This is a genomic window from Bacillus massiliigorillae, assembly GCF_000380245.2.
In the GTDB taxonomy this organism is placed as follows: domain Bacteria; phylum Bacillota; class Bacilli; order Bacillales; family DSM-1321; genus Bacillus_AD; species Bacillus_AD massiliigorillae.
This window is the reverse complement of record NZ_HG428741.1, coordinates 2412679-2470349: the sequence shown is the minus strand read 5'-3', so window position 1 is coordinate 2470349 and position 57671 is coordinate 2412679. Positions and strand designations below refer to the sequence as shown.

Sequence of the window (57671 nt, the reverse complement as noted above, 5' to 3'; positions counted from 1 at the left end):
AATAAAGGAAAAACAGAAATTGAGCTGTTGCTGAAGTTCCATGCAAAATCTAAATTATAAAATAGCTTGATAAATATATTTGCCTATGCTATATTAATTCATGGTGTTAATACACACGTCTAATGATTTGATTAATAGGTGCTGTTACGACAGTTTTTAATCAAAGATGAGTTGGACGGAGGAATATAAAACCTAGGAGGAAACAAACATGTCAGTAATTTCAATGAAACAATTGCTTGAAGCTGGTGTACACTTTGGACACCAAACTCGCCGTTGGAACCCAAAAATGAAGAAATATATCTTCATGGAGCGTAACGGTATCTACATTATCGACCTACAAAAAACAGTAAGAAAAATCGAAGAAGCTTACAACTTCGTTAAAGAAGTTGCAGCTAACGGTGGTACTGTTCTTTTCGTTGGTACTAAAAAACAAGCTCAAGATTCAGTTAAAGAAGAAGCTATCCGTGCTGGTCAATACTATGTTAACCAACGCTGGTTAGGTGGTACTTTAACAAACTTTGAAACAATTCAAAAACGTATTACGCGTCTTAAAGATATCGAAAAAATGGAAGAGAACGGAACTTTCGAAGTTCTTCCTAAAAAAGAAGTTATCAATCTTAAAAAAGAGCAAGAGCGTTTAGAAAAGTTCTTAGGCGGAATCAAAGACATGAAGGGTCTTCCAGATGCGATCTTCGTTATCGACCCTCGTAAAGAGCGTATTGCTGTTGCAGAAGCTCACAAATTAAACATCCCTCTAGTTGGTATCGTTGATACAAACTGTGATCCAGATGAAATTGATTATGTAATCCCTGCAAACGATGACGCTATTCGCGCTGTTAAACTTCTAACTGCTAAGATTGCTGATGCAATTCTTGAAACTAAACAAGGCGAAGATCTTTCAGAAGCTCCGGCTGCTGAATAATTTATAGCTTTCTAAAAAGGTGATAAGAGGATAAGGCCTTTTATCACCTTTTTTTTCAGAATGAACCGATTTAAGCTTTATGTATGAGTCTCTACGTAAGTAGGTAAAATGAACAAAGAAGTACATTTGTATTTCAAACTTAATATTGTACGAAACCAGCTATGGTTAATATAAAGTACATATAAATACAAGGAGGACATCCACAATGGCTATTACTGCACAAATGGTAAAAGAACTTCGTGAAAAAACTGGTGCTGGAATGATGGATTGTAAAAAAGCACTAACTGAAACAAATGGTGATATGGAGAAAGCAATCGATTTCTTACGTGAAAAAGGTATTGCTAAAGCTGCTAAAAAAGGCGATCGTATCGCTGCTGAAGGTTTAACTTCAATCGTTGTTGAAGGTAACCAAGCTGTTATTCTTGAAGTTAACTCTGAAACGGATTTCGTTGCGAAAAACGAAGGTTTCCAAGTATTAGTTAAAGAATTAGCTGCTCACCTTCTAGCTAACAAGCCAGCATCTGTTGAAGCTGCATTAGAGCAAACTATGGAAAATGGTACTCAAGTTGCTGAGCACATCAATGCTGCTATTGCTAAAATCGGTGAAAAATTAACTCTTCGTCGTTTCGAAGTAGTTTCAAAAACTGATGCTGATGCATTCGGTGCTTACCTTCACATGGGTGGACGTATCGGTGTATTAACAGTTCTTGAAGGCTCAACTGATGAAGCAGCTGCTAAAGATGTTGCTATGCACATTGCTGCTATCAAACCACTTTACATCTCTCGTGATGAAGTAACTCCTGAAGAAATCGAAAGAGAGCGTGAAGTATTAACTCAACAAGCTCTTAACGAAGGAAAACCTGAAAAAATCGTTGCTAAAATGGTTGAAGGTCGTCTTGGCAAATACTTCGAAGATATCTGTGTTCTTGACCAAACATTTGTTAAAAACCCAGATCAAAAAGTTGGTCAATTTGTCGCTGCTACTGGTGGTAAATTAACAAGCTTCGTACGCTTCGAAGTTGGTGAAGGTATCGAGAAACGTCAAGATAACTTCGCTGAAGAAGTAATGAGCCAAGTTAAAAAAGACTAATTAATACGCTAGGCTTTTGTTAGCAAGTCAATAGGGGACACTTAGTGTTCCCTATTTTTTGAATCAATGTTAGTGAAGTTTGATATTAACCACCTTTTCGATAAAGTGAAGGTAATAGAAAGTTGGAGGTTCTCATGAGTAACGCTAAATATAATCGTGTTGTATTGAAATTAAGCGGAGAAGCATTAGCGGGGCAAGATGGATTTGGAATTAATCCAGCTATCATTAAGTCTATCGCTGAACAAGTGAAAGAAATTGCCGAACTAGATGTTGAAGTTGCTGTTGTTGTTGGTGGCGGAAACATTTGGAGAGGGAAGATCGGAAGCGAAATGGGGATGGACCGTACGACGGCAGATTATATGGGAATGTTAGCGACAGTTATGAACTCGTTAGCATTACAAGATAGTCTTGAAAATTTAGGAATTGAAACGCGTGTACAAACATCAATCGAAATGAGACAAGTTGCTGAACCTTACATTAGAAGAAAAGCAGTCCGACACCTAGAAAAGAAACGTGTAGTCATTTTTGCCGCTGGAACAGGAAACCCATATTTCTCTACAGATACAACTGCAGCGTTAAGAGCAGCAGAAATTGAAGCCGATGTTATTCTAATGGCGAAAAATAATGTTGATGGCGTATACAATGCAGATCCTCGTAAAGATGAAAGTGCAGTGAAATATGATAATTTATCATATTTAGATGTATTAAAAGAGGGCTTAGAAGTAATGGATTCAACAGCGTCTTCTTTATGCATGGATAATGATATCCCATTAATCGTATTCTCTATAACAGAGCAAGGTAATATTAAACGTGCTGTTATGGGTGAAACAATTGGAACTACAGTGAGGGGGAAATAATATGGCTAAACAAGTAATTGCTTCTACAAAAGAAAGAATGGATAAAGCTGTTCAAGCTTTATCAAGAGAACTTGCAACTATCCGTGCAGGTCGTGCAAATGCTGCAATCCTTGATAAAGTATCAGTAGATTACTACGGTGCACCTACTCCAATTAACCAATTAGCTGGTATCTCTGTACCGGAAGCTCGCCTACTAGTTATTCAACCTTATGATAAGACAGTATTAGGTGAAATCGAAAAAGCAATTTTAAAGTCTGATCTTGGATTAAATCCTACAAACGATGGCTCTATCATTCGTATTGCTATTCCAGCATTAACGGAAGAGCGCCGTAAAGAATTAGTGAAGCTTGTGAAAAAAGAAGCTGAAGAATCGAAAGTAGCAGTTCGTAATATCCGTCGTGATGGTAATGATGATCTGAAAAAACTTGAAAAAAATAGTGAAATAACTGAAGATGAGCTACGTGGTTATTCTGAAGATATTCAAAAAGTGACTGATGCACATATTCAAAAAATTGATGATGTTGCAAAAGACAAAGAAAAAGAGATTATGTCAGTATAATTGTTTTTTTAAAAGCCCCTTTTCAAAGGGGCTTTTTTAAGCTTTAAGAACTTAGTAAAAAGCTTCAAGGATTTGATTAAAAGTGTATTTAATAATAAAATATGATAGGTATATAACCTATTTGTAAGTGAATTAATGGTTTTATTTCATAAACAATACATATGTATTTTACGATACCGATAGGATATTTTATGATTTTCTGATATTATTAAGTGAATTCACTATACTTTAACAAAGGAAGAACCTATTGGAGGACATAGATATGAAGGCAATTTGGAAGCGTTGGTTTAACAAAGATGCTTCTGCTAATATAGATGATAATAGCAAGGCCGAGCTGAAGAATTTGGACATTCCTGAACACGTTGCTATTATTATGGATGGTAATGGACGCTGGGCGAAATCGAGAATGCTACCTCGTGCCGCAGGGCATAGTGAAGGAATGAAAGTTATTCGCCGAATTACAAAGTTTGCAAATGAAGTAGGTGTTAAAGCCTTAACATTATATGCTTTTTCCACTGAGAATTGGAAGCGCCCAGAGAAAGAAGTAAATTATTTAATGAAACTGCCCGTTGAATTTCTTGATACATTTTTACCAGAGTTAATTGAGGAAAATGTTCGAGTAAATATAATGGGGGAAATAGATGGTTTACCGAACCATACAAGAGCTGCTGTAGAGAAAGCAATGAAGGATACAGCGCATAATGATGGATTATTGTTAAACTTAGCATTTAATTACGGAAGTCGTGCTGAAATGCTTCTTGGCGTTAAACAGTTGATGGAAGATGTGAAAAAAGGTAAGGTTGCTACAGATGATATAACGGAAGAACTATTCTCTTCCTATTTAATGACGGATGGGATTCGGGATCCAGATTTATTGATTCGAACAAGTGGAGAGATTAGGTTAAGTAATTTCATGCTATGGCAACTTGCATATACTGAATTTTGGTTTACAGATGTGTTGTGGCCTGATTTCACTGAAAAAGATTTTATGGAAGCTATTAAAGTATATCAAGCACGTTCAAGAAGATATGGTGGATTATAAGGTTGTACTTTGATTTTCATATATAGGAATAATGTAATACAGCTTCCCCTACGCTTAAGTTGTGAACTGTAGGGGAATACTGTCTATTCGGATAAATATTTGTGATGATAGGCAGATATAGAAGGTGAGGACTCAGAAAATTATGAAGCAACGTATAATTACAGCTGTGATTGCTGCAGCTGTTTTCTTACCGATTGTGATGTATGGAGGAATGCCTCTTACAATTTTATTATTTTTAATGGCAACAATCGGGTTACATGAATTGTTAAAGATGCATAAACTACCTGCATTATCGATTTCAAGTATTATAGGTTTTATTATGCTATGGGTTATTTTTTTACCTGCTGGTGATATGCTTAACATTGGTGAATGGAGTATTTCTAAGGCACATGCAGTTTTAATAGGGACAATTTTTCTACTAATTTGTACAGTAGTTTCAAAAAATCGTTTTACTTTTGATCAGGCTGGTTTTGTTATTGTTTCTGTTCTATATGTTGGAATGGGCTTCTTTTATATAAACGCGACAAGAGACGAAGGATTACTTTATATTTTCTTTGTGTTGTTTACATTATGGGCAACAGATTCAGGAGCGTATTTTGTAGGACGAGCGATTGGAAAGAACAAACTATGGCCAGAAATTAGTCCTAATAAGACTATTGAGGGAGCAATTGGTGGAATTGGAGCGGCGTTAATTGTTGCTTTAATATTCTCCTTTGCCACAGAAATTGATGCAACGTTGTTAAAGTTATTAATTATGGCTGTTGTTATTGCTGTTTTTGGACAGTTAGGTGATTTAGTTCAGTCTGCGTTTAAACGCCATTATGGTGTGAAAGATTCAGGGAATTTATTACCTGGACATGGTGGTATATTAGATCGAACAGATAGTTGGATTTTTGTATTTCCAATTCTTCATTTGTTTCAATTAATATAGTTTTGTGCTAGTTCGAAGCAAAAAGAAATATAGTAATAATATGAAGTTTTTTATGAAGATTGATAGGGGGAAAACAATCAGTGAAGAAAATTAGTCTTTTAGGTGCTACAGGTTCAATCGGGAGACAAACATTAGAGATTATCCGTGAGAATCGTGATTTATTTGAACTTGTAGCCTTTTCTTCAGGTACTAACATAGAATTAACAAAACAAATAATAAAAGAGTTTTCTCCTAAATTGGTTTCGGTTAAAGAAAAATCAGATTATGAAGCTTTGAAATCTGAATTTAGTAATACTTCTTTTTCTTATGGAGATGACGGTTTAGTTGAAGTTGCAGTATATCCTAGCAGCGACGTAGTTGTAAATGCTGTAATTGGAAGTGTTGGGTTATATCCAACATTAAAGGCAATCGCTGAAAAGAAAGATATTGCACTGGCTAATAAGGAAACGCTAGTTACAGCTGGTCATGTTGTAATGGAAGCTGCTAAACAACATGGTGTTCGTATACTACCAGTTGATAGTGAGCATTCAGCGATTTTTCAAGCTTTACAAGGTGAACAGGAGAAAAATATTGAGCGATTAATTATTACAGCTTCTGGTGGGAGTTTCCGAGATTATACGAGGGAACAGTTGAAAGATGTAACAGTTGATCAAGCATTAAACCATCCAAATTGGTCAATGGGTGCTAAAATAACAATAGACTCAGCTACTATGATGAATAAGGGTCTTGAAGTAATTGAAGCTCATTGGTTGTTTGATATGCCGTATGATAAAATCTCTGTGCTCATGCATAAAGAAAGTATTATTCATTCGATGATTGAGTTTCATGATGGTAGTATTATGGGGCAACTTGGAACACCGGATATGAGAGTTCCTATCTCATATGCTTTAATGTATCCTGACCGTCTGAAGAATGCTTCAAAGGATAGACTGAATTTAGCGAAAATCGCTACATTACATTTCCAAGAGATGAGTTTTACAAGATTCCCGTGTTTACAGTATGCCTATGATGCTGGTAAAGTTGGAGGTACATTACCAACAGTATTGAACGCAGCTAATGAAGTAGCGGTAGACTTGTTTTTGAAGAAGCAGATTTCATTCTTAGAAATCGAAAATTTAATTTATACAGCTATGGATCAACATCATGTTTTAAAACACCCTGATTTGGAAACAATTCAACAGGTGGATCAAGAAACAAGAGCGTTAACTAAAACGTTTGTAAAATAGAGGTGGTGAATACGTGCAAACCATACAAACCGTTGTTTCATTTATTATTATTTTCGGAACACTCGTTTTCGTCCATGAATTAGGTCATTTAATTTTCGCTAAGCGAGCTGGGATTTTATGTCGCGAGTTCGCAATAGGCTTTGGACCGAAAGTGTTTTCGTTTACAAAGAATGAAACAGTATATACAATTCGTCTGTTACCAATCGGTGGATTTGTTCGAATGGCAGGCGAAGATGTTGAAGCAGTTGAAATTAAACCTGGATATCGTGTTGGATTGAAGTTTGATCGCGATGGAAAAGTTAATAAAATTATTCTTAATAATAAGGATAAGTATCGTGATATTAAAGTCATTGAGGTTGAAGAAGTTGATTTAGAGCATAAATTGTATGTGAAAGGTTTTGAAGATGAAGAAGATCAAACGTTGCAAACGTTTGAAGTCCATCCAAAAGCTGTAGTTGTACAAGATGGTGTTGAAATGCAAATTGCACCGTATGATCGTCAATTCTCTTCTAAAACATTAGGTCAAAGAACAATGGCTATCTTTGCAGGACCGATGATGAATTTTGTCTTAGCCATTGTGATATTTATGGTTATGGCAGCAATCCAAGGTGTTGTAACAGATGAAGCGAAGTTAGGTAAGCTTACAGAAGACGGTGCAGCAATAAGTGCTGGTCTGAAAGCGAATGATGAAGTTCAAGCTATTAATGGCTCAGAAGTTTCTTCTTGGCAAGATGTTCAGCAAGAAATTCAAAAGCATCCGGGTAAAGAGATTGAATTTGTCGTTGAACGTGAAGGTAAGACACTTGAAATCCCTGTAACACCAAAAGAAGTTGAACGTGATGGCAAAATGCTTGGGGTAATTGGTGTGTATCCTCCGACTGAGAAGTCTATAACTGGTGTTCTTGCGTATGGATTTACTGAAACGTATTTTTGGACAAAGCAAATATTTACACTGCTAGGTGATTTAATTACAGGCCAATTTGATATTGATATGTTATCAGGACCTGTAGGTATATACGTATCAACTGAAGAGGTAGCTAAATCAGGTTTGATTTACTTATTGAAATGGGCAGGGGTATTGAGTATTAACCTTGGAATTATGAACTTGCTTCCGATTCCTGCTTTAGATGGTGGACGACTTGCTTTCTTCGCAGTTGAAGCAGTGAGGGGTAAACCTCTTGATAAGCAAAAAGAAGGAATGGTTCATTTTATCGGTTTTGCTTTATTAATGTTACTTATGCTCGTTGTTACTTGGAACGATATTCAAAGATTTTTTCTTTAAATAATAATGTAGTGTGGTAAAATGAAAAAAGTGGGGGCGAAGGGATAATTAAGCTTTGCTTCTACTTTTTTTACGTATATAATGGGATATTATAAATTTTACTAATAATTTCAGATTAGAAGCTAGTTGAAGAGGTGCAAAAATGAAACAATCAAAAATGTTTATTCCTACGTTAAGGGAAGTTCCAGCTGATGCGGAAGTAACAAGTCACCGCTTGTTATTAAGAGCAGGATATATGCGTCAGACTTCTAGTGGTGTATATAGCTACTTACCTTTAGGAAAAAAAGTATTAAAGAAAATTGAAGAAATCGTTAGAGAAGAAATGGACAACACTGGTGCAAATGAAATTCTAATGCCAACTTTACAGCAAGCTGAATTATGGCAGGAATCAGAGCGTTGGTTCTCTTATGGTCCAGAATTAATGCGTATGAGAGATCGTCATAATCGTGAATTCGCATTAGGACCAACTCATGAAGAAGTGGTAACTAGTCTTGTAAGAGATGAATTAGCGTCTTATAAAAAATTACCATTAACTCTTTATCAAATCCAAACAAAATTCCGTGATGAAAAGCGTCCACGCTTCGGATTACTTCGTGGTCGTGAATTCATTATGAAAGATGCGTATTCTTTCCATGCGAACCAAGAAAGCTTGGATGAAGTTTATGAAGATTTATTCCAAGCTTACAGCAATGTATTTAGTCGTTGTGGCTTAAACTTCAGAGCGGTTATTGCTGACTCAGGTGCAATGGGTGGTAAAGATACGCATGAATTCATGGTGCTTTCAGAAATTGGAGAAGATACAATCGCATATAGTGATTCTTCTGATTATGCTGCTAATATTGAAATGGCTCCAGTAGTTGCAACTTACGAAAAAAGTTCAGAAGCACAAAAAGAACTTGAAAAAGTATCAACTCCTGATCAAAAGAGCATTGAGGATATTTCTTCATTCTTAAATGTAGACGCTACTGCTTGCATTAAATCATTACTATTTAAAGTGGATGATAAATTCGTATTAGTACTAGTTCGTGGCGACCACGAAGTAAATGATATAAAAGTGAAAAATTTACTTGAAGCAACAATCGTAGAATTAGCTACTCCGGAAGAAACAGCTGAAGTATTAGGCTGTGAAGTTGGTTCACTTGGACCAATTAATGTGAAGAATGTTGAAGTAATCGCTGATCATGCAGTTGCAAGCATTGTAAATGGTGTTTGTGGTGCAAATGAAAAAGATTATCATTTTGTGAATGTAAATCCTGATCGTGACTTTGAAGTTTCGCAATATGCTGATATTCGTTTCATTCAAGAAGGTGATGCTTCTCCTTGTGGCAATGGTACAATTAAATTTGCAATGGGTATTGAAGTTGGTCATGTATTTAAATTAGGAACTCGTTATAGTGAGTCAATGGGTGCTAACTTCTTAGATGAAAACGGTAAGAGCAAGCCAATGATTATGGGCTGCTACGGTATCGGTGTGTCTAGAACATTAGCTGCATCTGCTGAACAATATAATGATGAAAAAGGTTTAGTATGGCCAAAACAATTAGCACCATTCCATGTTCACTTAATTCCTGTAAACATGAAAAATGAAGAGCAAGCAACATTAGGAAATGAATTATATGCATCATTAAAAGCTAAAGGCTTTGATGTGTTGATTGACGACCGTAATGAGCGTGCTGGCGTTAAGTTCAACGATTCTGATTTAATGGGTCTACCTGTACGTGTAACAGTTGGTAAGAAAGCTTCTGAAGGTATTGTAGAAGTGAAAAATCGTAAAACAGGTGATTCAGCAGAAGTTCATGTAGATCAATTGGTAGAAACTATTAATGAAATTTTAGGTTAATTATATGCAAACAAAAAGGCGCTTTTTGAGTGCCTTTTTGTTTGCACTATTTTCGAAAATGATAGGGTATTATATGTTATAATAACGTCTGATTATTTATTTAAGGGGGGAGCGTAGTTGGATCAAAATCCACAGCAAGGAAGAGAGAAATTTCAGCTCTTACTCCAACAACTACAATTAACAGAAGATGCGATTGTATCTTATTTTTCAAATGCGGAAATAACAAAATTATTTATAGAACGTTCTACTAAAAGATGGCACTTTCATTTTTTATTGGATCAAATTATTCCATGTAATGTTCAAACGAGATTTTCGGCACAACTTGTAAAGACATTTTCACATATTGCTGATGTTACGTACAATATGTCAGTGCGTAATCAGCAGGTTACTGAAGAGTTGATTAAAGATTATTGGACAAGTTGTTTAGCGGAATTAGATGGAACATCTCCGGCATTATTATCATTATTAAATGAGCAAACACCTAAGGTTGTGGGACATAAACTGATTGTAAATGCACGAAATGAAGCTGAAGCGGGTCAATTGAAAAATAAGTATTCGCAAAAGATTTCAGAGGTTTATGAAACGTATGGGTTTCCTACGTTAACTTTAGATACAGAAATTTCGGCTTCTAATGAAGAATATTCGAAGTTCCTAGAGCAAAAACAAAAAGAAGATGCAGAAAAAGCGATGGCTGCGGTGGTTGAAATGCAGAAACAAGCAGCTGAAAGTACATCTTCACCAGATGTTCCAGAAGGTCCAATTAAAATTGGTTATACGATTAAAGATGATGCTGATTTCAAACGCATGGAAGAAATCGTGGATGAAGAACGTAGGATTGCAGTTGAAGGTTATATTTTCTTTGCTGAAACGAAAGAACTACGTAGTGGACGTACACTATTAACCTTTAAGATGACTGATTATACTAGTTCTATTATGGTTAAGATGTTCTCTCGTGATAAAGAGGATGCAGCAATTCTAGGAGCAGTAAAAAAAGGTATGTGGGTCCGTGCACAAGGTAGCATTCAAAATGATACGTTTGTTCGAGACTTAGTAATGATTGCAAATGACATAAATGAAATGAAAGCACCTGCAAGAATTGATAAAGCAGAAGAAAAACGTGTTGAACTTCATTTGCATACACCGATGAGTCAAATGGATGCGGTAAGCTCTGTTTCATCACTTGTTGCTCAAGCCGCTAAATGGGGACATAAAGCGGTGGCGATTACAGACCATGCTGTTGCTCAATCATTTCCTGAGGCATTTGGAGCTGGGAAGAAAAATGATATTAAAATTATTTATGGTATTGAAGCGAACCTTGTTAATGATGGCGTACCGATTGCATATAATTCTGCGCATCGTTTGCTCGAGGATGACACTTATGTAGTTTTCGACGTTGAAACGACAGGTCTTTCAGCTGTTTACGATACAATTATTGAGTTGGCTGCTGTTAAAATAAAGGATGGGGAAATCATTGATACATTTGAATCGTTTGCAAATCCTCATCATCCACTTTCAGCAACAACAATTGATTTAACAGGAATAACGGATGATATGGTTCAGGATGCTCCTGAAGTAGCAGAAGTGTTGAAGCGTTTTAAAGATTGGGCAGATAATGATATTCTCGTAGCCCATAATGCAAGCTTCGATATGGGCTTCTTGAATGTTGGTTATAAAAAGATTGGCTTTGATAAAGCCTCAAATCCAGTTATTGATACATTGGAATTAGGACGATTTTTGTATCCAGAATTAAAGAATCATCGATTAAATACATTAGCGAAAAAATTCGATATTAATTTAACCCAACATCACCGTGCGATTTATGATGCTGAAGCAACAGGACATCTATTGATAAAAATGGTCAAGGATGCGATGGAGAAGGGTATTCTTTATCATGATGAATTCAATGAACATATGGGTGAAGGTAAAGCATACCAGCGTTCAAGACCATATCATTGCACGTTGCTTGCCAAGAATGATGTGGGCTTGAAAAACTTATTTAAGTTGATTTCTTTATCTCATATTTCATATTTTTATCGTGTTCCACGAATTCCACGATCTGTGCTTGAAAAGCATCGAGAAGGTATTATTGTAGGGTCTGCTTGTGATAAAGGTGAAGTTTTTGAAGGTATGATGCAAAAAGCTCCTGATGAAGTAGAGAGTATCGCGGAGTTCTATGATTATTTCGAAGTAATGCCACCTGAAGTGTATGCTCATTTAATTGAATTGGAATATGTGCGTGATGAAAGATCTTTGGAAAGTATTATCGGTAATATTGTGAAACTGGGGAAAAAGATGGGTAAACCTGTCGTTGCAACAGGAAATGTGCATTACTTAAACCCGAATGATAAGATTTATCGCAAAATACTAGTAAGCTCACAAGGTGGAGCGAATCCTTTAAATCGACATAAACTACCGAATGTTCATTTTAGAACGACGGATGAAATGCTGAAATGTTTTGATTTCTTAGGTGCTGAAGTAGCGAAGGAAATTGTTGTTGATAACTCTAACTTAATAGCTGATGAAATTGATGTCATTAAGCCAATTAAGGATGATTTGTACACACCTAAAATTCCTGGATCAGATGAAGAAATGCGAAGTATGAGCTATGATATGGCTCGGAGTATTTATGGAGATGATTTACCTGAGATAGTTGAAGCAAGGCTTGAAAAAGAATTAAAAAGTATCATCGGGCATGGATTTGCCGTTATTTATTTGATTTCTCACAAACTGGTTAAAAAATCATTGAACGATGGATATTTAGTAGGTTCTCGTGGATCGGTTGGTTCATCTTTTGTTGCGACAATGACGGAAATTACCGAGGTAAATCCGCTACCTCCGCATTACGTATGCCCAAAATGTAAGCTTTCAGAGTTCTTTAATGACGGTTCTGTTGGTTCTGGGTTCGATTTACCTGATAAAGATTGCCCAAATTGCGGAATAGCCTTTAAAAAGGATGGACATGATATACCTTTCGAAACGTTCCTTGGATTTAAAGGGGATAAGGTACCTGATATCGATTTGAACTTCTCTGGTGAATATCAACCACAAGCGCATAACTATACGAAGGTGCTATTTGGTGATGAGTATGTATATCGTGCGGGAACAATTGGTACTGTTGCTGAGAAAACAGCTTATGGTTACGTGAAGGGTTATGCTTCTGATCATAATTTACACATTCGAGCAGCGGAGGTTGATCGATTAGTAGCGGGTTGTACAGGTGTTAAACGAACAACGGGCCAGCATCCAGGTGGAATTATTGTTGTGCCTGATTATATGGATATTTACGATTTTTCGCCAATACAATTTCCTGCTGATAGCCAAAGTGCTGAGTGGAAAACAACACATTTCGACTTCCACTCCATTCATGATAACTTGTTAAAACTGGATATACTTGGGCACGATGATCCAACTGTTATCCGTATGCTTCAAGATTTAAGTGGTATTGACCCGAAGACAATCCCAACAGATGATCCAGAGGTTATGAAAATTTTTAGCGGTACAGAATCGTTAGGTGTAACTGAAGAGCAAATAATGTGTAAAACAGGAACGCTCGGTATTCCAGAGTTTGGTACACGATTTGTTCGTCAAATGCTTGAAGATACGAAACCGACAACATTCTCTGAGCTTGTTCAGATTTCAGGTCTTTCACATGGTACTGATGTTTGGTTAGGAAATGCACAGGAACTGATTCATAATAATATTTGTAACTTAAGTGAAGTAATTGGTTGTCGTGATGATATTATGGTTTATTTAATTTACCAAGGATTAGATCCATCACTAGCGTTTAAAATTATGGAATCGGTTCGTAAAGGTAAAGGTTTATCAGAAGAATTTGAAGAGGAAATGCGCAAGAATGAAGTGCCTGAATGGTATATAGACTCATGTAAAAAGATTAAGTACATGTTCCCGAAAGCCCATGCGGCTGCTTACGTCTTAATGGCTGTTCGTATTGCATATTTTAAAGTTCATCATGCTCTGCTTTACTATGCAGCATATTTTACCGTTCGTGCGGATGATTTTGATATTGAAGCTATGGCTAGAGGTTCGATGGCAATCCGAGCAAAAGTTGATGAAATTAATGCTAAAGGATTGGATGCATCACCTAAGGAAAAAAACACGTTAACAGTTTTAGAGCTTGCTCTTGAAATGTGTGAACGCGGATATTCTTTCCAAAGGGTAGATCTTTATAAATCACAAGCGTCTGAATTTATTATTGAAGGAAACACACTTATTCCGCCATTCAATTCTGTTCCAGGACTCGGAACAAACGTAGCGATTGCTATTGTGAATGCTAGAAGTGAAGGGGAGTTCCTTTCTAAAGAAGATTTACAAAAACGAGGAAAAGTATCAAAAACGATAATTGAATATCTGGATAAGCAAGGCACATTAGAGGCACTTCCAGATCAAAACCAGTTATCACTTTTTTAAGATTAAAGGTTGAATTTGTCGTTGTTTTGTCAAGTGTAATATCTTCAATAAGCGGAAGGGCGTTTGCATAAAGATTTCTTTTATGGTATATTTTTAGATAAGAATTACTTAAGAAGAGACACAGGCCAAGAGTGGGGAAACCCACTCTTTCGTATTGTATCGATATATTTTTTTCAAAAAGCAAAGATATTGGAGTATGAATAACTTTCTTCGAGAAAACTAACTAGAGCATACGAAGGTACTTTACATAAGGTGCAAGTAATCATTATTGTAAATGGTAATACACCTATCAACCACTTTACGGGAATATACATCTCTAATTAGTTGGAGGTTGTATTCCTCATTTGAGCGGGTATAGTAAGTCTGTTAAGTAAAATTGCTTAAATTGATAGGAGGGATTTATTTGAGTCAAAAAGTTACTGATCTTGTAGCAGAGCTTTTAACTGATATATTAGAAAAACATCAATTAGAATTAGTTGATGTGGAATATGTTAAAGAAGGTAAGAACTGGTTCCTTCGAGTGTTTATTGATAAAGATGCAGGCGTAGATATTGAAGAATGTAGCGTAGTTAGTGAACAATTGAGTGAGAAACTAGACGAAACTGATCCTATTCCACATGTGTATTTCTTGGAAGTATCATCGCCAGGTGCTGAGCGACCGTTGAAAAATGAAAAAGATTTTCTTAAATCAATCGGTAAACATGTGAATGTTAAAACGTATGAGCCGATTGAAGGTAGCAAAGAGTTTGAAGGTACTATGCTTTCATATGATCCAACTGAAATTAAATTATCTATAAAGATTAAAACAAGAACAAAAGAAATTACAATACCTACTGAAAAAGTAGCAAAAGCACGACTTGCTGTTACTTTTTCATAATGATAAAAGAAAATGTTGTAAGGGGGATTAACAGATGAGCAGTGAATTATTAGATGCTCTGATTCTCTTAGAAAAGGAAAAAGGTATTTCAAGAGATGTATTAGTAGAAGCAATTGAGGCTGCACTTGTATCAGCCTATAAACGTAACTTTAACCAAGCACAAAACGTGCGCGTTGACTTAAACCTTGGTAGAGGAACTATGCGAGTATTAGCTCGAAAAGACGTTGTAGATGAGGTATTTGATTCTCGTCTAGAGATCTCTGTAGAGGATGCTCGAAGAATTAATCCGAACTATGTGGTTGAAGATGTAGTAGAATTAGAAGTAACACCTAAAGATTTTGGTCGTATTGCGGCTCAAACTGCTAAACAAGTGGTTACACAACGTGTTCGTGAAGCAGAAAGAGGTATTATTTATTCTGAATTTATCGACCGTGAAGAAGATATCATGAATGGTATCGTTCAACGCGTTGATTCACGTTATATTTATGTAAGCCTTGGTAAAATTGAAGCATTGCTACCAGCAAGTGAGCAAATGCCGAATGAACAATACAAGCCACATGATCGCATTAAAGTATTTATTACAAAAGTTGAAAAAACATCAAAAGGACCTCAAATTTTCGTTTCTAGAACACATCCTGGTTTGTTAAAACGTCTTTTTGAAACAGAGGTACCTGAAATTTTTGATGGAACAGTTGAAATTAAATCTGTTGCTCGTGAAGCAGGAGATCGTTCAAAAATCTCTGTAAGTACAGATATTCCAAATGTTGATCCAGTTGGTGCTTGTGTAGGGCAGAAAGGTCAACGCGTTCAAGTGATTGTGAATGAATTAAAAGGTGAAAAAATTGACATTGTTAAATGGTCAGAAGATCCTGTTGAATTCGTTGCCAATGCACTTAGCCCGTCAAAAGTGTTAGAAGTTATTGTCAACAAAGAGGAAAAAGCAACAACAGTTATTGTGCCTGATTACCAATTATCTTTAGCGATTGGTAAGCGTGGACAAAACGCTCGACTTGCTGCGAAATTAACGAATTGGAAAATCGATATTAAGAGTGAAAGCGATGCAAGAGAAGCAGGTATTTATCCTGTTCAAGCTGAGGAATCATTACTTAATGACGAAGAAGACTTTTTAAGCGGGCACGATGAAGATGATGCTTTATTAAGTCAAGCAAGCATTGATGATAGTTATGATGATTTATATAACGACGATGAAGATATCAATTAATTGAGGTGATAACTATGTCAAGTCGTAAAAAGATACCATTACGTAAATGTGTTGCTTCCGGCGAAATGAAGCCTAAAAAAGAAATGATTCGCATCGTTCGTTCGAAAGAAGGAGAGGTTTCCATCGACCCTACTGGTAAGAAATCAGGGCGTGGAGCATATATTTCTTTGAACAAAGAAGCCATTTTATCAGCACAGAAAAAGGATGTTTTATCCCGACATCTAGACGCGGCAGTCGATCCTAGCCTATATGAAGATTTACTTCAACTCGTGGAAAAGGAGAAGTAATAAGCAGATGAATCAACCACCATGGGCATCGTTTTTAGGTTTAGCATATAGAGCAAGGAAAGTTATAACTGGAGAAGAACTTGTTATAAGAGAAGTGCGAAGCGGTAAAGCCAAATTGGTTCTATTATCGAGTGATGCTTCTAGCAATACCGAGAAAAAGATAACCGATAAATGCAGTTATTATAACGTTCCTCTAGTGAGAGTAGAAAATAGAGAACAGCTTGGCAATGCCATTGGTAAAGATGCGCGTGTTGTCATTGCAATCCTTGATGAAGGATTTGCCAAAAAGCTGAGAACGTTGGTGCATTAATTTATACGGGGGTGAACGTATGAGTAAAGTACGTGTGTATGAATACGCAAAGAAGTACAATGTATCAAGTAAAGAGATAATTGAAAAGCTAAAAGAAATGAATATAGAGGTAACTAATCATATGGCCACAATCGAAGATCCTACAGTAAAAAAATTAGATCAAGCATATAATAAAAAGCCTAATCAAGGGCAAAAAACAGCTACAAATACTAATGATGATACTCCTATTGAGAATAAATACGAAGATCGTCATGACGAAAATAGTGTAAGTAAGCAAAAGTTAAAGAAAAAAGCACCAATTGGACAGAATAAGAAACCTGGACAAAGTGGTCAAACGCCATTTAACAAAAATAAACGAAAAAATGGCAAAAGAAATAATCAAAATACAAATAAAGCTCCACAAATGCATACACCAAGAAAAGAAAAAGAACTACCAGAAAAAATTACGTTTTCTGAGTCTTTAACAGTTGGTGAATTGGCTAAGAAATTACATCGTGAACCATCTGAAATCATTAAAAAACTTTTCTTATTAGGTGTAATGGCTACAATTAACCAAAGCTTAGATAAAGATGCTATTGAGCTAATTTGTACTGAGTATGGTGTAGAAGTAGAAGAAGAAATCATCATCGATAAAACAGACTTAGAAGCATACACTGCAAGTGAAGAAGATGCTGCTCCAAACACAGATGAGCGTCCGGCTGTTGTTACAATTATGGGTCACGTTGACCATGGAAAAACAACACTTCTTGATTCTATTCGTAACACGAAAGTAACTGAAGGCGAGGCTGGTGGAATCACTCAGCATATCGGTGCTTACCAAGTTGAAGTTAACGATAAGAAGATTACATTCCTTGATACACCTGGTCACGCAGCTTTCACTACAATGCGTGCTCGTGGTGCTAAAGTGACGGATATTGCTATTATCGTAGTTGCAGCTGATGACGGTGTAATGCCACAAACAGTTGAAGCGATTAACCATGCGAAAGCGGCAGAAGTGCCAATCATTATCGCTGTTAACAAAATGGATAAAGAAGCAGCAAATCCAGATCGCGTAATGCAAGAATTAACGGAGCATGGCTTAGTACCTGAAGCTTGGGGTGGAGATACAATCTTCGTTCCAATGTCAGCGAAAAAAGGTGAAGGAATCGATGAATTACTTGAAATGATTCTACTTGTAAGTGAAGTAGAAGAATTCAAAGCAAATCCTAATAAGCTTGCAACAGGTTCTGTTATTGAAGCTCAGTTAGATAAAGGTCGTGGAGCAGTTGCTACATTACTAGTTCAAAACGGTACACTTCGCATAGGTGACCCAATCGTTGTAGGTAGCACATTTGGTCGTGTTCGTGCAATGGTTAATGATATTGGTCGTCGTGTAAAAGAAGCAGCTCCATCAACTCCTGTTGAAATTACAGGTTTGAATGAAGTACCTCAAGCTGGTGACTTATTTGTTGTCTTTAAAGATGAAAAAACAGCTCGCCAAGTTGGGGAAGCTCGTCTGCAACAGCATGTTCAATCACAACGTAGTGAAAAAGCGGTTGTAACGCTTGATAACCTATTCGAACAAATGAAGCAAGGCGAAGTGAAAGAAATTAACCTAATCGTGAAAGCAGACGTACAAGGTTCTGCTGAAGCGTTAGCAGCTTCTCTTCAAAAAATTGATGTGGAAGGTGTTAAAGTTAAAATCATTCACATCGGTGTAGGTGCAATCACTGAGTCTGATATCGTACTTGCAACAGCATCAAATGCAATCGTAATCGGATTCAACGTTCGTCCAGATGTCAATGCAAAACGTGCAGCTGAGTCTGAACAGGTTGATGTTCGCTTATATAGCATTATATATAAAGTTATCGAAGAAATTGAGTCAGCAATGAAAGGTATGCTTGATCCAGAATTCGAAGAGAAGGTTATCGGACAAGCAGAAGTACGTACAACTTTCAAAGTATCTAAAGTGGGTACAATTGCAGGTTCATACGTAATCGACGGTAAAATCACTCGCGATAGCGGTGTTCGTGTAATCCGTCAAGGTGTTGTTGTATACGAAGGCGAAATCGATGCTTTAAAACGATTTAAAGATGACGCAAAAGAAGTTGCCCAAGGTTATGAATGTGGTATTACGGTTAAGAACTACAATGACATTAAAGAAGGCGACATTATTGAAGCGTACGTAATGGTGGAAATTGAACGTAAGTGATAGTTTGCGTTGAATTTGAAGCTATCATTTATGATGCGCATTCATTAAAAGAAAAAAGGGCAGTTTTACAGCGTATTTTAACAAGACTTCAACAAAAATATAATGTAGCTGTTGCGGAAGTTGATTATCAAGATTTGTGGCAACGTACGAAGATTGCTGTTGTCACAGTTTCTTCTTCCCATATTGCATCAGAGAAAGAACTACAACGTGCTTTAAAGTTGGTAGATTCTTTTCCAGAGATAGAACGTACTATAACAGATATACAATGGCTGTAATAAAACGAGGTGATAGTTATGAGCCTTCGTGCAAATCGTGTTGGTGAACAAATGAAAAAAGAATTAACCGAAATCATTGGACGTAAATTAAAAGATCCAAGAATCGGTTTTGTAACCGTTACTGATGTTCGTGTTACAGGAGATCTTCAACAAGCAACTGTGTATGTATCGGTGCTTGGAAATGAAGAACAAAAGCAGAATACGTTAATTGGTCTTGCTAAAGCAAAAGGATTTATCCGTTCTGAAATTGGTAAGCGTATCCGTTTACGTATTACGCCTGAAATCACTTTTGAATGGGATGAGTCGTTAGAATACGGTCATCGCATTGAAAATCTAATTCACCAAATTCATACTGAACAAGACGATAAAAATAACGAAGAGTAATATTATAGGCTGACTTCTACAATTTCTTTTGTGAAAAAGAATAATAGGGGTCGGCCTATTTTCTAAAGAAGAAAAGTAAAGCATATACTGGAGTGTGTAACGTGGAAGGGATTTTACCTCTCAATAAACCTAAAGGCATGACATCACATGATTGTGTGTTTAAATTAAGAAAGCTATTAAAAACGAAAAAAGTAGGACATACAGGTACATTAGATCCAGATGTTACCGGTGTGCTGCCTATTTGCATTGGTCGTGCAACGAAAATAGCGGAGTATATAACGGATGCAGGAAAAGCTTATGAAGGCGAAGTTACTATTGGTTTCTCAACTACAACGGAAGATAAAAGTGGGGAAGTCGTTGAACAAAAGCCTGTTACTGAAAGTTTTACTAGGAATGAAATCCTTGCAGTATTTGAAAAACTAACAGGGGAAATTGAGCAAACACCTCCTATGTTTTCTGCTGTTAAAGTAAATGGAAAAAAAGCTTTACGAATATGCGCGTGCTGGTATTGAAATTGAACGTCCTAGCCGAAAAGTAAAAATCTATGAACTAACTTTATTAGATGAAAGAGATGTTTTTGAAGGGGAGACAATCTCTTTTCGTTTTCGAGCTAGATGTTCAAAAGGTACATATATCCGTACATTAGCAGTGATGATGGGAGAAAAATTAGGATACCCAGCTCATATGTCAGATTTAATTCGAATTCAGTCTTCTAGCTTTACGCTTGATGATTGTTTTACATTAGAGCAAGTAGAGCAATACGTATTAGAAGACCGCCAACATGAGCTATTACAGCCATTAGAGTGCGGTTTAACCCATTTGCCGAAAATTGATATAAATGATACAGTAGCTATGAAAGTTTTTAATGGTGCAGTACTACAGAAACCAGAAAATATATGCTTTAATCCAGAGGAACCATTCGTGTTAGTTTATAATGACGTTGCTTTGGCTATTTATAAAATACATGACAGTAAGCCTGATTATATTAAGCCAGTTAAGGTTTTACGAACTGGTTTATAAGAGAGAGAAAGGCTTTAAGAGAAAGAGGAGAAGAAATTGAAAGTAATTAAGCTAGATTATCCTCATACTTATACGAAAGATGATTTTCCTCCGCTTTCTATTGCCCTTGGTTTTTTTGATGGTGTCCATAAAGGGCATCAGACAGTCATTTCTTCAGCAATAGAGACGGCGAAAGCAAATGGATGGAGTTCAGCGGTAATGACCTTCTATCCTCATCCACTTGCTGTGCTGCGAAGTCGTCAGGATGTACATTATATCACACCAATTGAGGACAAAATGGCACTTATTGAGCAGCTAGGTGTTGATTATTTATTTGTAGCTAATTTTACGGAGGCGTTTGCATCATTGCTACCTCAACAATTTGTTGATGAATATTTATTGGCATTAAATGTTAAACACGTTACAGCTGGTTTTGATTACTCATACGGTAGGCTTGGTAAAGGAACAATGGAAACGCTACCTTTTCATGCGAGAGGGATATTTACACAAACAATTGTTCCAAAGTTAAGCTTTGCTGAAGAGAAAATTAGCTCAACAAGAATTCGTAGCCTATTGTTTGAAGGGGATTTTGAAGGGTTTCATAGGTTAGCTGGTAGAAATTATGCTACTAAAGGTGTTGTCATTCATGGTGAGAAACGTGGCAGAAAATTAGGTTTCCCAACAGCGAATGTGCATCTAAGTGATGAGTATATCATTCCATCTACAGGTGTATATGCTGTAAAGGCGACTGTCAATAATCGAACATATGATGGTGTGTGTAATATTGGTTACAAGCCGACCTTTCACGATGAAAAACCTGATAGACCTAATGTTGAAGTACATATTTTTGATTTTGAAGATACTATCTATGACCATGAAATTACCGTTGAATGGTTTATTAGACTGCGTAGTGAAAAAAAATTCGCAGGTTTAGATGAGTTGATTGCGCAAATTTCACAAGATAAGAGTGACGCAAAACAATATTTTGAGAAAATCACGCGCTAAACTTGCTTTTTTCTCAATAAAATAGTAATATGTAAAACGTATCAAAAATGAACCTGTGCTTGGCTAGTCGAGTCACCGACGCTATGCTCAGCTAAAGGGAATTTTTTAAAAAATTTATGAGGTGAATACAAATGGCAATTACTCAAGAACGTAAAAACGAAATTATCGCAGAATACAGAACTCATGCGAACGATACAGGATCTCCTGAAGTTCAAATCGCTGTTTTAACTGCAGAAATCAACGCATTAAACGAGCACTTACGTACTCACAAGAAAGACCACCACTCTCGTCGTGGATTATTAAAAATGGTTGGTAAGCGTCGTAACTTACAAACTTACCTACGTAACAAAGATGTTACTCGTTACCGTGAGCTAATCAACAAACTTGGTTTACGTCGATAATCTGTAGAGATTTTTTCATTCTTTACAATCTAATGGGGTATACCCATTTTGAAAAAAAGCGGGATATTTCCCGCTTTTTTCTTGTAAATAAGATTTTTTTGTAAAATAATAATAAAAAAATGATAAATGTGCATACATTTTCTTTTTATACTGTTAATGATACGATATTTCGTGCATAATAAGACTAGTATGGGTTAGGAAATGTACGCTTTTACATACATGTAATAGATGATTAAAGATAATTTAACCTTATGTATAGATTGTAGAGAGGGGTTTTAAAAACAATGGATCAAACGAAAAAAACATTTTCCATAGATTGGGCTGGACGCACGCTAACAGTCGAAGTTGGACAACTAGCAAAACAAGCAAGCGGGGCAGCATTAATTCGCTATGGAGATACAGCAGTACTTACAGCTGCTACAGCATCAAAAGAAGCTAAGGCTGTAGACTTCTTTCCATTAACAGTAAACTATGAAGAAAGACTATACGCGGTTGGTAAAATTCCAGGAGGATTTATTAAACGTGAAGGTCGTCCAAGTGAAAAAGCGATTTTAGCGAGTCGTTTAATTGATAGACCGATTCGTCCATTATTTGCTGACGGATTCCGTAATGATGTACAAGTTATTAGTACTGTAATGAGTGTCGATCAAGATTGTTCTTCGGAAATGGCTGCTATGTTTGGGTCATCAATCGCGCTTTGCATTTCAGACATCCCATTTGAAGGACCAATTGCTGGTGTTATCGTTGGACGAGTAGACGGAGAATTTATTATTAATCCAACTGTAGAACAAATGGAAAAAAGTGATATTAATTTATCAGTAGCGGGTACAAAAGATGCTATTAACATGGTAGAAGCAGGAGCTGATGAAGTTCCTGAAGAAGTTATGTTAGAAGCAATTATGTTCGGGCATGAAGAGATTAAACGATTAATCGCTTTCCAAGAGGAAATTGTTGCAGAGGTTGGTAAAGAAAATCGTGAAATCGCTCTTTATGAACTTGACGCAGAACTTTTAGCTGAAGTAACGGCTATGTGTGAAGAAGATATTAATAAAGCGGTTCAAGTGAAAGAAAAGCAAGCTCGTGAGGAAGCTATTACAGTTGTAAAAAATCGTGTAGTTGCTCATTACGAGGAGCAAGAAGCGGAAGATGCTCAATTAAAGCAAGTAAAAGAAATTTTAAATAAATTAGTGAAAAACGAAGTACGCCGTTTAATTACAGAAGAAAAAGTACGCCCTGATGGTCGTAAACCGGATGAGATTCGTCCATTATCTTCTGAAACAGGACTACTTGCACGTACGCATGGTTCTGGATTATTTACGCGTGGACAAACTCAAGCGTTATCTATTTGTACGCTAGGTGCATTAGGTGATGTACAAATTCTAGATGGTTTAGGTGTTGAGGAATCTAAACGTTTCATGCATCACTATAACTTCCCTCAATACAGTGTTGGGGAAACTGGACCATCTCGAGGACCAGGTCGTCGTGAAATTGGTCATGGTGCATTAGGTGAGCGTGCTCTTGAGCCTGTTATTCCATCTGAAAAAGACTTCCCATATACAGTTCGTCTTGTATCAGAAGTTCTTGAATCAAATGGTTCAACATCTCAAGCAAGTATTTGTGCAAGTACTTTAGCTATGATGGATGCTGGTGTGCCAATTAAAGCTCCTGTAGCAGGTATTGCAATGGGTCTTGTTAAGAAGGGTGAGCACTATACAATCTTAACGGATATTCAAGGTATGGAAGATCACCTAGGAGATATGGACTTTAAAGTAGCTGGTACAGCAAAAGGTGTTACAGCACTTCAAATGGATATTAAGATTGACGGTTTATCTAGACAAATTCTTGAAGAAGCATTACAACAAGCGAAGGCTGGAAGAATGCATATCCTTGAATCAATGATGCAAACAATCAGCAAGCCACGTACACAGCTTTCTCAATATGCACCTAAGATTCTTATGATGGCTATCAATCCAGAGAAGATTCGTGATGTTATTGGACCAAGCGGTAAGCAAATCAATAAAATCATTGAAGAAACTGGTGTTAAAATCGATATCGAACAAGATGGTACAATCTTCATTGCTTCTACTAATGAAGAGAATAACCAACGTGCGAAACAAATCATTGAGGATTTAGTTCGTGAAGTAGAAGTTGGTAAAACATATCTTGGTAAAGTAAAACGTATCGAAAAGTTCGGTGCATTTGTTGAAATCTTTAGTGGTAAAGATGGATTAGTTCATATTTCTGAACTGGCAATGGAACGTGTTGGCAAAGTAGAAGATGTTGTTAAACTTGGCGATGAAATCCTTGTAAAAGTTACAGAAGTGGACAAGCAAGGCCGAGTAAACTTATCTCGCAAAGCTGTACTAAAAGAACAAAAAGAAGCAGAGCAAATGAGCTAATTTTACATGTATGAAAAAGGGTGTTCGGAGAGTATGTTATCTACTTTTCGAACACTCTTTTTTAGCATATAGGATGGGTATAATTGTAGGTGGCTACTAACTGCTAGCAGACGTTTCCTTTGTAGTTTGTAGTAACCTATGAATCAAAAATATTAATTTAAAAAGACCGGTAACGGTTTTTTTAGTCTATCATGTACAAACTCTTCATAAAACTGTACTAAGAATCTTTTATATGTAACAAAATAATAAATGAAATTTCGTATATGACAATGCGATTGTTTTTGTTATGTTTATGAGGAGGATAGTACAAATGAGTAAAAAGTGGAAGCAGCTTATTGCGATATGTGCGATAGGAGGAGTATCATGGATGTTGGTGCAGTCGCCGAGCATTGATCAATATGTAACCACCTTAAAAAGTCAATCTGTTTCGGTAGTAAAAAAGAATGATCCTCTTCTAGAAGAAATAAAGCAAAAAGCGAAGGAATATGAAGTTTCTCCAAAAGATGCTATGATAGACTCTGTGTGGAAGACTGTTCCTGGATATAATGGCCTAAAAGTAGATATACTCTCTTCTTATAATGTCATGAAAGATGCTGGTGTGTTTGATGAAAAAAAACTGATATATAAACAAATACGACCGAAGGTACATCTTTCTCAATTGAAAGCTGCTCCTATTTACCGCGCTCATCCGGATAAGCCTGTTGCATCGTTTCTAATAAATGTTGCTTGGGGAAATGAATATATCCCACAGATGCTCTCTGTGCTTAAAAAGCATAATGTGAAGGCTACTTTCTTTCTCGAAGGAAGATGGACAAAGAATAATCCAGAATTAGCGAAAATGATAACTGGAGCGGGACATGAGGTTGGTAATCATTCTTATACGCATCCAAATATGCAAAGGCTATCATCTAGTTTGATACGGAAAGAGATTCAAGAAACAAACGATGTAATCAAAGCCGTCACAGGTGTTTCAACTAGTTTGTTTGCTCCACCTAGTGGTGCATTTAGAGATGAAACAGTGACAATTGCTGACGAATTAGGTATGGATACAATTATGTGGAGTGTTGATACAATTGATTGGCAAAAGCCAACTCCAGCTGTTTTAACAGAAAGAGTTTTAAGCAAAATGCACAATGGTGCTTTCATATTAATGCATCCTACTGAAACATCGGCAAAATCTTTAGAGACATTAATTGTGAACATTAAGAAGAAACAGTTACATATTACGACGGTATCTGAAGCATTGAAAGAAGAAAGAATTATGCATTAATCGGGGCGAAAAAGTTTCAATTAAGACAGCAAGATATAGGAGGGAAAAGTTGTTGATTAAAAAATATACATGTCAAAATGGAGTACGAATAGTTCTTGAGAATATACCTACTGTACGTTCGGTAGCTATTGGTTTATGGATTAAGGCAGGATCTATTAATGAAACTGAAAGCAATAATGGAATCTCACATTTCTTAGAGCATATGTTTTTTAAAGGAACCACTACAAGAAATGCGAAAGAAATCGCAGAAAGCTTCGATAGTATCGGTGGACAAGTAAATGCCTTTACATCGAAGGAGTATACTTGCTACTATGCAAAGGTATTAGATAATCATGCTAGCTACGCACTTAATGTGTTAGGAGATATGTTCTTTAATTCTACATTTGATTCAGAAGAGTTACAAAAAGAACGAAATGTTGTGTTTGAAGAGATTAAAATGTATGAAGATACTCCTGATGATATTGTGCATGATTTATTAAGTAGAGCGGTATATGAAAAAAACCCATTGGCTTATCCAATCTTAGGGCGTGAAGAAACATTAGCGACTTTTACAACTGAAACCCTAAAACAATATGTGCATGAAATGTATACACCGGATCGTTTAGTGATTTCTGTTGCGGGTAATGTGGATGAAAGCTTTATTAAAGAAGTTGAAAAGTTATTCGGAAGTTATGAAGGTGGAAAACCTGCTAACGTACAACAAGAAAAACCTGTTTTTCACTATAATACATTAAAGAAAAAGAAAGAGACAGAACAAGCCCACCTATGTTTAGGATATGAAGGTTTGCCGATTGGGAATAGCAATGCCTATAGCTTAATTGTCATGAATAACATCCTTGGTGGGAGCATGAGTAGCCGTTTATTCCAAGAAGTTCGTGAGCAAAGAGGTTTAGCATATTCTGTTTACTCTTACCATTCAGGTTATCAAGATAGCGGATTAGTAACAATCTATGGTGGAACTGGAGCGAATCAAATGGATGTATTGTTCCAAACAATCCAACAGACGATTGATACTTTTAAACGTGATGGCATTACGGCGAAAGAGCTTAATAATAGTAAAGAACAGTTAAAAGGTAACTTAATGCTGAGCTTGGAAAGCACGAATAGTAGAATGAGTCGTAATGGTAAGAATGAACTTGTTTTAGGCAAACATCGTTCTCTAGATGAAATTGTTGAGTTGATTGATAATGTAACACAAGAAAGTGTTGCAGCTATTACAAATAAAGTGTTTACAGATCAACATGCGATGGCTTTCATTAGTCCAATAGAAGAATGGCAATCGAAGTAAAGACGCTGTGCTAGAAGGTTGTGAATAACCTTTTAGCACGTTTTTTTAATTTCTTTTCAAAAATCACTTCTAATCTTACGCTCTAACCTATATGAATGTAATAGGTATATATAAAAGAGGTGACTGCTTTTATGAGGTTAAGTGAATTAAGCGGTAAAGAAATTGTAGATGTGAAAAAAGCAGAGCGGCTAGGTATTCTTGGTCAGACTGATTTAGAAATTAATGAAAATGGACAAATAGTAGCACTTATTATTCCATCAGTGAAATGGTTTGGGTTTAAGAAGAATGGAAGTGAAATACGAGTGCCATGGCGTCATATTAAGAAAATTGGAACGGATATGATAATAATTGATATTCCAGAAGTTCATTATGAAGAGAAGTCTTAAAAAAAGCATATTTATGTTAAGGGTGTGCAAAAAGTGATTTCATATCGCTTCTTGCACGCCCTTTTTGCTTTGAAGAAAAACAAGAAGTAAAAACAACAATCAAAAAGGACCGGTGCCGGTTTTTCTCTGTCCAACCTTACACCTGCCATGCTTGGTCGTAAGCTAAGCTGTTTTGAAAACCAAGTGCGGGTTTTCAAGAACAGCTCGTCTTACGCCTGCCGCATGGCTCCTTTTTGCTTTGAAGAAAAACAAGAAGTAAAGACAATGACAAAAAGGACCGGTGCCGGTTTTTCTTTAAAATAAACAAACACCTATCTGGTACTGGTTTCATAATATGGGTAAGGAAAATAGATTCTCCTTAAAGTAGGTGACATGGAATGCTTACAGGCATGCAAATTGCCGTAATAGGCGGAGATGCACGGCAACTAGAAGTGATTAGAAAATTAACGGAGAGCGATGCGAAGTTATCATTAGTAGGCTTTGAGCAGCTTGATCATGCATTTTCCGGAGCGGTAAAAGAGAAGATTGATGAAATGGATTTTTCAGAAATAGATGCTGTTATTCTACCAGTTCCTGGAACGAACCCAGAAGGGAAAATTGAAACGATTTTTTCGAATGAAACGGTTGTTTTAACAAGTAATATCCTTGCAAAAACTCCACCTCATTGTAAGGTTTATTCTGGTATAAGTAATTCTTATTTAGACTCGATTATGAAAAAAGTTAATCGAGAATTAATTCAACTATTTCAAAGAGATGATGTAGCTATATACAACAGTATACCAACTGTTGAAGGTACGATTATGATGGCGATTCAACATACTGATTTCACGATACATGGTAGTAATGTTGCTGTTCTCGGGCTAGGTAGGACGGGTATGAGTGTTGCTCGAACATTTCAAGCGCTTGGGGCGAAAGTGAAGGTTGGAGCTAGAAAAAGTGAGCATATTGCTCGAATAACAGAAATGGGCTTACAGCCATTTCATTTAAGTCAGTTGGAGGAAGTTGTAAAAGATGTGGACCTTTGTATCAATACGATTCCAATACAAATTGTAACAGCGAAAGTTATTGCAGGGATGCCAGCACATACTTTAATAATTGATTTAGCTTCTAAACCAGGTGGTACTGATTTTCGCTATGCTGAAAAAAGAGGAATTAAGGCACTGTTAGCACCTGGATTGCCAGGTATTGTCGCTCCGAAAACAGCGGGAAGAATATTGGCTAATGTGCTTATACAGTTGTTGCAAGAGGATTTACTGAAAAGAAAGGGGAAGACGAAATGAGTTTAAAAGGGAAGCGAATTGGCTTTGGAGTAACAGGTTCACACTGCACATATGATGTTGTATTTCCTGAAATTGAAAAGCTTGTGAATAGTGGTGCGGAAGTGATACCAGTTGTAACACATACTGTAAGTAATACGAATACTCGATTTGGTGAGGGAGAAGACTGGGTTCAACGTTTAGAGAGTATTACTGGCCATGCGGTGATTGATAGTATTGTAAAAGCGGAGCCGCTTGGACCGAAGATGCCACTAGATTGTATGGTAATTGCACCTCTAACAGGTAGCTCCATGAGTAAATTCGCAAATGCTCTGACGGATTCTCCAGTACTTATGGCTGCGAAAGCGACACTGAGAAATTATCGGCCTGTTGTTCTTGGTATTTCAACAAATGATGCTCTTGGATTAAATGGTGTTAATTTAATGCGATTAATGGCTGCAAAAGATATATACTTTATCCCGTATGGTCAAGATGATCCTGAAAATAAACCAAAATCGATGGTTGCTAAGATGTCACTTATTTCTGAAACAATTATAGCTGCGATAGAAGGAAAACAATTACAACCCGTTATAATTGAAAAATTCAGAGATTTTTCATAATATTACAATAAAGTGAGTTGCTTAAGTTAAATTGTGAAAAAACTTTTGTTTCTTTTATGAGGTAATATGATAAAATAAAGACTAATCTGGCAACCAATATAAAAACACGAAATATTTGCTAAAAAGACAGAAATGGGGTATGGATGGTGGAAGCAAGACAAGGATTAAATGTAGCAGTAGTAGGAGCAACAGGCGCTGTTGGACAACAAATGATGGAAACTTTAGAAAAGAGAAATTTCCCAATTAAGAATATCACTCTTTTATCTTCAGCTCGTTCTGCAGGAACAGTATTGAAGTTTAATGGAGAAGAAATAGTTGTTCAAGAAGCTAAACCGGAATCTTTTGAAGGAATTGATATTGCATTATTCAGTGCAGGAGGAAGTGTATCCCTTGAGCTTGCGCCTGAAGCAGCTAAACGTGGAGCTATTGTAGTTGATAATACAAGTGCATTCAGAATGGCTGAAAATGTACCATTAGTTGTTCCAGAAGTAAATGAAGAGGACTTAAAGCAACATAAAGGTATTATTGCGAATCCAAACTGTTCGACAATCCAAATGGTTGCGGCGTTAGAACCAATTCGCAAAGCCTATGGTTTAAATAAATTAATCGTTTCGACTTATCAAGCTGTTTCAGGATCTGGTGCAGCAGCAATCTCAGAATTACAAGAACAAACGCAAAGCTTATTAAATGGAGAAGAAATTAATCCGCAAGTATTACCTGTTAAAGGCGATGAGAAGCATTACCAAATCGCATTCAACGTAATTCCACAAATTGATAAGTTCCAAGAAAATGGTTATACGTATGAAGAAATGAAAATGATTAATGAAACAAAGAAAATTATGCATATGCCTGAGCTCCCAGTAGCAGCAACTTGTGTGAGAATTCCAGTTGTTACTGGTCACTCAGAATCATTATATTTCGAAGTTAATGAGCCAGGTGTTTCTGCAGCGGATATCAAAGAGCTAATGAAAACTGCACCAGGTATCGTTCTGCAAGATGAGCCAGAAGCACAAGTTTATCCAATGCCTGCTGACTGTGTCGGTAAGAATGATGTGTTTGTAGGTAGAATCCGTAAAGATTTGGATGAAGATAAAGGCTTCCATATGTGGGTTGTTTCTGATAACCTATTAAAAGGTGCAGCGTGGAATTCAGTTCAAATCGCTGAGAGTCTAATTAAATTAGAATTGGTTACTTTAAAGTAAAGGATTGTTAGACTTGCGTAGTTGATTTCCTATACGAGTATAGAAGAAGTCAAACTATCTTTCTAATGAAAACTAAAACGAAATAGCCGGTTATTAAGCCTCAGCCTTTCCAATAATATAGAAGAAAGGCTGAGTTAATTTGGGGTGTATACATGAATATTATTGTTCAAAAGTTCGGCGGAACATCCGTTAAAGATGATGAAAGCAGAGCACATGCTAGAAGACATATAGAAAAAGCCGTTAATGAAGGATATAAAGTAATTGTTGTTGTTTCTGCAATGGGTAGAAAAGGAGATCCTTATGCGACAGATACATTATTATCACTTGTAAATGGTTCGCAAAGTAAGATTTCAAAACGAGAACAAGATTTATTGCTTTCAGTAGGTGAAACGATATCTTCTGTTGTTTTTGCAAATATGCTTCTTCAAAATGGAGTTAATGCTACCGCTTATACGGGCGCTCAAGCAGGTTTTCGTACCAACAATGATCATACTAACGCAAAGATAATCGAAATGAAGTGTGAACGTATCGTTAAAGAGCTTGAGCAATATGATGTAGTTGTTGTTGCAGGTTTCCAAGGAGTATCACGAAATGGGGATATTACAACAATAGGTAGAGGTGGAAGTGATACCTCAGCTGCAGCAATAGGTGCAGCTGTACAAGCGGAATGGGTTGATATTTTCACAGATGTTGAAGGAATTATGACAGCCGATCCTCGTATCGCTGAGCAGGCTCGTGCACTTTCTGTTGTAACCTATAATGAAGTTTGTAATATGGCGTATCAAGGAGCTAAGGTTATTCATCCGCGAGCAGTTGAAATTGCGATGGCTGCTAAGGTTCCTATTCGTATTCGCTCAACATATAGTGATGGTTTAGGGACGTTGGTTACGTCAATAAATGGAAGAAGTCATGGAAGTGACGTTGGCGATCGATTAGTAACTGGTATAGCTCATTTAAATAAGATTACTCAAATACGTGTTAATGCTAAGAAAGATCAGTATAATTTATCGACCGAAGTATTTAAAGCGATGGCTAATGCTTCGATTAGTGTTGACTTTATCAATATATCGCCAAATGGGGTTGTATATACAGTAAATGAGGACATGACGGAGCGAGCAATCGAAATACTTGAAAAAGAAGGTTATCAGCCAGTTATTGTAAGGAATTGTGCTAAAGTATCTGTTGTAGGTGCTGGTATTATGGGTGTTCCTGGAATAACAGCAAAAATTGTGACAGCACTTTCCGAAAAAGGTATAAGTATCTTACAAGCGGCAGACAGCCATACAACGATTTGGGTATTGATAAGCGAGAATCATTTGACTGAAGCAGTAAATGCGTTGCATGATGCGTTTGAACTTCATGTTGAATACGATGAAACTCACATTTAGAGTGGAGTGTTTCGGAGACTACTCATCGTTTGTTTTCTTATCATGACTTATTATGTATGGCGATGAAGGTTTAAGTTAAATTCTGTTAGGAGTGAAAGAAAGTATGATTTCGTTCGGGAAAATTGTAACAGCAATGGTTACGCCTTTTGATCATAAAGGTAATATTGACTTTGTAAAAACAACACAATTAGTAAACTATCTAATTGAAAACGGTACAGATGCACTTGTGGTGGCAGGAACAACAGGTGAGTCTCCTACCTTAACATCTGAAGAAAAGTTAGCGTTGTTTCAACATGTCGTAAAAGTTGTAGATAAGCGAGTTCCAGTCATTGCGGGAACAGGTAGCAATAACACATATGCTTCTATTGAGTTAACAAAAAAGGCTGAAAAAGTAGGCGTAGATGCATTCTTACTTGTTGCACCATACTACAATAAACCAAATCAACAAGGTATGTATGAGCATTTTAAAGCAATTGCTGAAAGTACTAAATTACCGATTATGCTTTATAATATTCCAGGACGTACTGCTGTAAAAATCGAAACAGAAACAATAGTAAAGCTTTCTGCTATTCCAAATATTGTCGCAGTTAAGGAATCAACAGGTGACTTGTCAGCTGCTACTGAGATTATTGCTCAAACAGATGATGATTTCATGTTATATAGTGGAGATGATTATTTAGCTCTTCCGATGATTTCTGTTGGAGCTAAAGGTGTAGTATCTGTAGCAGCTCATATTATTGGTAATGAAATGCAGGATATGATTGAAGCTTACTTTATTGGTGAAAATCAAAAGGCAGCAAAACTGCATCAAGAGTTACTACCAATCATGAATGGTTTATTTATGGCTCCAAATCCAACTCCTGTGAAAACGGCATTGCAAATGAAAGGTATTGATGTTGGATCTGTTCGTTTGCCATTAGTTGCACTTTCACCAAGTGAAAGAGATGCATTAAGTCTATTAGTGAAAAAATAAGAAGGCTGTCTCAAAAGTGAATACAAATCACTTTTGAGACGCCTTTTTTGATTTGGGTTAATACAAGGGGCATAAACATTAATCCAAAAAGGCCGGTGACGGTTTTTCTAATAATCAGAGTTCTGCTAATACTTTGACGAAAAGGTTGCTATGTATTTTTTACTTACGGTATAATGGATGTAATTGTTTTGAACGGAAGTTTTATAGTGTAGGAGGAAAAATACGTGGACAACCAAATGAATCATAACATTAAGGTATTCTCTCTTGGCGGACAAGCAGAACTAGGAAAGAATATGTACGTAGTAGAAATTGATGACGAAATCTTTGTTTTAGATGCTGGATTAATGTTTCCTGAAACAGAGATGCTTGGAATTGATGTAGTTATTCCTGATACATCTTATTTATTAGAAAATCAAGAAAGAGTTCAGGGTATTTTTTTAAGTCATGGTCATGAAGATCATATCGGAGCATTACCATATTTGTTGAATTCTCTGAATGTTCCTGTATATGGTTCAAAATTAACAATTGACTTAACAAAACTTAGATTGAAAGAAAATAGATTTAAAGGAAATGTATCATTTGTTGAAGTGAATAATAATTCGCAATTACAATTTGCGAATGCTCAAGTTTCGTTTTTTAAAACGAATCATAGTATTCCAGGTGCGCTTGGAATTTGTTTACATACAAAGGATGGCTGTATCGTTTATACAGGGGATTTTAAATTCGATCAAGCTGCATCAGGCATATATGCAGCGGATATTGGGAAAATTGCCAAAATTGGTGAAGAGGGCGTTTTATTACTAATGTCAGATAGTACTGGGGCTGAGAATCCAGGCTATACGAAATCAGAAGCAATCGTTGAAAGAGATATGCAAGATGTATTTGAAAGTAGTGAAGGACGAATTATTCTTGCATCCTTTGCATCTAATATAAATACTATTCAACATACATTAAATGCAGCAAGAAAAAGTAATCGTAAAGTAGTACTTGTAGGCAATGAAATGAAGCAAGTCTTTGAAATTAGTTTACAAGCAGGTTTTCTAAAGGTTGAAGAAGAAGCTGTTATTTCAATAGCGGAAGCGGACCAATATAGTGATCGAGAGATTGTTATTCTAGCATCGGGTCCTAAAGGCGAACCTATTGCTGTTTTGGAAAGAATTGCAAAGAAGAACCATAAACAAATTGTGTTAAAGCCAAAGGACTCGATATTAATTGCTGCTTCTCCTGTTCGTGGTGGTGAATTACAACTTACGAGAGCGATTGATTTGTTATATCGTATTGGTGCAAACGTTGTTTCTAAAAATCGTACTGTCTATGTTCCGGGACACGGTAGCCAAGAAGAGTTAAAAATGATGATTAATTTGTTAAGACCAAAATATTTCATGCCAATTCACGGTGAGTTTCGAATGCTAATGGCACATAGTAAGGTTGCAAAACAATGCGGCTTAGAAAACAATGCTATTGTAATTGCGGAAAATGGTGAAATGGTTGATTTGCAGTCTGATAGAATTAGAGTCAGTAGTAAAATTACTGCTGGTAATGTATTAATTGATGGTAGCGGTATTGGGGATGTTGGTAACATAGTATTGCGAGATCGTAGATTGCTATCACAAGATGGTATTTTGATAGTGGTAGTTACATTAAATAGAAGCAGTAAAGCTATTATTTCAGGACCAGAAATTATTACACGTGGATTTGTTTATGTAAGAGAATCAGAGAAACTAATCGATAATTCTATTAATATCGTAAAAGAAGTTGTAGATAAGAATGTAAATGCACCAAACTTTGATTGGTCCAGCTTAAAGCAAAATATTCGTGAACAATTAAGTTCACAACTCTATGAAGAGACAAAGCGCAGACCGATGATATTACCGATCATAATGGAAATATAATTAGGGAAGGACGATGCACATAATTTTTATGTATCGTCCTTTTTGGCGAATCAATATTTAAGTTTGTTTATATATATTTGTGAAATACTCGATACATTCTTGGGCTAGTTCATCTAGCGGCTCCCCCGTATGCTTCGAAAGTGCTTCAGATATCTGTTTCTTGTTTCCTTTAAATGTTTCGGTTAGCTGACAAAGTGTTTTGAGCAAAGTAGTGAATTGTGTAAATTCATGTTTTGATTGAGGCATTTGATGTGATAAGACGTATGTATCGGCATCATATTTTTCAATCTTGGCTAGTAGTGCTAATATGTTTTGAATTGTATAGTGATATGGTCCATCATACATATTGGCGTACAAACAATCACCCAAAAATAGTACTTTATCTTCTGGGATATATACGATAGAAGAGTCGGAAGAATGATCTCCTCCAACATGCTCAACGATACAATGAATATCTCCTAAATCAATTTCCATTTCGTTATGAAAAGTGATTTCTGGAATTCTAATATGTATTTCTCGATTAGAACCATATTCTGCTTTTATCATATCGGCACAAAAAGCAATCTCAATACCTTGCGTCACTCGGTCATCTAATGCTTCATCACTCCAAGAGAAGGGAAGTAACTTTTTAAGTGCTGTTTTTGTTTGCGTGTGACATATAGTCGTAATATTCATTTCATGTAAGCCGAAGCTATGGTCCCAATGCCAATGTGTTAGGAAGACGGCAAGAATCGGAGGGAGGTTTTTCGTTTTAATTTGAGATAATAAGACTTGCGCGTGATTTGAAGAGTTACCTCCATCAATTATAAGTGAATATTGCTTGCCGGAAATAATTCCGAGAACAGGTCTATCGGTATCTGAATTGGGTGGTAAATAATAAATATGATTTGATAACTTTTTTAACGTATTGTTTTCCATGTTAAAACCCCTTTTCATTCATTCTTCATTAATGTGTATTTCTTATATTAATGTATTTTTCGAAAGACGTCTTCCTTTCTGAAGAATGTACTGTATGTAGCTCGGTTTTTTTTTTGAATAGATATGAATATAGCTTAAATAGGAACGTATGTGCTAAAATTAGTATGTGCTGTTCTTTGATAATCTGATATATATAACTGTCTTTCATATTTACTGAAGAAATTCTCATCTTAATTGGTAGCAAAGTCGAAAGAACGAATATAAACAAACCTTACGACTTTAGAATGAATCATAACTGCTACGTTCATACTAATTCTATCTAATTATGAAAGGGGAATTATTATGAGTGGAAATGAAAATCTGCCAGCGCAGGAAAATGAAAAGCCAGAGGAGAAGGGATCTAGCCTTTTAGATAAAATTCAACAATTAGGTCAAACGAATGTACCACAAATGTCGGATTCGAAAATTCATTGCTTAACAATAATTGGTCAAATAGAAGGGCATATGCAATTACCGCCGCAAAATAAAACCACGAAATATGAACATGTCATTCCTCAGATTGTTGCCATTGAGCAAAATCCGAAAATAGAAGGATTACTAGTGATTTTAAATACAGTAGGCGGTGATGTAGAGGCTGGGTTAGCACTTGCTGAAATGCTAGCTTCACTTTCGAAGCCAACTGTTTCAATAGTACTTGGGGGCGGGCATTCGATAGGCGTACCAATTGCCGTTAGTTGTGACTATAGCTTTATTGCGGAAACGGCAACGATGACGATTCATCCGATTCGTTTAACCGGTTTGGTCATTGGTGTTCCACAAACATTTGAATATCTCGATAAAATGCAAGATCGTGTCATTCATTTTGTCACGAAGCACTCTAATATTTCAGAAGAGGATTTTAAAGAGCTGATGTTTGCTAAAGGTAATTTAACGAGGGATATTGGGACGAATGTAGTAGGGACCGATGCAGTGGCTAGTGGGTTAATTGATGGAGTAGGAGGAGTAGGTGAAGCGATAAAAAAACTAAATAGTTTAATCGATCAAAATAAACCATCGGCTGAACTAAACACTGATGGAGGTGTGAATGCATGACCCTTTATACAATCATGCCAAATGAGTGGGTTTTACAAAACGAGAAGGAATTTACTTATCCTCAAGAGAACTTTTATTATAAAGGGATATTAGTAACTGCCGAAAGAGTTCTACCTTATCGTTATCGAATTATTGGCATCACAAGTACAAATCCAAATGATTATTTAAATGAGGAATTTCAGCCGGGAAGTTATATTGATAGTGGGTTATTTGAACAAATTCATTAGGTCTTGTATATGTTATACTATTTGCAAGAGTGAATGAAGTGGGATTATTGTTTTTAATGAAAATGAATCATTTATTTCATCAGCAGCCGTAAAGGCTGCTTTCTCTCAGTTAATAGCCTTATCCTTCAAACGTAAGGGTATTAGTAGATAAGGAAAAAACAACCCTGCATTACATAAGGCGGTGAATGCCTAGTTTTTTCAAGAAAGTTTGGTGATTAAATGGCTAAGGTCAAAAGAAGACGAAAGAAAGGCAAAAGCACAGAGCAATTAAAACGGACATTGCAATTTGAAATAGTGGGCTTAATTATGTTTGGCTTATCAACAATCGCAATTGCTGAGCTTGGAGCCTTTGGACATGCTCTTTCATTATTTTCTCGTTTCTTTATGGGTGAATGGAATATTTTATTATTAATAGGTGTCTTAATAGTGGGCTTGTTTTTAATGTGGAAACGAGCGATTCCATCATTTCTTCGCAGGCAGCTTATAGGTGTGTACTTAATAGTAGGTAGTATTCTTCTTTTAAGTCATGTAACGCTCTTTGAATTATTATCTGAAGGTGGTCCATTCGCAAAACCAAGTGTGGTTCTCAACACGTGGGAATTGTTTTGGATGGAAGCAACAGGTAAAGCAGCTGCAACTGATTTAGGTGGTGGAATGATTGGTGCAATTCTTTTTGCTGTTTTCTACTTCTTATTTGCAGAAGCGGGTGCAAAAATAGCAGCAATCATATGCATTATTATTGGTATTATTCTTTTAACAGGGAAGACATTCGGTGATGTATTAAATAAATTTATAGAAGGCATGCGCAGTTTTATTGCGAATCAATGGAAAGGCTTTGTTGTTGATGTAAAAGATGTAAAGAAAAAACATAATAGTAGAAGAGCTGAAAAGAAAGCAAAAGCTGAAGAATCAACTAATGAAGCCCCACCGATTATTGAACATCAAGAAACTTATGAAGAACCAGTCATTCGTAGTTTTTCTCAAAAAGCGTATGATTTTGAAGCAGATTCACATAATGAAGAGAAATTAAGTGTAGTAGAATCGGATACATCAAAAGCAGAAGAAGTATCGTCGGGAGAAGGACCTGACAATATGAACTTCAGTGAAATGGAGAATGCAGAGTACCAGTTACCATCGCTCTCCTTGTTACATGCTGCTCGTAAATCGGATCAAACAAGTGAACATAAGCGAATTCATGAGAATGCAGCTAAATTAGAGCGAACATTTGCAAGCTTTGGTGTAAACGCAAAGGTTTCTCAAGTGCATTTAGGGCCTGCTGTAACGAAATATGAAATCCATCCAGCAGTGGGGGTAAAAGTAAGTAAAATTGTTAGTTTATCAGATGATATTGCATTGGCACTTGCAGCAAAAGGAATTCGAATAGAAGCTCCGATTCCTGGAAAGTCTGCTATTGGTATCGAGGTTCCAAATTCTGAGGTGGCAATGGTGTCGTTACGTGAAGTATTAGAATCAAAGCAATCAATGGAAAATGATTCACGACTACTAATTGGACTAGGTCGAGATGTAGCTGGGGAAGCTGTAATGGCTGAGCTAAACAAAATGCCCCATTTATTAGTAGCGGGTGCGACAGGTTCAGGTAAATCAGTTTGTATTAATGGTATCATTACGAGCATTCTTACGAAGGCAAAACCTCATGAAGTGAAACTTATGATGATTGATCCTAAGATGGTTGAATTAAATATGTACAATGGCATTCCTCATTTATTGGCTCCTGTTGTAACTGATGCGAAAAAAGCATCACAGGCATTAAAGAAAGTAGTTAATGAAATGGAGCGAAGATATGAGTTGTTTGCTCATACAGGTACGAGAAATATAGAAGGCTATAATGATCATGTGAAGCTTCACAATATGGAAAATGAAGAGAAACAGCCGTTATTACCTTATATTGTTGTTATTGTTGATGAGCTTGCTGATTTAATGATGGTTGCCTCATCTGATGTAGAAGATGCCATTACAAGATTAGCTCAAATGGCTCGTGCAGCAGGTATTCATCTAATCATCGCTACTCAAAGACCATCTGTGGATGTAATCACGGGTGTAATTAAAGCTAATATTCCATCCCGGATTGCGTTCAGTGTTTCCTCTATGACGGATTCTCGAACAATTTTAGATATGGGTGGAGCAGAGAAACTTCTTGGAAGAGGAGATATGTTATTTTTACCTGTAGGTGCGTCTAAGCCAATTCGAGTACAAGGTGCATTTCTATCAGATCAAGAAGTTGAAGATATGGTAACGTATGTGATTTCTCAGCAGAAAGCACAATACCAGGAAGATATGATACCGGATGAACATCAAGAAGTAGCTGGTGAAGTAGAAGATAAGATTTATGATTCTGCTGTCGAATTAGTAGTAGAAATGGGAACAGCTTCTGTATCCATGTTACAAAGAAGATTTCGTATCGGATATTCTCGTGCAGCAAGATTAATTGATGAAATGGAAATGAGAGGAATTGTCGGTCCATACGAAGGTAGTAAACCTAGAACAGTATTAGTAAGTAAAGAAGAATTTGGGCAAGATGTGAAACATTCGTAAAAGTGTTGTTTTTCTAAAAAAACAATTATTATCATGTGTAATTGGGATTTTTTATCAAGTTATTGATATTGTTGATAAAAATTAATATTTTATTCATTATTACGCCAAATATTATTATTTCACTATTTATTTATTGGCTAAAAGATGATAATCTAGATAACGATTAGTAGAAAGAACGTAAACGTCTAAGGTCTGATGTCTTAGGTGTATGTGTTTTTTGGGGGGGAGTGCTTTATGTCAATAAAGCAGGATCATCGTCATTTATATCTTCAAGTTATTGAAAAGATTAAACAAGATATTAAAGATGGTGTGTACATAGAAAAAGAAAAACTGCCGTCAGAGTTTGTGTTGTCTAAGCAACTTGGTGTAAGCCGAGCGACACTTAGGGAAGCTTTGCGTATTCTTGAAGAAGAAAATGTCATTATTCGCAGACACGGGGTAGGTACATTTATTAATGCAAAGCCATTATTTAGTTCAGGTATTGAACAACTATATAGTGTAACAAGCATGATTGAGCAGGCCGGTATGAAACCTGGAACGATTTTTTTAAGTTCCACCACTCAATTAGTATCGGAAGATGAGATGCATTTATTCAATTGCAAAGAAAAGGAAACGCTTAACGTGATTGAGCGCTTAAGAACTGCTAATGATGAGCCAGTTGTGTATTGCTTAGATAAAATGTTGGAAAAGGATTTACCGGATAACTTTGGTTATCATGGAGAATCTATATTTAATGTTTTAGAAAGAAACGCCAACATGAAAGTTGCTTATGCAGTTTCTTATATAGAGCCGCTTGGATATCATGAAAAGATTTCCCCACTACTTCAATGTGATCCAGAAACAGCACTCTTAGTCTTAAAACAAATGCACTATGATGAAAATGACCGACCAATTTTGTATTCGCTTAACTATTTTAAGTCGAACAAATTTAGTTTTCATGTTTTACGTAAACGTATGTAACAATACGCAAATGTAGTGGGAACAAACACCTTTTTGCTAATCAACAACACACATTTGGGAGGTTTTACCTTGAAAAAGCGTAAAATGGGCTTAGCTTTATCATTGGTACTTGCTGCAGGAACAATTCTTGGCGCATGTGGAACAAGCGATGATAAAAAAGAAGAAGGCAAAGGTTCTGATGATAAAAAGAACTTTTCAGTTGCAATGGTAACTGACGTTGGTGGAGTTGACGATAAGTCATTCAACCAATCTGCATGGGAAGGTATCCAAGCTTTCGGTAAAGAAAACGGATTGAAAAAAGGTAAAGGTGGATATGATTACCTTCAATCAAAAAGTGATGCAGATTATGCAACTAACTTAAACACTTTAGTTCGAAACGAATTCGACTTAATCTATGGTATTGGATTTAAATTAGTTGAAGATATTAAAGAAATTGCTAGTCAACGTCCGGATAATAAATTTGCGATTGTTGATGAGGTTGTAGATGCTAAGAACGTAGCGAGCATTACATTTAAAGAAGAACAAGGTTCATTCTTAGTAGGTGTAGCTGCAGCTCTTTCTTCAAAATCTGATAAAGTTGGTTTCATCGGTGGAATGGATTCACCTCTAATCAATAAGTTCGAAGCTGGTTTCACTGCTGGTGTTAAATCTGTAAAGCCAAATGCTGATGTTAAAGTTCAGTATGCTGGTGGATTTGATAAAGCTGATATCGGTAAAGAAATGGCTAACTCAATGTACAAACAAGGTGTAGATATTATCTTCCATGCTTCAGGTGGTACAGGTAACGGTGTATTCACTGCTGCTACTGAGTTAAAGAAAAAAGATAACAATGCAAATGTTTGGGTAATCGGTGTTGATTCTGACCAATTCGAAGAAGGAAATGTTCCAGGAACTGATTTAAACATTACATTAACTTCTATGATCAAACGTGTAGACCTTGCAGTTAAAGACCTTGCTACTAAAACAATGAATGGTGAATTCCCTGGCGGAAAAACAATTCAATATGGTTTAGATGAGGATGCTGTTGGTGTTGCAACTACTGGTGATCACTTATCAGCAGATACTTTAAAAGCTGTTCAAGAGTGGACTGAAAAAATCAAAGCTGGCGAAGTGAAAATCCCAACAACTCGTGAAGAATTAAAAGCAATGAAGTTCTAATAGCTTAAATAAAATGAAGGAATACCGAATTTAATGGTATTCCTTCATTTATGAATTTGTTCTGTTTGAATGAATAATCTGACATGTTGTGTTACGAGATACATAGATTGGTAGTTTTTAAAAAAGTAAATGAAAGGATGTAACATAATAGTTACAAGTTTTCCTTTGTTTTTTTAATAAAATGAGCAAGATGTTCATCAACACTTAACATCAAGAGTATATAAGGGAGTGAAAAATAAGTGGAATATGTAATAGAGATGCTCAATATAAGGAAAGAATTTCCTGGTATTGTAGCGAATGACAATATTACGTTACAGCTAAAAAAAGGGGAGATTCACGCTCTACTTGGGGAAAATGGAGCTGGAAAATCAACTTTAATGAATGTTTTATTCGGGCTTTATCAACCTGAAAAAGGTGAAATCCGAGTAAATGGTAAGAAAGTCAATATTACAAATCCTAATATTGCAAATGATTTAGGAATTGGGATGGTACATCAGCACTTTATGCTAGTTGATACACTTACTGTAACGGAAAACATTATTTTAGGAAAAGAGCCAACGAAGCTAGGTCACGTAAACTTAAAGGATGCTAGTAAGGAAATCAAAAAGATATCTGAACAATATGGCTTAAGTGTAGATCCAAATGCGAAAATTGCTGACATTTCAGTTGGTATGCAACAGCGTGTTGAAATATTAAAAACGCTATATCGTGGTGCTGATATTTTAATATTTGACGAGCCTACAGCTGTTCTTACACCACAAGAAATCCTTGAGCTTATTGCCATTATGAAGAGGCTAATTGCAGAAGGGAAATCAATTATTTTGATTACCCATAAGCTGAAGGAAATTATGGAAGTTTGTGATCGTGTTACGGTTATTCGTAAAGGACAGGGTATCGGGACTGTTGATGTTGCTGAAACAAATGAAAACGAGTTAGCTAGTTTAATGGTAGGTCGTGAAGTTGTCTTTAAAACAGAAAAGATAGAGTCTAAGCCGAAACAACCAGTTCTTACAATTGAAAACTTAACAGTTAAGGATGCTAGACATGTAAAGGCTGTTAATGGATTAAATTTAACGGTGCGTGCTGGTGAAATTATCGGTATCGCAGGTGTTGATGGTAACGGACAATCGGAGTTAATTGAAGCTATTACTGGTTTACGAAAAAGTGAATCAGGAACGATTAAATTGAATGACAAAGATATTACGAAATTCCCTCCACGTAAAGTAACAGAAAGTGGCGTGGGACATATTCCACAAGACCGTCACAAACACGGGTTAGTACTAGATTTCCCAATGAGTGAAAATATTGTTCTTCAAACATATTACAAAAAGCCTTATTCTAAATTTGGCATTTTAGATTTTAAAGCAATCACAAAAAAAGCAAAAGAAATTATTGCTGAATACGATGTTCGTACACCAAGCGAAAGCACATTGGCTAGAGCATTATCAGGTGGTAACCAACAAAAGGCGATTATTGGGCGAGAAATCGACCGCAATCCAGACCTTTTAATTGCTGCCCAACCAACACGTGGTCTAGATGTCGGGGCAATTGAATTTATTCATAAAAGATTAATAGAACAAAGAGACCAAGGTAAAGCGGTATTACTAGTTTCGTTTGAATTAGATGAAATTATGAATGTAAGTGACCGTATTGCAGTAATGTATGAAGGTCAAATTGTAGCAGTTGTAGATCCTAAAGAAACTACTGAACAAGGACTAGGTCTATTAATGGCTGGAAGTAAGAAGAAAGAAACGGGGGAAGTAAACCATGTCTAAACGTACGGTTAATTTGTTAGTACCTGTAATCGCCGTATTGCTAGGTTTACTGGCAGGAGCATTTATTATGCTTGCATCAGGTTATAACCCTATACTTGGGTATTCTGCTTTATTAGAAGGTGTAATCGGTAACGCCTATAATATCGGTGAAACAATTCGACAAGCTGCACCATTAATTCTTGCAGGTTTAGCAGTTGCGTTTGCCTTTAAAACAGGGTTATTTAATATCGGGGTAGAAGGTCAATTACTTATGGGTTGGTTAGCTGCTGTTTGGGTTGGAACAGAGTTTGATTTGCCTAAGATGATTCATTTACCATTGGCTGTCATTGCGGCAATAGCTGCTGGTGCTTTATGGGCGTTTATTCCTGGTATTTTAAAAGCAAAATTACGTGTACATGAAGTAATTGTTTCTATCATGTTGAACTATACAGCTCTTTTTGTAACAAACTACATGATTTTTAATGTACTTACAGATAATGCTGATACTACAGAGAAAATCGCTGAAACAGCTTCATTACGTTCAACGTTCTTATCAGGGTTAACTGATCACTCACGTTTACACTGGGGAATTGTCATTGCTCTAATTGCTTCCATCTTCATGTGGTTTATTTTAGAGAAAACGAAAACCGGTTATGAGTTAAAAGCTGTTGGTTTTAATCAAGAAGCATCTCGTTATGCAGGAATGAATGTTAGTAAAAATGTTGTGTTATCGATGGTTATTTCTGGTGCACTAGCGGGACTTGCTGGAGCAATGGAAGGGCTTGGAACATATGAATATGCGTCTCTTAAGTCTGGATTCTCTGGTATCGGTTTTGATGGTATTGCTGTTGCCTTACTTGGTGGTAACGCAGCTTTAGGTGTTGTATTAGCAGGTACATTATTTGGTGCATTGAAAATGGGTGCCTTAAATATGCCGTTCGTTGCAGGTGTACCAAATGAACTTGTTGATATTGTTATCGCATTAATTATTTTCTTCGTAGCATCAAGCTATATTATTCGTGTATTTTTAGAGCGTAAAAAACGTAAGGGGGCGAAATAAATGAGCTTTCTAGAAATTTTACACATCATCGTACCTTCGATGCTAGCATTATCAGCTCCTCTTATTTTTACAGCACTTGGTGGTGTTTTTTCTGAGCGTTCTGGTGTAATCAATATTGGTTTAGAAGGTTTAATGGTATTCGGTGCCTTTACATCGATCGTATTTACTTTAACATTTGGTTCAACTTTCGGTAGTTTAACTCCTTGGTTAGCAATTGTGGCTGCAATGGTAGTTGGTATGTTGTTCTCATTACTACATGCTGTTGCTTCCATTTCATTCCGCGCTGACCAAACTGTATCAGGGGTTGCACTAAACTTTTTAGCAGTTGGACTATGTTTATTCTTAGTAAAATTATTCTATGATAAAGGTCAAACAGATCGTATCGATGTTCGTTTTGATAAAATGGACATTCCGTTTTTAAGTGACATTCCAGTAATTGGTGATATTTTCTTTAAAGATGTATATATCGTTTCGTATATTGCTATTCTTGTAGCGGTAGTTGTTTGGTATGTTATTTACAAAACACCATTTGGTTTACGTCTTCGTGCAGTTGGGGAGCACCCAATGGCTGCTGATACAATGGGCGTTAATGTTACACGTATTCGTTACCTAGGTGTTGTTCTTTCTGGTGCATTTGCTGGTATTGGTGGAGCAATTCACGCTATTACTGTAACAAATGATTTCTCTCATGCGACAATTAATGGACAAGGTTTTATGGCGATTGCCGCTATGATCTTTGGTAAGTGGCATCCACTAGGTGCTATGGGCGCAGCACTATTCTTTGGTTTAGCTCAAAGTTTACGTGTAGTAGGTGGCTCATTACCATTCTTTAGTGAAATTCCAAGTGTATATTTGGATATCTTACCGTATGTGTTAACAATTATCGCACTTGCAGGGTTTATCGGACGTGCAGATGCTCCTAAAGCATCGGGTGTTCCTTATATAAAAGGAAATAGATAATCATAATCAACTTATTCCACACGTATTATATTACGTGTGGAATTTTTTAATTATGAATTTTTTTGTGCGATTCCCTTCGAGAGAACGTTTTGCTAACTACAACGTTCTTCTTTCATCCATTTCATACTTGCATCATTTCTCGTGAAAAAGGTATCTTAGAAGTATACGTTTATTTTTTTCATGTTAAAGGTAGAATAAATACTGTTTGACGTGTATTTTACATAACTTTGAGGGGGTTTTTGCATGTCCCAAGATCAACAAATTATTACGGATAAACAAGGGTACCGACTAAATATTGTGCGCACACAAAAATATAAAACCAATACGATTGTTTGGAAAATGAAAGCGCCATTATCCATTGATACGGTTACTTTACGAGCGTTATTACCTCAAGTATTACAAAGTAGTACAGCAAAGTATCCAAGTACTACATCTTTAAGAACGTACTTAGAGGATTTATATGGAGCGGCGCTATATGTTAATGTAGGGAAAAAAGGTGAGTATCATATTATTACCGTTACACTTGAGATTGCGAATGAAAAGTTCCTATCTGATTCAGAACCATTACTTGCTAAAGGAATTGAGTTGTTAACGGATGTTTTGTTTAAGCCAAACCTTGAAAACGGTATCTTTGTTCAGAAAAGCGTCAATCAAGAGAAACGTACTTTAAAGCAAAGAATTCAGTCGTTGAATGATGATAAAATGCGCTATTCTTCGATTCGATTAGTTGAAGAGATGTGTAAAGATGAACCGTATGGTTTGGAAGTTAATGGTGTTTTGTCCGAAGTAGATGGTATTACTTCTCAATCTCTCTATGATTATTATGTGCATGCTTTAGAAACAGATGAGTTAGATTTATATGTCGTTGGTGATATTAATGAAGCTGAAGTAGAGTCTTTGTGTGATCAGTTTATTAACTTAACACAACGCAAACCACAGCAACAACCCTTTGTAAGACCTAGTGATGATATTGAAGTGAATGAAGTTGTAGAGAAACAGGATGTTGCGCAAGGAAAGTTAAATATGGGATATCGTACTGGGATTATTTATGGTGACCCAAAGTATTTTGCATTGCAAGTATTTAACGGCATTTTCGGAGGGTTTTCTCATTCAAAGCTATTTCTTGAAGTGCGTGAAAAGAATAGCTTAGCTTATTATGCGGCTTCACGTATTGAAAGTCATAAAGGGTTACTGATGGTTGTATCGGGTATTCAATCAGAAAATTATCAAAAAACACTTTCTATCATCAATGAGCAAATGGAAGCAATGAAAAAAGGTGATTTCTCTGATGAGATTATTGATCAAACAAAGGCTGTTATTGAAAATCAATTACTCGAAACGATTGATAATGCGAATGGATTAGTGGAAGTGCTCTATCATAATGTAGTTGCTCCTAAGAAAGTAACTATAGATGAATGGCTAGAACAAGTGAAGAAAGTTACAAGAAACGAAATTATTGAAGTTGGTAAACAAGTTCAATTAGATACGATTTATTTTTTAACAGGAATGGAGGTGGCTAAATAATGAAGGAAATCAAATATAATCAAATTGATGAAGTATTATACTATGAAAAACAAGAAAATGGGCTAGATGTATACATTCTGCCGAAGAAGGATTTTAATAAAACATTTTCTACATTTACAACTAAATATGGATCCGTTGATAATTGGTTTCAGCCGCTTGGAAAAGAAGAGTTTAAAAAAGTACCGGATGGTATCGCTCATTTTTTAGAGCATAAGCTTTTTGAGAAGGAAGATGGTGATGTTTTTCAGTTGTTTTCGAAACAAGGTGCATCTGCAAATGCATTCACATCATTTACGCGGACAGCTTATTTGTTTTCGTCTACCTCTAATTTTGATAAAAATTTAACTACGCTGATAAATTTCGTTCAAGAGCCTTATTTTACAGAGAAGTCGGTCGAAAAGGAAAAAGGGATTATTGGCCAAGAAATTACAATGTATGATGATAATCCAGATTGGCGCTTATATTTTGGTACTATCGAAAATATGTATAGTACGAATCCGGTTAGAATCGATATTGCAGGTACCATTGAAACCATTGATAAGATTACAAAAGACTTGCTTTATGAATGCTACGAAACATTTTATCATCCTAGCAATATGCTACTGTTTATCGTTGGAGCCGTTGATCCAGTCAAGACGATGGATTTAATTCGTGCTAACCAACAGAGCAAATCATTCGAAGCTGCTCCAGAGATTAAAAGAAAACATGACCAAGAGCCAGTTGAAGTGGATAAGCAGAAAACAGTGCTTCCAATGAATGTACAAACACCAAAATGTCTTGTAGGGATTAAAGCTGCGAAAATTAATCAAGAAGGTAGAGATTTGTTGAAAAACGAATTAACGATTAATTTATTATTAGATTTGCTTTTCGGAAAAAGTTCTGCCAAGTATGATGAATTATATTCAGAAGGGTTAATTGATGCCTCTTTCTCTTATGATTATACACAAGAGAAAGATTTTGGTTTTGCAATGGTTGGTGGAGATACTGAGAATCCAGATAAGCTGGCAGAAACAATTACATCTTATTTGAATGAAATGAAATCGGGAGAAGCGATTACGGAAGAAGTATTAAGTCGTACGAAAAAGAAGAAAATCGGTGCATTCTTACGTTCGCTTAATTCTCCTGAATATATTGCGAATTCCTTTACACGTTATGCTTTTCATGAAACAAGTCTTTTTGATATTGTACCTGTTCTTGAAGAGATTTCTATTGAGGATGTTCGTCAAGCGGCCAGTGAGCTAATTGATGAGAAGAGATTTACCGTGTGTCAAGTTGTACCAAAAAAATAAAAAGCAAAGAAGAGGGTTGCTAGTCAATCCTCTTTTCTCTGTGAAGCTTAGAATTACTTAAAAAGGGGTTTACCAAGTGAAAAATAAATTTGTGTTAATTACAGGAGCGAGTGGCTCTATAGGAAAAGCGACGGCAATGGAATTAGCTCGTCAAGGTTATTCGTTATATCTTCATTACAATACGAATAAGACAGCGATTGACGAGCTTATGATGCAATTACAGGTATTTGATGTTGAGTTAGTACCAATTCAAGCTGACTTAAGTACAAATGAAGGTGTAGATGTATTATGCTCAAATATTTTTTCTATTCATAGCCTTGTTTTAAATAGTGGTAAGGCCCATTATGGTCTTGTTTCAGATGTGGATGTAGAGACGATGAATGAGATGATGGCTATTCATATGACTAGCCCATTTTTTATTGTGCAGAAGCTCTTGTCAAAGCTGATGAAAGAGGAAGGTTCATCTATTGTAGCCGTTACCTCCATATGGGGTGATACAGGTGCTTCATGTGAAGTGTTATATAGCATGCTTAAAGGTGGTCAGAATGCATTTGTTAAGGCTTTAAGTAAAGAGTTAGCCCCAATGGGTGTCCGTGTTAATGCTGTTTCGCCCGGAGCTGTAGAAACACCAATGTTAAAGACTTTTTCAGAGGAAGAGAAACAAGAATTAGCGGATGAAATACCACTAGGAAGGCTTGCTCAACCAGAAGAAATTGCCCATTGCATCACTTATTTACTTTCAGGTAAATCTTCTTATATAACGGGTCACGTGTTAAAAGTAAATGGTGGTTGGTATATGTGATTTTAAGAAGGAAATTGTGTTAGAAGTTTAGTTTATTTATGAATATTGATTGAGATCTTTACGCACATTATAAGTAAGAAAGGGTGATAAAGATGTCAATTTTAGATAACTGGGATCAATGGAAGAACTTCTTAGGTGATCGATTAAGTACTGCTCAGTCTGAGGGTTTATCAAGTGGAGTTATTTCTGAATTAGCGTTTGAAATTGGTGATTATTTAGCGAATAACATTACACCAAAAAATGACCAAGAGAAGATATTAGCAGAAATATGGTCTGTTGCTTCTGAAGAAGAAAAACATGCGATTGCTAATGTGATGGTCAAAATGGTGAATAATAATTCATCTAAGTAAGAGAGGGTAATCCTCTCTTTTTTAAATTCTAAAAAAATCTTTTCTTCCAATGTAAGCGCATTAATGGAATTGAGTTATTTATTGCAATTGTGTAGTTGAAGTCAGAAATATTTTAACAATTTTTTTTTATGTTGTTTTTCCTTTAATATTGCTACCAAATCATTTATTATTATATAAGCTAATGAAATTTTGTTGGAATTTGTCATGAAGGGCAGGGAGTATTGGAATGGATCGGAAAGAGTGGTATTTCGAATATGAAATTCAGAAGAATCGTCCTGGCTTGTTAGGTGATATTTCCTCACTGCTTGGTATGCTTTCCATTAATATTGTTACGATTAACGGTGTAGACGAAGGCCGAAGGGGATTATTGTTAAAGGCGAAGGATAGTAAAAATATTGAACGTTTAGAATCAATCTTATCAACGATGGATACGATAAAAGTAATCAAATTACGTGAACCAAAGTTTTTGGATCGATTAGCTGTTCGTCATGGGCGTTATATTCAAAGAGACGTTGATGATAAGAAAACGTTTCGATTTGTTAGGGATGAGCTCGGTATTTTAGTTGATTTTATGGCTGAGCTTTTTAAGAAGGAAGGCCATAAGCTGATAGGTATCCGCGGTATGCCTAGAGTGGGCAAAACGGAATCAATTGTAGCTGCAAGTGTTTGTGCCAATAAAAGATGGTTGTTTGTGTCATCTACTTTATTAAAGCAAACAATCAGAAATCAGCTTATTCAAGATGAATATAATGATAATAATTTATTTATTATAGATGGAATCGTTTCAACCAAAAGGGCAAATGAAAAGCATTGGCAACTCGTTAGAGAAATTATGAGTCTTAATTCGGTAAAAGTAATAGAACATCCAGATGTATTTGTCCAAAACTCCGAATACACATTAGATGATTTTGATTACATTATCGAGCTAAGAAACAATCATGAAGAAGAAATTACATATGAAATTGTAAATCAAAATCAATTTTTGGGAGGATCAGATTTTGGATCCTTCGATTTCTAAAGTATAGAAGGTGTTTATAAGTGACTGAATTAGGAAATACGTTAAGAGCAGCGCGCGAAGCAAACGGGCTGAGCTTAGATGACTTGCAGCAATTAACGAAGATTCAAAAGAGATACTTGATTGGTATTGAAAAAGGTAATTATGATATGATGCCTGGAAAGTTTTATGTTCGAGCATTTATCAAACAATATGCGGAAGCAGTTGGTTTAGATCCTGAGGAAATTTTTGAACAGTATAAGAATGAAGTACCAGCCGCACGTGAAGAAGAAAGTACTGAACAGCTATCTAGAGTTCAGTCAAAGAAAACGATATCTCCAAGTCAATCAAAATTACTAGAAGCGTTGCCAAAAATATTAGTAGGTGTATTTATCATTGGTGCTGCTGTGTTAGTTTGGTTTCTTGTCTCAAATGTTGTTGGTTCAAAGAACAATAATTCACCGAAAGATTCAGATCAACCTATTGTGATTGAACAAAATGAAGATGCCAAAACTGATAATAAAGATAAAGAAAATGCTACGGTAAATAAAGATAAAGACAAAAATAAAGCTGATAAGGAAGATAAAAAAGATAAGAAAGAGCCTGCCAAGAAACAAGAAATTGCAGCTGTACAAGCGTCTGGGAAACACTCTACGTATGAATTGAAGAACGCAGAAACTTTCAAGCTAAAGCTAAGTGCAAAAGGAGATACGTGGGTTAATATTAAAGACGGTACTGGAAAATCTGTCTTCCAAGGTTTATTGAAAGAAAATGAAAGTAAAGAAGTTGATTTAACGGATCAATCAAAGACGGATCTTGTTATAGGTAATTCAATTAATACAGATATTTATGTAAATGATGAGTTATTACCATATCAAAATAATCCGAATGAAATTGTAAGACAAGATATTACTATTACATTTACAAAAGCAGAATAGTAGCTGTTTAAACTAACACCCGCCATGCTCGAAAACAAGCTTTCTCTTTTCTAGAAGTCGTAAGTAGATTTCTTGTTAATGTTGTCTTGTTTTAAGTTGCATGGCTGGTTTTGCTCTATTTTAGTCTACACACTTAAAGGAAATAATGTTGTTCTATGTATCATACATAAACGTATGACGCTATTTCTATTCATTTGTAAGCAAATGCTTATAAATTCACAATAATTTATAGACGTTTTTCATCTGGAGGTTTTTTGCTTTGAATTTACCTAATAAAATTACAGTATCAAGAATATGTTTAATTCCAGTCTTTTTAATATTTATGTTGATAGACTTTAATTGGGGAGATATTTCGATTGGAGACTATTCTATTCCTGTTGCTCATGTGGTAGGTGCGCTAATTTTTATTTTTGCTTCAGTTACAGATTGGATCGATGGACATTTAGCGCGAAAATATAATTTAGTAACAAATTTGGGGAAATTTTTAGATCCGTTGGCGGATAAATTACTAGTAAGTGCTGCCTTGATTGTTTTAGTTGAATTAGGTTCTGCACCGTCATGGATTGTCATAGTCATAATAAGTCGAGAGTTTGCTGTTACGGGATTAAGACTAATTTTAGCGGGGACAGGAGAAGTCGTTGCTGCTAATATGTTAGGTAAAATTAAAACATGGACGCAAATCATTGCGATTGCTGCCTTATTGTTACACAATTTACCTTTCGAGTTTATTAACTTCCCATTTGCTACGATTGCTTTGTGGGTATCTATGTTCTTTACATTGTGGTCAGGTTGGGATTATTTCGCAAAAAACAAAGAGGTATTCAAAAATTCGAAGTAATTATGGGAGAGATTGAATATGAATGCGGAGATTATTGCGGTCGGATCGGAATTATTGCTTGGTCAAATTCTAAATAGTAATGCACGATTCTTATCACAGAAGCTTGCTGAAATGGGCATTAATGTGTTCTATCATACGGTTGTTGGTGACAATGGTGGAAGATTAGAACAAGCTATTGAAATAGCTGAAAAGCGTTCTAACTTAATTATCTTTACAGGCGGGCTAGGGCCAACTAAAGATGACTTAACGAAAGAAACGATTGCAAAACATTTAAAAACAACACTTGTTATGGATGATGTAGCCTTAACATCTATTATGCAATACTTTCAAAAATCTGGACGACCAGTAACTGAAAACAACAAAAAGCAAGCACTTGTCTTAAAAAATGCACAAGTTTTACCGAATGATCATGGAATGGCTCCAGGAATGGTTTACGAAACTGCTAAACATACGTATATGCTGTTACCAGGACCCCCAAAAGAAATGGAACCGATGTTTTCGATATATGGTTCACAAGCGTTGTATGACAGAATGAGCGACATAGAAAGAATTCATTCGCGTGTACTTCGATTCTTTGGTATAGGAGAAGCGCAACTTGAAACAGAAGTAGAGGACTTACTGGAAGCTCAAAGTAATCCAACTATTGCTCCTTTAGCATCTGATGGAGAAGTGACGCTTCGAATTACAGCTAAGCATGCTTCACTGCACATTGCTGAACAGATGATTGAAGAAGTGGAAGCGAAAATATTAGCGCGAGTAGGCCAATACTGTTACGGTAAAGATCAAACATCTTTAATAGAGGAAGTAGTAAAAGAATTGAAGGGAAAGAATCTTACTATTTCAAGCGCTGAAAGCTTAACGGGCGGATTATTTCAACAAGAATTAACAAGTATTTCTGGTGCTAGCCAAGTATTTAAAGGCGGTATTGTAAGTTATTCGAATGAAGCGAAAATGAAGCTTTTACATGTAAAAGCAGAAACGATAGAGCAGTATGGCGCTGTTAGTGAACAATGTGCGAAGGAGATGGCAGACGGCGTTCGAGCTCAGCTTGGTGCTGATATTGCTGTTAGCTTTACAGGAGTTGCTGGACCAGATGAATTGGAAGGGCATCCTGTTGGGACGGTATTCATCGGAATATCTTGTTCGAAAAATGGAACGCAAGCTTTTAAGTATCAATTCGGAAGTAGTCGTGAACAAAACAGAATTAGAAGCTTTAAAAATGGCTGCTCCTTGATTTTAAAAAATCTATTAAAATATTAAACAAAAAAATGAAGAAGGGAGTTCGTAGATGAATTTCCTTCTTCATTTTTTTGATTTATTAATCACTCCTTAAGTTTTTAAGAATCCTGTACCGTTCATATCCTTGAATCTTCAAAATGAAAAATCTTTTATTGAAAGAAAATAGACTTAATTTGATGTTTTTTGCTATGTAAAACTATCATTTTGGTAAAAATTAATGAACGAAAATAATCGAATAAATGTTCGCTTTTTGCTTGTCAAACAGACAGAAAAAGTATATAGTATTTATAGTTACTAATAAACAAAAGCATTACGCTTTATTCATAGATTATAGGGTTTTAATTAAAGGAGGAACTTTAGTGAGTGATCGTCAAGCGGCCTTAGAAATGGCATTAAAACAAATTGAGAAACAATTTGGTAAAGGTTCAATTATGAAACTAGGAGAACAATCAGATCGAAGAGTTTCAACAGTTCCTAGTGGTTCTCTTGCATTAGATGTAGCACTTGGTGTAGGTGGTTATCCAAGAGGACGTATTATTGAAGTATACGGTCCAGAAAGTTCAGGTAAAACAACAGTTGCCCTGCACGCTATTGCTGAAGTACAAGCAAGTGGTGGACAAGCAGCATTTATCGATGCAGAGCATGCGTTAGATCCGGTTTATGCGCAAAAACTTGGTGTTAATATAGATCAGTTATTATTATCGCAACCTGATACAGGGGAACAAGCATTAGAGATTGCAGAAGCACTTGTTCGAAGTGGTGCAATTGATATTATTGTTATTGACTCTGTAGCAGCACTAGTACCAAAAGCTGAAATTGAAGGAGATATGGGAGATTCACATGTTGGTCTTCAAGCTCGATTAATGTCACAAGCTCTTCGTAAATTATCAGGAGCTATTAATAAATCTAATACAATTGCTGTTTTCATTAACCAAATTCGTGAAAAAGTAGGCGTAATGTTCGGTAATCCAGAGACAACTCCTGGTGGACGAGCTCTAAAATTCTATTCAACAGTCCGTTTAGAAGTACGTCGTGCTGAGCAATTGAAACAAGGTAATGAAATTGTTGGTAATAAAACAAAAATTAAAGTTGTGAAAAACAAAGTAGCTCCACCATTCCGAGTTGCAGAAGTCGATATTATGTACGGTGAAGGAGTTTCACGTGAAGGTGAAATTATTGATATGGGCTCTGAACTTGATATCGTTCAAAAGAGCGGTGCTTGGTACTCGTATAATGATGAGCGTCTTGGTCAAGGTAGAGAAAACGCGAAACTATTCTTAAAGGAGAACGCTACTTTACGTTTAGAAATAATGCAAAAGATTCGTGACCATTATAATTTAGATGGTGAACATATTGCACCAGAAGATACAGATAAAGAACAAATGGAATTTGCTGATGAATAAATAATATAGAAAAGACTTAGCGTTCGTTTTGCTAAGTCTTTTTTTTGAAATCATCTCGTCCAAAAGGACTGGTGACGGTTTTTCTTGTCAAATTAGTCTAAAATAGTATTGTAGTGTCTGAAAATTCATGTCTGAACAGGGACAAACCCTTGACAACCAATTTTTGCACCTATACAATTAATATGTATATTTTACATTTTTTTAAATTAAGGATTTGTAAAAAAAAAGCCTATGTGCTGTATATTGAAGCTGCTTAACAATGTACATGCCGACATGACATGATTAAATAATTTCATAGCAAGAGGAGGTGAAAAGATGGAACTTTTTATTATCATCATCTCCATTTTGCTTGCTCTGTTCGTCGGTGCAGTTGTTGGTTATTTTGTTCGTAAATCCATTGCGGAGAATAAAATAGCTGGAGCAAAGAATGAAGCGGAACGTATCATAGAAGACGGGAAACGTGAGAGTGAAGCTCTTAAGAAAGAAGCCCTATTAGAAGCGAAGGATGACATCCATAAGCTTCGCACTGATGCAGAAAGTGACATTCGTGAACGAAGATCTGAATTACAAAAACAAGAAAATCGATTATTGCAAAAAGAAGAGAATCTTGATCGAAAAGATGAAACGTTGGATAAGCGTGAAAACCTTTTAGAGAAACGAGATCATTCTCTTAACCAAAGACAACAGCATATTGAAGACAAGGAAAGCAAAGTGGACGAGATGGTTCGTTTGCAACAAACAGAGCTAGAACGTATCTCTAGTTTAACTAGAGAAGAAGCAAAAGCTATTATCTTAGACCGTGTTGAAAAAGAACTTTCGCACGATACTGCCATTATGATTAAAGAAAATGAAAACCGTGCTAAAGAAGAAGCGGATAAGAAAGCGAAAGAAGTTCTTTCTCTAGCAATTCAACGTTGTGCAGCTGATCATGTAGCTGAGACAACTGTATCTGTTGTTACACTTCCTAATGATGAGATGAAGGGACGTATTATTGGTCGAGAAGGTCGAAATATTAGAACGCTAGAGACGCTTACTGGTATAGATTTAATTATTGATGACACGCCTGAAGCAGTAATATTATCTGGATTCGATCCAATTAGACGTGAAACAGCACGATTAGCACTTGAGAAACTCGTGCAAGATGGTCGTATCCATCCGGCACGTATTGAAGAAATGGTTGATAAAGCAAGAAGAGAAGTGGATGAGCATATTCGTGAGATTGGTGAACAAACTACATTTGAAGTAGGTGTTCATGGTCTACATCCAGATTTGATTAAGATTCTTGGACGTTTGAAATTCCGTACAAGCTATGGTCAGAATGTATTAAAGCATTCTATGGAAGTTGCCTTCCTATCAGGTTTACTTGCAGCTGAGCTTGGAGAGGATGAAACACTTGCAAGAAGAGCTGGTTTACTTCACGATATTGGGAAAGCAATTGACCATGAAGTGGAAGGAAGCCATGTTGAAATCGGGGTAGAACTTGCGACGAAGTATAAAGAGCATCCTGTTGTTATTAACAGTATTGCTTCTCATCACGGCGACACAGAGCCAACTTCTATTATCGCTGTACTGGTTGCTGCTGCTGATGCACTTTCTGCTGCAAGACCAGGAGCAAGAAGTGAGACTCTTGAAAATTATATTCGACGTTTAGAGAAACTAGAAGAAATTTCAGAGTCATATGATGGTGTTGAAAAATCATTTGCTATTCAAGCAGGTCGTGAAGTTCGAATTATGGTTAAGCCAGAGCAAATTGATGACTTAGAAGCGCATCGTTTAGCTCGAGATATTCGAAAACGAATTGAGAAGGAATTAGATTATCCTGGTCATATTAAAGTGACAGTCATTCGTGAAACACGAGCAGTTGAATATGCGAAATAATATTTGATTAAAGAAGGTAAGTTGTTTTATTTTATTCAAAATAGACAGCTTACCTTTTTTGGTTGTATATTTCCTAAAGTGAAAACGATTGCGCAAGTTAAGTAAATATACTTTTGTATAGATGTTTGTAGTTCTTTATGACTGCTATCAGCGTAAGAAATTAATATGTGTTATAATTTCTTACAGATTAATTTAAAGCTTTTGAAGTAGAAAGGGTAATAAAATGAAACTATTGTTTATTGGTGATGTTGTTGGGTCACCAGGAAGAGATATGGTACAGGAGTATTTACCGAAATTAAAAGACAAACATAAGCCTCATATCGTTGTTATCAATGGTGAAAATGCAGCCGCTGGTAGAGGAATCACAGAAAAGATTTATCGTCAGTTTTTAGAGTGGGGAGCAAATGCAGTTACACTTGGAAATCACGTATGGGATCATAAGGATATATTTGAATTTATAGATGATGCGAAAAACATGGTTCGTCCTGCCAATTTTCCAGAAGGTGCACCTGGTAAGGGAATTACGTATATAAGATGGAATGCTATTCAAGTGGCTATTATTAATTTACAAGGAAGAACTTTTATGCCGCCACTTGATTGTCCCTTTGTAACGGTTGAGAAATTGGTTGAGGAGGCACGTAAAGTTACGCCAATTATCTTTGTTGACTTTCATGCAGAAGCAACAAGTGAGAAGCAGGCAATGGGCTGGTTTTTAGATGGTAAAGTATCTGCGGTTGTAGGCACACATACGCATGTTCAAACAGCTGATTATCGGATTTTACCAAAGGGAACAGCTTATTTAACAGATGTGGGCATGACGGGCCCTTATGACGGTATTCTAGGGATGACAAGAGAACCGATTATTCAAAAGTTCTTTAACAGTATGCCTGCACGCTTCACTGTGCCAAAAGAAGGGCGCACGCAATTAAGTG

At 36.2% G+C, this 57671-nt stretch carries 50 protein-coding genes and 1 pseudogene (2 of these 51 only partly in view); 50 read left to right on the top strand and 1 reads right to left on the bottom strand.

Features of this window, described 5'->3' with window-relative positions:
* From TX86_RS25780 to TX86_RS11200, 31 genes and pseudogenes are all read left to right on the top strand, one after another.
* Positions 1-60 carry the end of a hypothetical protein gene (locus TX86_RS25780; RefSeq protein ID WP_052343644.1) on the top strand. It extends 612 nt beyond the left edge of the window, so only the last 60 of its 672 coding nucleotides appear in the window; its start codon lies off the left edge, out of view; its stop codon occupies positions 58-60.
* Between the two features lie 148 nt (positions 61-208).
* The gene (gene rpsB, locus TX86_RS11345; RefSeq protein WP_042348882.1) at positions 209-922 is read left to right on the top strand and encodes a 30S ribosomal protein S2; all 714 of its coding nucleotides are present in this window, start codon (positions 209-211) and stop codon (positions 920-922) included.
* 205 nt (positions 923-1127) lie between these two features.
* The gene (gene tsf / locus TX86_RS11340; RefSeq protein WP_042348880.1) at positions 1128-2012 is read left to right on the top strand and encodes a translation elongation factor Ts; all 885 of its coding nucleotides are present in this window, start codon (positions 1128-1130) and stop codon (positions 2010-2012) included.
* A 134-nt stretch (positions 2013-2146) separates the two neighbouring features.
* Entirely contained in the window at positions 2147-2869 is a 723-nt protein-coding gene (gene pyrH, locus TX86_RS11335; protein WP_042348878.1) for a UMP kinase, read from the top strand.
* Between the two features lies 1 nt (position 2870).
* Entirely contained in the window at positions 2871-3428 is a 558-nt protein-coding gene (gene frr / locus TX86_RS11330) for a ribosome recycling factor (protein ID WP_042348876.1), read from the top strand.
* Positions 3429-3690: 262 nt separating this feature from the next.
* Positions 3691-4470, top strand: coding sequence for an undecaprenyl pyrophosphate synthase (gene uppS, locus TX86_RS11325; protein WP_042348874.1), 780 nt, complete (start codon positions 3691-3693; stop codon positions 4468-4470).
* Positions 4471-4612: 142 nt separating this feature from the next.
* Positions 4613-5401, top strand: coding sequence for a phosphatidate cytidylyltransferase (locus TX86_RS11320; RefSeq protein ID WP_042348873.1), 789 nt, complete (start codon positions 4613-4615; stop codon positions 5399-5401).
* 80 nt (positions 5402-5481) lie between these two features.
* Positions 5482-6627 (top strand): 1-deoxy-D-xylulose-5-phosphate reductoisomerase, encoded by a 1146-nt coding sequence (locus tag TX86_RS11315; protein WP_042348872.1) that lies wholly within the window; start codon positions 5482-5484, stop codon positions 6625-6627.
* Positions 6628-6649: 22 nt separating this feature from the next.
* Positions 6650-7909 (top strand): RIP metalloprotease RseP, encoded by a 1260-nt coding sequence (rseP, locus tag TX86_RS11310; protein WP_042350421.1) that lies wholly within the window; start codon positions 6650-6652, stop codon positions 7907-7909.
* Between the two features lie 142 nt (positions 7910-8051).
* Entirely contained in the window at positions 8052-9749 is a 1698-nt protein-coding gene (locus TX86_RS11305; protein WP_042348871.1) for a proline--tRNA ligase, read from the top strand.
* Between the two features lie 117 nt (positions 9750-9866).
* Positions 9867-14177: a PolC-type DNA polymerase III gene (locus tag TX86_RS11300; protein WP_042348869.1), complete on the top strand. Its 4311-nt coding sequence runs from the start codon at positions 9867-9869 to the stop codon at positions 14175-14177.
* A gap of 403 nt (positions 14178-14580) precedes the next feature.
* Complete coding sequence (rimP, locus tag TX86_RS11295; protein ID WP_042348867.1) at positions 14581-15054, top strand: ribosome maturation factor RimP; 474 nt, start codon at positions 14581-14583, stop codon at positions 15052-15054.
* Positions 15055-15088: 34 nt separating this feature from the next.
* Positions 15089-16276, top strand: a complete 1188-nt coding sequence (gene nusA, locus TX86_RS11290) for a transcription termination factor NusA (protein WP_042348866.1) — start codon at positions 15089-15091, stop codon at positions 16274-16276.
* Between the two features lie 14 nt (positions 16277-16290).
* Complete coding sequence (gene rnpM, locus TX86_RS11285) at positions 16291-16563, top strand: RNase P modulator RnpM (protein WP_042348863.1); 273 nt, start codon at positions 16291-16293, stop codon at positions 16561-16563.
* Positions 16564-16570: 7 nt separating this feature from the next.
* Positions 16571-16873: a YlxQ family RNA-binding protein gene (locus TX86_RS11280; RefSeq protein ID WP_042348862.1), complete on the top strand. Its 303-nt coding sequence runs from the start codon at positions 16571-16573 to the stop codon at positions 16871-16873.
* Between the two features lie 19 nt (positions 16874-16892).
* The gene (gene infB, locus TX86_RS11275; protein WP_042348861.1) at positions 16893-19064 is read left to right on the top strand and encodes a translation initiation factor IF-2; all 2172 of its coding nucleotides are present in this window, start codon (positions 16893-16895) and stop codon (positions 19062-19064) included.
* Complete coding sequence (locus tag TX86_RS11270) at positions 19061-19339, top strand: DUF503 domain-containing protein (protein WP_042348858.1); 279 nt, start codon at positions 19061-19063, stop codon at positions 19337-19339. The genes infB and TX86_RS11270 overlap by 4 nt, the downstream gene beginning before the upstream one ends.
* An 18-nt stretch (positions 19340-19357) precedes the next feature.
* Complete coding sequence (rbfA, locus tag TX86_RS11265; protein ID WP_042348857.1) at positions 19358-19723, top strand: 30S ribosome-binding factor RbfA; 366 nt, start codon at positions 19358-19360, stop codon at positions 19721-19723.
* Between the two features lie 101 nt (positions 19724-19824).
* Positions 19825-20743, top strand: a pseudogene (gene truB / locus TX86_RS11260) (tRNA pseudouridine(55) synthase TruB).
* A gap of 36 nt (positions 20744-20779) precedes the next feature.
* The gene (gene ribF / locus TX86_RS11255) at positions 20780-21727 is read left to right on the top strand and encodes a bifunctional riboflavin kinase/FAD synthetase (protein ID WP_042348856.1); all 948 of its coding nucleotides are present in this window, start codon (positions 20780-20782) and stop codon (positions 21725-21727) included.
* 131 nt (positions 21728-21858) lie between these two features.
* On the top strand, positions 21859-22128 hold the full coding sequence (gene rpsO, locus TX86_RS11250) for a 30S ribosomal protein S15 (RefSeq protein WP_042348855.1): 270 nt from the start codon (positions 21859-21861) through the stop codon (positions 22126-22128).
* A 284-nt stretch (positions 22129-22412) separates the two neighbouring features.
* Positions 22413-24527 carry a polyribonucleotide nucleotidyltransferase gene (gene pnp / locus TX86_RS11245; RefSeq protein ID WP_042348854.1) on the top strand — a complete coding sequence of 705 codons (2115 nt, stop codon included), beginning with the start codon at positions 22413-22415 and terminating at the stop codon, positions 24525-24527.
* Between the two features lie 310 nt (positions 24528-24837).
* Positions 24838-25797: a polysaccharide deacetylase family protein gene (locus TX86_RS11240; RefSeq protein ID WP_042348853.1), complete on the top strand. Its 960-nt coding sequence runs from the start codon at positions 24838-24840 to the stop codon at positions 25795-25797.
* A 52-nt stretch (positions 25798-25849) separates the two neighbouring features.
* Positions 25850-27085 carry a M16 family metallopeptidase gene (locus TX86_RS11235; RefSeq protein ID WP_042348852.1) on the top strand — a complete coding sequence of 412 codons (1236 nt, stop codon included), beginning with the start codon at positions 25850-25852 and terminating at the stop codon, positions 27083-27085.
* Positions 27086-27216: 131 nt separating this feature from the next.
* Positions 27217-27471 carry a YlmC/YmxH family sporulation protein gene (locus TX86_RS11230; protein ID WP_042348851.1) on the top strand — a complete coding sequence of 85 codons (255 nt, stop codon included), beginning with the start codon at positions 27217-27219 and terminating at the stop codon, positions 27469-27471.
* A gap of 377 nt (positions 27472-27848) precedes the next feature.
* The gene (gene dpaA / locus TX86_RS11225; RefSeq protein WP_042348850.1) at positions 27849-28751 is read left to right on the top strand and encodes a dipicolinic acid synthetase subunit A; all 903 of its coding nucleotides are present in this window, start codon (positions 27849-27851) and stop codon (positions 28749-28751) included.
* A complete protein-coding gene (locus TX86_RS11220; protein ID WP_042348848.1) occupies positions 28748-29347 on the top strand; it encodes a dipicolinate synthase subunit B in 600 nt (199 codons plus the stop codon). Before dpaA ends, TX86_RS11220 begins: the two co-directional genes overlap by 4 nt.
* Positions 29348-29490: 143 nt before the next feature.
* Complete coding sequence (gene asd, locus TX86_RS11215; RefSeq protein ID WP_042348847.1) at positions 29491-30549, top strand: aspartate-semialdehyde dehydrogenase; 1059 nt, start codon at positions 29491-29493, stop codon at positions 30547-30549.
* 152 nt (positions 30550-30701) lie between these two features.
* Positions 30702-31937: an aspartate kinase gene (gene dapG, locus TX86_RS11210; protein WP_042348846.1), complete on the top strand. Its 1236-nt coding sequence runs from the start codon at positions 30702-30704 to the stop codon at positions 31935-31937.
* 103 nt (positions 31938-32040) lie between these two features.
* Entirely contained in the window at positions 32041-32910 is an 870-nt protein-coding gene (gene dapA / locus TX86_RS11205) for a 4-hydroxy-tetrahydrodipicolinate synthase (RefSeq protein ID WP_042348844.1), read from the top strand.
* Positions 32911-33134: 224 nt separating this feature from the next.
* Positions 33135-34802 carry a ribonuclease J gene (locus TX86_RS11200; protein ID WP_154663102.1) on the top strand — a complete coding sequence of 556 codons (1668 nt, stop codon included), beginning with the start codon at positions 33135-33137 and terminating at the stop codon, positions 34800-34802.
* A 57-nt stretch (positions 34803-34859) separates the two neighbouring features.
* Here the strand turns inward: TX86_RS11200 and TX86_RS11195 are convergent, their stop codons facing one another.
* The gene (locus TX86_RS11195) at positions 34860-35720 is read right to left on the bottom strand and encodes an MBL fold metallo-hydrolase (protein WP_042348843.1); all 861 of its coding nucleotides are present in this window, start codon (positions 35718-35720) and stop codon (positions 34860-34862) included.
* A 342-nt stretch (positions 35721-36062) separates the two neighbouring features.
* Between TX86_RS11195 and TX86_RS11190 the strand changes: the two genes are divergently transcribed.
* From TX86_RS11190 to TX86_RS11100, 19 genes are all read left to right on the top strand, one after another.
* Positions 36063-36812, top strand: a complete 750-nt coding sequence (locus TX86_RS11190) for a ClpP family protease (RefSeq protein ID WP_042348842.1) — start codon at positions 36063-36065, stop codon at positions 36810-36812.
* On the top strand, positions 36809-37039 hold the full coding sequence (locus TX86_RS11185; RefSeq protein ID WP_042348841.1) for a YlzJ-like family protein: 231 nt from the start codon (positions 36809-36811) through the stop codon (positions 37037-37039). Before TX86_RS11190 ends, TX86_RS11185 begins: the two co-directional genes overlap by 4 nt.
* A 219-nt stretch (positions 37040-37258) precedes the next feature.
* Positions 37259-39592: a DNA translocase FtsK gene (locus TX86_RS11180; protein ID WP_042348840.1), complete on the top strand. Its 2334-nt coding sequence runs from the start codon at positions 37259-37261 to the stop codon at positions 39590-39592.
* A 234-nt stretch (positions 39593-39826) separates the two neighbouring features.
* Positions 39827-40552 carry a GntR family transcriptional regulator gene (locus TX86_RS11175; RefSeq protein WP_042348839.1) on the top strand — a complete coding sequence of 242 codons (726 nt, stop codon included), beginning with the start codon at positions 39827-39829 and terminating at the stop codon, positions 40550-40552.
* Positions 40553-40621: 69 nt separating this feature from the next.
* Positions 40622-41710 carry a BMP family lipoprotein gene (locus TX86_RS11170; RefSeq protein WP_042348837.1) on the top strand — a complete coding sequence of 363 codons (1089 nt, stop codon included), beginning with the start codon at positions 40622-40624 and terminating at the stop codon, positions 41708-41710.
* A 239-nt stretch (positions 41711-41949) separates the two neighbouring features.
* Positions 41950-43485 (top strand): ABC transporter ATP-binding protein, encoded by a 1536-nt coding sequence (locus TX86_RS11165; RefSeq protein WP_042348836.1) that lies wholly within the window; start codon positions 41950-41952, stop codon positions 43483-43485.
* Positions 43478-44524, top strand: a complete 1047-nt coding sequence (locus tag TX86_RS11160; protein ID WP_042348834.1) for an ABC transporter permease — start codon at positions 43478-43480, stop codon at positions 44522-44524. Before TX86_RS11165 ends, TX86_RS11160 begins: the two co-directional genes overlap by 8 nt.
* Entirely contained in the window at positions 44525-45484 is a 960-nt protein-coding gene (locus TX86_RS11155; RefSeq protein WP_042348833.1) for an ABC transporter permease, read from the top strand.
* A gap of 243 nt (positions 45485-45727) precedes the next feature.
* Positions 45728-47008 carry an EF-P 5-aminopentanol modification-associated protein YfmF gene (gene yfmF / locus TX86_RS11150; protein WP_042348832.1) on the top strand — a complete coding sequence of 427 codons (1281 nt, stop codon included), beginning with the start codon at positions 45728-45730 and terminating at the stop codon, positions 47006-47008.
* Positions 47008-48297, top strand: a complete 1290-nt coding sequence (yfmH, locus tag TX86_RS11145) for an EF-P 5-aminopentanol modification-associated protein YfmH (protein ID WP_042348830.1) — start codon at positions 47008-47010, stop codon at positions 48295-48297. Before yfmF ends, yfmH begins: the two co-directional genes overlap by 1 nt.
* Positions 48298-48373: 76 nt before the next feature.
* Positions 48374-49099, top strand: a complete 726-nt coding sequence (ymfI, locus tag TX86_RS11140; protein WP_081707640.1) for an elongation factor P 5-aminopentanone reductase — start codon at positions 48374-48376, stop codon at positions 49097-49099.
* Between the two features lie 92 nt (positions 49100-49191).
* Entirely contained in the window at positions 49192-49449 is a 258-nt protein-coding gene (locus TX86_RS11135; RefSeq protein ID WP_042348828.1) for a DUF3243 domain-containing protein, read from the top strand.
* A gap of 226 nt (positions 49450-49675) precedes the next feature.
* On the top strand, positions 49676-50467 hold the full coding sequence (locus TX86_RS11130; RefSeq protein ID WP_042348827.1) for a DUF3388 domain-containing protein: 792 nt from the start codon (positions 49676-49678) through the stop codon (positions 50465-50467).
* A gap of 20 nt (positions 50468-50487) precedes the next feature.
* Positions 50488-51381: a helix-turn-helix domain-containing protein gene (locus tag TX86_RS11125; RefSeq protein WP_042348826.1), complete on the top strand. Its 894-nt coding sequence runs from the start codon at positions 50488-50490 to the stop codon at positions 51379-51381.
* 259 nt (positions 51382-51640) lie between these two features.
* Positions 51641-52219, top strand: a complete 579-nt coding sequence (gene pgsA / locus TX86_RS11120) for a CDP-diacylglycerol--glycerol-3-phosphate 3-phosphatidyltransferase (protein ID WP_042348824.1) — start codon at positions 51641-51643, stop codon at positions 52217-52219.
* 18 nt (positions 52220-52237) lie between these two features.
* Positions 52238-53479 (top strand): competence/damage-inducible protein A, encoded by a 1242-nt coding sequence (locus TX86_RS11115; protein WP_042348822.1) that lies wholly within the window; start codon positions 52238-52240, stop codon positions 53477-53479.
* Between the two features lie 338 nt (positions 53480-53817).
* Entirely contained in the window at positions 53818-54861 is a 1044-nt protein-coding gene (recA, locus tag TX86_RS11110) for a recombinase RecA (RefSeq protein ID WP_042348820.1), read from the top strand.
* Between the two features lie 315 nt (positions 54862-55176).
* Entirely contained in the window at positions 55177-56739 is a 1563-nt protein-coding gene (gene rny, locus TX86_RS11105) for a ribonuclease Y (protein ID WP_042348818.1), read from the top strand.
* A 223-nt stretch (positions 56740-56962) separates the two neighbouring features.
* Positions 56963-57671 carry the 5' portion of a TIGR00282 family metallophosphoesterase gene (locus TX86_RS11100; RefSeq protein WP_042348816.1) on the top strand. The gene runs 89 nt beyond the window's last position, so 709 of the gene's 798 nt are visible here — the first part of the coding sequence; the start codon lies at positions 56963-56965; its stop codon lies off the right edge, out of view.

Excerpts from the sequence above, each read along its gene's own strand:
- TX86_RS11175 (WP_042348839.1), top strand. The coding sequence starts at position 39,827 with ATGTCAATAAAGCAGGATCATCGTCATTTATATCTTCAAGTTATTGAA.
- rpsO (WP_042348855.1), top strand. The coding sequence starts at position 21,859 with ATGGCAATTACTCAAGAACGTAAAAACGAAATTATCGCAGAATACAGA.
- nusA (WP_042348866.1), top strand. The coding sequence starts at position 15,089 with ATGAGCAGTGAATTATTAGATGCTCTGATTCTCTTAGAAAAGGAAAAA.
- TX86_RS11190 (WP_042348842.1), top strand. The coding sequence starts at position 36,063 with ATGAGTGGAAATGAAAATCTGCCAGCGCAGGAAAATGAAAAGCCAGAG.
- TX86_RS11320 (WP_042348873.1), top strand. The coding sequence starts at position 4,613 with ATGAAGCAACGTATAATTACAGCTGTGATTGCTGCAGCTGTTTTCTTA.
- rny (WP_042348818.1), top strand. The coding sequence starts at position 55,177 with ATGGAACTTTTTATTATCATCATCTCCATTTTGCTTGCTCTGTTCGTC.
- TX86_RS11280 (WP_042348862.1), top strand. The coding sequence starts at position 16,571 with ATGAATCAACCACCATGGGCATCGTTTTTAGGTTTAGCATATAGAGCA.
- rnpM (WP_042348863.1), top strand. The coding sequence starts at position 16,291 with ATGTCAAGTCGTAAAAAGATACCATTACGTAAATGTGTTGCTTCCGGC.
- frr (WP_042348876.1), top strand. The coding sequence starts at position 2,871 with ATGGCTAAACAAGTAATTGCTTCTACAAAAGAAAGAATGGATAAAGCT.
- rpsB (WP_042348882.1), top strand. The coding sequence starts at position 209 with ATGTCAGTAATTTCAATGAAACAATTGCTTGAAGCTGGTGTACACTTT.
- TX86_RS11305 (WP_042348871.1), top strand. The coding sequence starts at position 8,052 with ATGAAACAATCAAAAATGTTTATTCCTACGTTAAGGGAAGTTCCAGCT.
- TX86_RS11115 (WP_042348822.1), top strand. The coding sequence starts at position 52,238 with ATGAATGCGGAGATTATTGCGGTCGGATCGGAATTATTGCTTGGTCAA.
- asd (WP_042348847.1), top strand. The coding sequence starts at position 29,491 with ATGGTGGAAGCAAGACAAGGATTAAATGTAGCAGTAGTAGGAGCAACA.
- dapG (WP_042348846.1), top strand. The coding sequence starts at position 30,702 with ATGAATATTATTGTTCAAAAGTTCGGCGGAACATCCGTTAAAGATGAT.
- dapA (WP_042348844.1), top strand. The coding sequence starts at position 32,041 with ATGATTTCGTTCGGGAAAATTGTAACAGCAATGGTTACGCCTTTTGAT.
- uppS (WP_042348874.1), top strand. The coding sequence starts at position 3,691 with ATGAAGGCAATTTGGAAGCGTTGGTTTAACAAAGATGCTTCTGCTAAT.
- TX86_RS11230 (WP_042348851.1), top strand. The coding sequence starts at position 27,217 with ATGAGGTTAAGTGAATTAAGCGGTAAAGAAATTGTAGATGTGAAAAAA.
- TX86_RS11220 (WP_042348848.1), top strand. The coding sequence starts at position 28,748 with ATGAGTTTAAAAGGGAAGCGAATTGGCTTTGGAGTAACAGGTTCACAC.
- TX86_RS11130 (WP_042348827.1), top strand. The coding sequence starts at position 49,676 with ATGGATCGGAAAGAGTGGTATTTCGAATATGAAATTCAGAAGAATCGT.
- TX86_RS11160 (WP_042348834.1), top strand. The coding sequence starts at position 43,478 with ATGTCTAAACGTACGGTTAATTTGTTAGTACCTGTAATCGCCGTATTG.
- infB (WP_042348861.1), top strand. The coding sequence starts at position 16,893 with ATGAGTAAAGTACGTGTGTATGAATACGCAAAGAAGTACAATGTATCA.
- dpaA (WP_042348850.1), top strand. The coding sequence starts at position 27,849 with ATGCTTACAGGCATGCAAATTGCCGTAATAGGCGGAGATGCACGGCAA.
- yfmF (WP_042348832.1), top strand. The coding sequence starts at position 45,728 with ATGTCCCAAGATCAACAAATTATTACGGATAAACAAGGGTACCGACTA.
- pnp (WP_042348854.1), top strand. The coding sequence starts at position 22,413 with ATGGATCAAACGAAAAAAACATTTTCCATAGATTGGGCTGGACGCACG.
- TX86_RS11195 (WP_042348843.1), bottom strand. The coding sequence starts at position 35,720 with ATGGAAAACAATACGTTAAAAAAGTTATCAAATCATATTTATTATTTA.
- TX86_RS11185 (WP_042348841.1), top strand. The coding sequence starts at position 36,809 with ATGACCCTTTATACAATCATGCCAAATGAGTGGGTTTTACAAAACGAG.
- rbfA (WP_042348857.1), top strand. The coding sequence starts at position 19,358 with ATGAGCCTTCGTGCAAATCGTGTTGGTGAACAAATGAAAAAAGAATTA.
- yfmH (WP_042348830.1), top strand. The coding sequence starts at position 47,008 with ATGAAGGAAATCAAATATAATCAAATTGATGAAGTATTATACTATGAA.
- TX86_RS11180 (WP_042348840.1), top strand. The coding sequence starts at position 37,259 with ATGGCTAAGGTCAAAAGAAGACGAAAGAAAGGCAAAAGCACAGAGCAA.
- pyrH (WP_042348878.1), top strand. The coding sequence starts at position 2,147 with ATGAGTAACGCTAAATATAATCGTGTTGTATTGAAATTAAGCGGAGAA.
- TX86_RS11240 (WP_042348853.1), top strand. The coding sequence starts at position 24,838 with ATGAGTAAAAAGTGGAAGCAGCTTATTGCGATATGTGCGATAGGAGGA.
- tsf (WP_042348880.1), top strand. The coding sequence starts at position 1,128 with ATGGCTATTACTGCACAAATGGTAAAAGAACTTCGTGAAAAAACTGGT.
- TX86_RS11155 (WP_042348833.1), top strand. The coding sequence starts at position 44,525 with ATGAGCTTTCTAGAAATTTTACACATCATCGTACCTTCGATGCTAGCA.
- TX86_RS11135 (WP_042348828.1), top strand. The coding sequence starts at position 49,192 with ATGTCAATTTTAGATAACTGGGATCAATGGAAGAACTTCTTAGGTGAT.